General features: G+C 63.2%; 59 protein-coding genes (2 of these 59 running past the window's edge). 24 read left to right on the forward strand and 35 right to left on the reverse strand.

Going from position 1 to position 57,671, the window contains the following annotated elements:
* The 15 genes from lpqB to CPI83_RS18525 all read right to left on the reverse strand — a co-directional run.
* On the reverse strand, window positions 1-928 hold the 5' portion of the coding sequence (gene lpqB / locus CPI83_RS18455) for an MtrAB system accessory lipoprotein LpqB (RefSeq protein ID WP_019747782.1). It extends 851 nt beyond the left edge of the window; only the first 928 of its 1,779 coding nucleotides appear in the window; it begins with the start codon at window positions 926-928; its stop codon lies off the left edge, out of view.
* A complete protein-coding gene (gene mtrB / locus CPI83_RS18460; protein ID WP_019747781.1) occupies window positions 925-2,664 on the reverse strand; it encodes an MtrAB system histidine kinase MtrB in 1,740 nt (579 codons plus the stop codon). Before mtrB ends, lpqB begins: the two co-directional genes overlap by 4 nt.
* Complete coding sequence (gene mtrA / locus CPI83_RS18465; RefSeq protein WP_003941013.1) at window positions 2,661-3,338, reverse strand: MtrAB system response regulator MtrA; 678 nt, start codon at window positions 3,336-3,338, stop codon at window positions 2,661-2,663. The genes mtrB and mtrA overlap by 4 nt, the downstream gene beginning before the upstream one ends.
* A 116-nt stretch (window positions 3,339-3,454) precedes the next feature.
* Window positions 3,455-4,096, reverse strand: a complete 642-nt coding sequence (locus tag CPI83_RS18470) for a dTMP kinase (RefSeq protein ID WP_020907105.1) — start codon at window positions 4,094-4,096, stop codon at window positions 3,455-3,457.
* An 80-nt stretch (window positions 4,097-4,176) separates the two neighbouring features.
* Window positions 4,177-5,655, reverse strand: coding sequence for an adenosylhomocysteinase (ahcY, locus tag CPI83_RS18475; RefSeq protein ID WP_097387534.1), 1,479 nt, complete (start codon window positions 5,653-5,655; stop codon window positions 4,177-4,179).
* Between the two features lie 60 nt (window positions 5,656-5,715).
* Window positions 5,716-6,357, reverse strand: coding sequence for a TetR family transcriptional regulator (locus CPI83_RS18480; protein ID WP_097387535.1), 642 nt, complete (start codon window positions 6,355-6,357; stop codon window positions 5,716-5,718).
* A gap of 48 nt (window positions 6,358-6,405) precedes the next feature.
* On the reverse strand, window positions 6,406-6,588 hold the full coding sequence (locus CPI83_RS18485) for a rubredoxin (protein WP_003940894.1): 183 nt from the start codon (window positions 6,586-6,588) through the stop codon (window positions 6,406-6,408).
* Window positions 6,585-6,770 carry a rubredoxin gene (locus tag CPI83_RS18490; RefSeq protein WP_081098345.1) on the reverse strand — a complete coding sequence of 62 codons (186 nt, stop codon included), beginning with the start codon at window positions 6,768-6,770 and terminating at the stop codon, window positions 6,585-6,587. Before CPI83_RS18490 ends, CPI83_RS18485 begins: the two co-directional genes overlap by 4 nt.
* On the reverse strand, window positions 6,770-7,996 hold the full coding sequence (locus CPI83_RS18495; RefSeq protein ID WP_020907102.1) for an alkane 1-monooxygenase: 1,227 nt from the start codon (window positions 7,994-7,996) through the stop codon (window positions 6,770-6,772). The genes CPI83_RS18490 and CPI83_RS18495 overlap by 1 nt, the downstream gene beginning before the upstream one ends.
* A gap of 111 nt (window positions 7,997-8,107) precedes the next feature.
* Window positions 8,108-9,604 (reverse strand): amino acid permease, encoded by a 1,497-nt coding sequence (locus CPI83_RS18500; protein WP_019747776.1) that lies wholly within the window; start codon window positions 9,602-9,604, stop codon window positions 8,108-8,110.
* 86 nt (window positions 9,605-9,690) lie between these two features.
* Window positions 9,691-10,650, reverse strand: coding sequence for a cation diffusion facilitator family transporter (locus CPI83_RS18505; protein WP_097387536.1), 960 nt, complete (start codon window positions 10,648-10,650; stop codon window positions 9,691-9,693).
* Window positions 10,651-10,678: 28 nt separating this feature from the next.
* Window positions 10,679-11,926: a mannose-6-phosphate isomerase, class I gene (manA, locus tag CPI83_RS18510; RefSeq protein WP_097387537.1), complete on the reverse strand. Its 1,248-nt coding sequence runs from the start codon at window positions 11,924-11,926 to the stop codon at window positions 10,679-10,681.
* Window positions 11,927-13,021: a hypothetical protein gene (locus CPI83_RS18515; protein WP_021332559.1), complete on the reverse strand. Its 1,095-nt coding sequence runs from the start codon at window positions 13,019-13,021 to the stop codon at window positions 11,927-11,929.
* Window positions 13,022-13,184: 163 nt separating this feature from the next.
* On the reverse strand, window positions 13,185-14,558 hold the full coding sequence (locus tag CPI83_RS18520; RefSeq protein ID WP_019747772.1) for a phosphomannomutase/phosphoglucomutase: 1,374 nt from the start codon (window positions 14,556-14,558) through the stop codon (window positions 13,185-13,187).
* Window positions 14,559-14,685: 127 nt separating this feature from the next.
* On the reverse strand, window positions 14,686-15,072 hold the full coding sequence (locus CPI83_RS18525; RefSeq protein ID WP_020969213.1) for a DUF3499 domain-containing protein: 387 nt from the start codon (window positions 15,070-15,072) through the stop codon (window positions 14,686-14,688).
* A gap of 80 nt (window positions 15,073-15,152) precedes the next feature.
* On the opposite strand from CPI83_RS18525, the gene CPI83_RS18530 reads away from it, so the two are divergent.
* On the forward strand, window positions 15,153-15,641 hold the full coding sequence (locus tag CPI83_RS18530; RefSeq protein ID WP_003940797.1) for a metallopeptidase family protein: 489 nt from the start codon (window positions 15,153-15,155) through the stop codon (window positions 15,639-15,641).
* A gap of 175 nt (window positions 15,642-15,816) precedes the next feature.
* On the opposite strand, the gene CPI83_RS18535 is transcribed toward CPI83_RS18530, so the two are convergent.
* Window positions 15,817-16,095: a WhiB family transcriptional regulator gene (locus CPI83_RS18535; protein WP_020907098.1), complete on the reverse strand. Its 279-nt coding sequence runs from the start codon at window positions 16,093-16,095 to the stop codon at window positions 15,817-15,819.
* Between the two features lie 380 nt (window positions 16,096-16,475).
* Here CPI83_RS18535 and cofD point away from each other — a divergent pair, with 380 nt between their 5' ends.
* The 3 genes from cofD to CPI83_RS18550 are packed head-to-tail and all read left to right on the forward strand — an operon-like array spanning window position 16,476 to window position 19,414.
* Entirely contained in the window at window positions 16,476-17,468 is a 993-nt protein-coding gene (cofD, locus tag CPI83_RS18540; protein WP_020907097.1) for a 2-phospho-L-lactate transferase, read from the forward strand.
* Window positions 17,465-18,850, forward strand: a complete 1,386-nt coding sequence (locus tag CPI83_RS18545) for a coenzyme F420-0:L-glutamate ligase (protein ID WP_097387538.1) — start codon at window positions 17,465-17,467, stop codon at window positions 18,848-18,850. The genes cofD and CPI83_RS18545 overlap by 4 nt, the downstream gene beginning before the upstream one ends.
* Window positions 18,851-18,853: 3 nt before the next feature.
* The gene (locus tag CPI83_RS18550; protein ID WP_097387539.1) at window positions 18,854-19,414 is read left to right on the forward strand and encodes an NUDIX domain-containing protein; all 561 of its coding nucleotides are present in this window, start codon (window positions 18,854-18,856) and stop codon (window positions 19,412-19,414) included.
* Here the strand turns inward: CPI83_RS18550 and CPI83_RS18555 are convergent.
* From CPI83_RS18555 to rfbD, 4 genes are read right to left on the reverse strand one after another with little or no spacing between them, the layout of a single operon-like run.
* Window positions 19,405-20,175, reverse strand: coding sequence for an SGNH/GDSL hydrolase family protein (locus CPI83_RS18555; RefSeq protein WP_019747767.1), 771 nt, complete (start codon window positions 20,173-20,175; stop codon window positions 19,405-19,407). The genes CPI83_RS18550 and CPI83_RS18555 overlap by 10 nt on opposite strands.
* Window positions 20,176-20,207: 32 nt before the next feature.
* A complete protein-coding gene (locus CPI83_RS18560; protein ID WP_019747766.1) occupies window positions 20,208-21,290 on the reverse strand; it encodes an NDP-sugar synthase in 1,083 nt (360 codons plus the stop codon).
* Window positions 21,287-22,201: a glycosyltransferase family 2 protein gene (locus CPI83_RS18565; RefSeq protein WP_019747765.1), complete on the reverse strand. Its 915-nt coding sequence runs from the start codon at window positions 22,199-22,201 to the stop codon at window positions 21,287-21,289. Before CPI83_RS18565 ends, CPI83_RS18560 begins: the two co-directional genes overlap by 4 nt.
* Before the next feature lie 43 nt (window positions 22,202-22,244).
* On the reverse strand, window positions 22,245-23,084 hold the full coding sequence (gene rfbD / locus CPI83_RS18570) for a dTDP-4-dehydrorhamnose reductase (RefSeq protein WP_019747764.1): 840 nt from the start codon (window positions 23,082-23,084) through the stop codon (window positions 22,245-22,247).
* Window positions 23,085-23,198: 114 nt separating this feature from the next.
* On the opposite strand from rfbD, the gene CPI83_RS18575 reads away from it, so the two are divergent.
* Window positions 23,199-24,683 (forward strand): LCP family protein, encoded by a 1,485-nt coding sequence (locus CPI83_RS18575; RefSeq protein WP_097388210.1) that lies wholly within the window; start codon window positions 23,199-23,201, stop codon window positions 24,681-24,683.
* A gap of 21 nt (window positions 24,684-24,704) precedes the next feature.
* Window positions 24,705-25,418 carry a TIGR03089 family protein gene (locus CPI83_RS18580; protein ID WP_020969208.1) on the forward strand — a complete coding sequence of 238 codons (714 nt, stop codon included), beginning with the start codon at window positions 24,705-24,707 and terminating at the stop codon, window positions 25,416-25,418.
* Between the two features lie 3 nt (window positions 25,419-25,421).
* Here the strand turns inward: CPI83_RS18580 and CPI83_RS18585 are convergent, their stop codons facing one another.
* The 7 genes from CPI83_RS18585 to CPI83_RS18615 form a co-directional block, all read right to left on the reverse strand.
* Window positions 25,422-27,872: an ABC transporter permease gene (locus CPI83_RS18585; RefSeq protein WP_097387540.1), complete on the reverse strand. Its 2,451-nt coding sequence runs from the start codon at window positions 27,870-27,872 to the stop codon at window positions 25,422-25,424.
* Window positions 27,869-28,666, reverse strand: coding sequence for an ABC transporter ATP-binding protein (locus CPI83_RS18590; protein ID WP_070796168.1), 798 nt, complete (start codon window positions 28,664-28,666; stop codon window positions 27,869-27,871). Before CPI83_RS18590 ends, CPI83_RS18585 begins: the two co-directional genes overlap by 4 nt.
* Window positions 28,667-28,800: 134 nt before the next feature.
* Window positions 28,801-29,493 carry a response regulator transcription factor gene (locus tag CPI83_RS18595; protein WP_019747759.1) on the reverse strand — a complete coding sequence of 231 codons (693 nt, stop codon included), beginning with the start codon at window positions 29,491-29,493 and terminating at the stop codon, window positions 28,801-28,803.
* Between the two features lie 35 nt (window positions 29,494-29,528).
* Entirely contained in the window at window positions 29,529-30,716 is a 1,188-nt protein-coding gene (locus CPI83_RS18600; RefSeq protein ID WP_019747758.1) for a sensor histidine kinase, read from the reverse strand.
* Window positions 30,717-30,751: 35 nt separating this feature from the next.
* Complete coding sequence (locus CPI83_RS18605; RefSeq protein WP_019747757.1) at window positions 30,752-31,129, reverse strand: hypothetical protein; 378 nt, start codon at window positions 31,127-31,129, stop codon at window positions 30,752-30,754.
* A 7-nt stretch (window positions 31,130-31,136) separates the two neighbouring features.
* Window positions 31,137-31,649 (reverse strand): 5-(carboxyamino)imidazole ribonucleotide mutase, encoded by a 513-nt coding sequence (gene purE, locus CPI83_RS18610; protein ID WP_019747756.1) that lies wholly within the window; start codon window positions 31,647-31,649, stop codon window positions 31,137-31,139.
* Entirely contained in the window at window positions 31,633-32,901 is a 1,269-nt protein-coding gene (locus CPI83_RS18615) for a 5-(carboxyamino)imidazole ribonucleotide synthase (protein ID WP_019747755.1), read from the reverse strand. The genes purE and CPI83_RS18615 overlap by 17 nt, the downstream gene beginning before the upstream one ends.
* A gap of 122 nt (window positions 32,902-33,023) precedes the next feature.
* Here CPI83_RS18615 and CPI83_RS18620 point away from each other — a divergent pair, with 122 nt between their 5' ends.
* A complete protein-coding gene (locus CPI83_RS18620; RefSeq protein WP_021332550.1) occupies window positions 33,024-33,641 on the forward strand; it encodes a GtrA family protein in 618 nt (205 codons plus the stop codon).
* Window positions 33,642-33,667: 26 nt separating this feature from the next.
* Here the strand turns inward: CPI83_RS18620 and CPI83_RS18625 are convergent, their stop codons facing one another.
* The 5 genes from CPI83_RS18625 to CPI83_RS18645 all read right to left on the reverse strand — a co-directional run bounded on the left by CPI83_RS18625 (window position 33,668) and on the right by CPI83_RS18645 (window position 37,924).
* Entirely contained in the window at window positions 33,668-34,990 is a 1,323-nt protein-coding gene (locus tag CPI83_RS18625) for a HAMP domain-containing sensor histidine kinase (RefSeq protein WP_019747754.1), read from the reverse strand.
* A gap of 26 nt (window positions 34,991-35,016) precedes the next feature.
* Window positions 35,017-35,697 carry a response regulator transcription factor gene (locus CPI83_RS18630; protein WP_003940916.1) on the reverse strand — a complete coding sequence of 227 codons (681 nt, stop codon included), beginning with the start codon at window positions 35,695-35,697 and terminating at the stop codon, window positions 35,017-35,019.
* Between the two features lie 37 nt (window positions 35,698-35,734).
* Window positions 35,735-36,301 carry a PH domain-containing protein gene (locus tag CPI83_RS18635; protein ID WP_021343702.1) on the reverse strand — a complete coding sequence of 189 codons (567 nt, stop codon included), beginning with the start codon at window positions 36,299-36,301 and terminating at the stop codon, window positions 35,735-35,737.
* Between the two features lie 74 nt (window positions 36,302-36,375).
* Window positions 36,376-36,951: a DUF308 domain-containing protein gene (locus CPI83_RS18640; protein ID WP_003941007.1), complete on the reverse strand. Its 576-nt coding sequence runs from the start codon at window positions 36,949-36,951 to the stop codon at window positions 36,376-36,378.
* Window positions 36,952-37,069: 118 nt separating this feature from the next.
* Window positions 37,070-37,924 carry a biotin--[acetyl-CoA-carboxylase] ligase gene (locus CPI83_RS18645; RefSeq protein ID WP_020907080.1) on the reverse strand — a complete coding sequence of 285 codons (855 nt, stop codon included), beginning with the start codon at window positions 37,922-37,924 and terminating at the stop codon, window positions 37,070-37,072.
* Window positions 37,925-38,039: 115 nt separating this feature from the next.
* Here CPI83_RS18645 and CPI83_RS18650 point away from each other — a divergent pair, with 115 nt between their 5' ends.
* From CPI83_RS18650 to CPI83_RS18660, 3 genes are read left to right on the forward strand one after another with little or no spacing between them, the layout of a single operon-like run.
* Window positions 38,040-39,680 (forward strand): acyl-CoA carboxylase subunit beta, encoded by a 1,641-nt coding sequence (locus CPI83_RS18650; RefSeq protein WP_003940853.1) that lies wholly within the window; start codon window positions 38,040-38,042, stop codon window positions 39,678-39,680.
* Entirely contained in the window at window positions 39,677-40,018 is a 342-nt protein-coding gene (locus CPI83_RS18655; RefSeq protein ID WP_019747751.1) for an acyl-CoA carboxylase subunit epsilon, read from the forward strand. Before CPI83_RS18650 ends, CPI83_RS18655 begins: the two co-directional genes overlap by 4 nt.
* 15 nt (window positions 40,019-40,033) lie before the next feature.
* Complete coding sequence (locus CPI83_RS18660) at window positions 40,034-40,675, forward strand: nucleoside triphosphate pyrophosphatase (RefSeq protein WP_007731146.1); 642 nt, start codon at window positions 40,034-40,036, stop codon at window positions 40,673-40,675.
* Between the two features lie 123 nt (window positions 40,676-40,798).
* Here CPI83_RS18660 and CPI83_RS18665 read toward each other — a convergent pair whose 3' ends face one another.
* Window positions 40,799-42,103 carry an HNH endonuclease signature motif containing protein gene (locus CPI83_RS18665; RefSeq protein WP_097387248.1) on the reverse strand — a complete coding sequence of 435 codons (1,305 nt, stop codon included), beginning with the start codon at window positions 42,101-42,103 and terminating at the stop codon, window positions 40,799-40,801.
* A 64-nt stretch (window positions 42,104-42,167) separates the two neighbouring features.
* Complete coding sequence (locus CPI83_RS18670; RefSeq protein ID WP_019747749.1) at window positions 42,168-43,865, reverse strand: MFS transporter; 1,698 nt, start codon at window positions 43,863-43,865, stop codon at window positions 42,168-42,170.
* Between the two features lie 150 nt (window positions 43,866-44,015).
* Between CPI83_RS18670 and CPI83_RS18675 the strand changes: the two genes are divergently transcribed.
* The 9 genes from CPI83_RS18675 (at window position 44,016) to CPI83_RS18715 (ending at window position 52,960) form a co-directional block, all read left to right on the forward strand.
* On the forward strand, window positions 44,016-45,509 hold the full coding sequence (locus CPI83_RS18675; protein ID WP_020907077.1) for a condensation domain-containing protein: 1,494 nt from the start codon (window positions 44,016-44,018) through the stop codon (window positions 45,507-45,509).
* Window positions 45,509-46,972, forward strand: a complete 1,464-nt coding sequence (locus tag CPI83_RS18680) for a condensation domain-containing protein (protein WP_020969198.1) — start codon at window positions 45,509-45,511, stop codon at window positions 46,970-46,972. Before CPI83_RS18675 ends, CPI83_RS18680 begins: the two co-directional genes overlap by 1 nt.
* Before the next feature lie 118 nt (window positions 46,973-47,090).
* Window positions 47,091-47,996 (forward strand): sulfurtransferase, encoded by a 906-nt coding sequence (locus CPI83_RS18685; RefSeq protein ID WP_019747746.1) that lies wholly within the window; start codon window positions 47,091-47,093, stop codon window positions 47,994-47,996.
* The gene (locus tag CPI83_RS18690; RefSeq protein WP_019747745.1) at window positions 47,993-48,409 is read left to right on the forward strand and encodes a SufE family protein; all 417 of its coding nucleotides are present in this window, start codon (window positions 47,993-47,995) and stop codon (window positions 48,407-48,409) included. The genes CPI83_RS18685 and CPI83_RS18690 overlap by 4 nt, the downstream gene beginning before the upstream one ends.
* Before the next feature lie 4 nt (window positions 48,410-48,413).
* On the forward strand, window positions 48,414-49,814 hold the full coding sequence (locus CPI83_RS18695; protein ID WP_020969197.1) for a condensation domain-containing protein: 1,401 nt from the start codon (window positions 48,414-48,416) through the stop codon (window positions 49,812-49,814).
* A 138-nt stretch (window positions 49,815-49,952) separates the two neighbouring features.
* Window positions 49,953-51,749, forward strand: coding sequence for an acetyl/propionyl/methylcrotonyl-CoA carboxylase subunit alpha (locus CPI83_RS18700; RefSeq protein WP_019747743.1), 1,797 nt, complete (start codon window positions 49,953-49,955; stop codon window positions 51,747-51,749).
* Between the two features lie 76 nt (window positions 51,750-51,825).
* Entirely contained in the window at window positions 51,826-52,251 is a 426-nt protein-coding gene (locus CPI83_RS18705; RefSeq protein WP_029255031.1) for a DUF1707 domain-containing protein, read from the forward strand.
* Complete coding sequence (locus CPI83_RS18710; RefSeq protein WP_003940792.1) at window positions 52,251-52,601, forward strand: hypothetical protein; 351 nt, start codon at window positions 52,251-52,253, stop codon at window positions 52,599-52,601. Before CPI83_RS18705 ends, CPI83_RS18710 begins: the two co-directional genes overlap by 1 nt.
* The gene (locus tag CPI83_RS18715; RefSeq protein ID WP_097387541.1) at window positions 52,598-52,960 is read left to right on the forward strand and encodes a VanZ family protein; all 363 of its coding nucleotides are present in this window, start codon (window positions 52,598-52,600) and stop codon (window positions 52,958-52,960) included. The genes CPI83_RS18710 and CPI83_RS18715 overlap by 4 nt, the downstream gene beginning before the upstream one ends.
* On the opposite strand, the gene CPI83_RS18720 is transcribed toward CPI83_RS18715, so the two are convergent.
* Window positions 52,961-53,761 (reverse strand): tyrosine-protein phosphatase, encoded by an 801-nt coding sequence (locus CPI83_RS18720; RefSeq protein WP_041814841.1) that lies wholly within the window; start codon window positions 53,759-53,761, stop codon window positions 52,961-52,963. It abuts the gene before it with no gap.
* Between the two features lie 116 nt (window positions 53,762-53,877).
* Between CPI83_RS18720 and uraD the strand changes: the two genes are divergently transcribed.
* From uraD to CPI83_RS18745, 5 genes are all read left to right on the forward strand, one after another.
* The gene (gene uraD, locus CPI83_RS18725) at window positions 53,878-54,396 is read left to right on the forward strand and encodes a 2-oxo-4-hydroxy-4-carboxy-5-ureidoimidazoline decarboxylase (RefSeq protein WP_020969193.1); all 519 of its coding nucleotides are present in this window, start codon (window positions 53,878-53,880) and stop codon (window positions 54,394-54,396) included.
* The gene (uraH, locus tag CPI83_RS18730) at window positions 54,393-54,722 is read left to right on the forward strand and encodes a hydroxyisourate hydrolase (RefSeq protein WP_097387542.1); all 330 of its coding nucleotides are present in this window, start codon (window positions 54,393-54,395) and stop codon (window positions 54,720-54,722) included. The genes uraD and uraH overlap by 4 nt, the downstream gene beginning before the upstream one ends.
* Before the next feature lie 64 nt (window positions 54,723-54,786).
* Window positions 54,787-55,704, forward strand: a complete 918-nt coding sequence (pucL, locus tag CPI83_RS18735) for a factor-independent urate hydroxylase (protein ID WP_198586377.1) — start codon at window positions 54,787-54,789, stop codon at window positions 55,702-55,704.
* A 53-nt stretch (window positions 55,705-55,757) separates the two neighbouring features.
* Complete coding sequence (locus CPI83_RS18740) at window positions 55,758-57,071, forward strand: 8-oxoguanine deaminase (RefSeq protein WP_232816936.1); 1,314 nt, start codon at window positions 55,758-55,760, stop codon at window positions 57,069-57,071.
* A gap of 7 nt (window positions 57,072-57,078) precedes the next feature.
* On the forward strand, window positions 57,079-57,671 hold the 5' portion of the coding sequence (locus tag CPI83_RS18745; RefSeq protein ID WP_097388211.1) for an FAD binding domain-containing protein. It continues 217 nt past the right edge of the window; 593 of the gene's 810 nt are visible here — the first part of the coding sequence; its start codon is at window positions 57,079-57,081; its stop codon lies off the right edge, out of view.

The following is a 57,671-nucleotide window of genomic DNA, read 5'->3' on the forward strand; positions in this document are numbered from 1 at the left end:
CGACGTCGGCGGTGGTCCAGCCTTCCGCATGAGCAGCGTCCAGCGGTTCGCCGTCGATCTCCAGAACGTACGGCCCCGCGACATCGGCATTGGCGAGCGTCCAGATGACTTGCGCTGCAAACAAACCGCGCGTCGCAGCATCCATCGGGTTGTCCAGACGGAAGTTGATGCGCACACCGCCGAGACCGACTCCGACCTGTCCCGGCTTGCCGTCGGCCTTGGTGATCGGACCGATCACCGACACGCCATTGCCGAGTTCGTTTCGTACAGCCGGCGCCAGCGCTGCCTTCGGTCCGTCGATCATCAGGCCGATCAGCTGAGCTGCCACCTGGTCCTGTCCGCCGGAGATCCAGCGAAGATCGGGGACGACTGTCTGGCTCGTCGGGTCGAGGAAGAACAACGACTTCCGCTGATATGCGCCGAGGAACTGCGGGCGCTCCATGATCACACCGGGTGGCAGATCGCTGATACGCCATTCGCCATCGGTCAACGTCAGCGTCATCTTCGCTTCGAAGCTGCCCTCTTCGGGGACGTACAGCCCGCCGGGGTCGAGGCGACCGACCTTGTTCACACGAATCGTGTACACCGCTTCGGAACTGGTTCGCGACGCCGACAGGGTGTCGATCTTGTCGACGATGACGGCACTGGCCGCGTCGTCCCAGCGCGCCGACGCGTCTTTGGTGAGGTACTGACGGGCTGCGGCATGCCGGTTGGACGGATCGGTACTCGCCTTGACGAAGTCACGTACCAGCAAGTCCGGCTCTCGCCCCGATGCCGGTGATTCGACGGAGGTTCCGGGCACAGCTGTTGCCAGAGTTCCGATTGCCTGCGGCGAGGAGGATTCCGGCAAACTCGCGCACGCGCCGGTCAGCAACAGCACGCTGAGCGTTGTTGCGAGAAGTGCCAGACGGCGGCGGGTTTCGATCATGATCGATCCCCACCGTTGGACTCGTTCCGCGAGTCCGATTCGCGCGGAGTCGGCAGGGACGACGTGACCTCGCCGACGGTATCGGCGACGATGTCGGCTTCGCTCGGCGTGCGGACGAACTTTGTGGTCGTCGGCTTGAGAGGTAGTGGGCTCGACACGACTTTCTTGCCACGGGTGCGCGAGAGCGTCAGCCGGAAGCAGGCGCCGACTCCCGGTTCGCCCCAGGCCTCGAGCTTGCCGTCGTGCAGATTCGCGTCTTCGACGCTGATCGCGAGGCCGAGTCCGGTGCCGCCACTGCGGCGCACGCGGGACGGGTCCGATCGCCAGAACCGGTTGAAGACCAACTTCTCCTCGCCCGGACGCAACCCGACGCCACTGTCGCGGACGATGAAGGCGAGGGCATTGTCGTCGGCGCGAAGGCGAAGCAGAATCGGCTTCCCCTCACCGTGGTCGATGGCGTTGGCCAGGAGATTTCGCAGGATGCGTTCGACGCGGCGCGGATCGACATCCGCCATGACGGGCTCGTCCGGCATGTCCACGATCAGTTCGGTGCCGGATTCGCGGGCGAGATGGCGAACCGTGGAAACGGCCGCTCGCGCACACATACGCACGTCGAGTTGTTCGGATGCGAGTTCCGCGACACCGGCGTCGTGGCGGGAGATCTCGAGGAGGTCCGCCAGAAGCCCCTCGAACCTGTCCAGCTCGGCGACAAGCAGTTCCGACGACCGACGCAGCATCGGGTCGAGGTTCTCGCTGCCGTCGTAGATCAGGTCGGCTGCCATGCGGACCGTGGTCAGTGGTGTGCGGAGTTCATGGCTGACATCGGAGGTGAAGCGTTTCTGGAGACTGCCGAACTCCTCCAACTGGGTGATCTGTTTGGACAGACTCTCGGCCATCTCGTTGAAGGACATGGCCAAACGCGCCATGTCGTCCTCGCCGCGGACCGGCATTCGTTCCTTGAGTCGGCCGTCTGCGAAACGCACCGCGATTCGTGAGGCCGATCGGATGGGAAGCACGACCTGCCTGGCAACCAACAGCGAAATCGCAGCCAGGAGCACCAGCAACACGGCTCCACCGATCAGCAGGGTGCTTCGAACAAGCGACAGACTCCGGTCTTCGCTTGCGAGCGGGAAGATCAGGTACAGCTCGAGTCCCGATATCGACGACGCGGTGGGGCTACCGATGATCAGCGCGGGACCGGAGTAACCGTTCGGGTTGGACACCGTCGCGAATTGGTAGCTGATCTGGCCGCGTTTGACGAACTCGCGCAGGTTGTCGGGGATCTGATCGACCGGTCCCGAACTCGTCGGCTGGCGCGGCCCGTCCCCAGGCACGATGAGCACCGGGTCGAAGGTGCCGGCCGACCCGGAGGCCTGGCCCGAGGTCTGGTTGCGACGGCTTGTCAGTCCGGATGCAGCGCTTTCCAATTGAACGTTGAGCGCCGTCGAATCGTCGACGCCCGCGAGTTGGTCTTCGACGATGCCGCGGGCACGGTCCATTTCCTCGGTTGCCGCGGTGATCTTCGTTTCCAACAGTCGATCGGTGATCTGGCTGGTCAGCACGACACCGAGAATGACGATGACGATCAAGGACAACGTCAAAGTCGAGACGACCACTCGCAACTGGAGCGAGCGTCGCCACGTGTGCGCGAGGGTGTTGCTCATCGAGTGACACCACCGCAGAAATGGCGTCAGCCGTCGATTGAGACGACGACGCCACCTGGAAACTCCGCTCACGGCGGTCCGGCCTTGTAGCCGACCCCCCTGACCGTCAGAACCACTTCGGGATTCTCGGGATCAGTTTCGACCTTGGCGCGCAAACGCTGAACGTGCACGTTCACCAGACGGGTATCGGCGGCGTGGCGGTATCCCCACACCTGCTCGAGAAGGACTTCACGGGTGAACACCTGGCGCGGCTTGCGCGCCAATGCGACCAGCAGGTCGAATTCGAGTGGTGTGAGCGAGATCTGCTCGCTGCCGCGGCTGACCTTGTGCGCCGGAACGTCGATCACGATGTCGGCGATGCTCAGCAGCTCGGCCGGTTCCTCTTCGGTGCGGCGCAGGCGAGCGCGAACTCGCGCCACCAATTCCTTCGGCTTGAACGGCTTCATGATGTAGTCGTCCGCACCGGATTCGAGGCCGAGCACGACGTCGACGGTGTCGGTCTTGGCCGTCAACATCACGATGGGCACACCGGAATCCGCACGCAGAACCCGGCATACGTCGATCCCGTTCATTCCGGGAAGCATGAGATCGAGCAGGACGAGATCGGGGCGCGTCTCACGCACTGCCGCGAGCGCCAGGGTTCCGTCGCCTACCACGTAGGGATCAAAACCCTCACCACGCAGCACGATCGTGAGCATCTCGGCGAGTGCCGTGTCGTCGTCGACAACCAGAATCCTTGGTTTCATATCCCTATCGTTGCATCTCGGAGCGATGAATCAGACCGTTACGAGGCCGTGCGGCGTGCCGCGTCTTTCCCTCTACTGTGCCGGAAAGTTCGAATCCCGGCTGCCAGGGTGACCGATCACGCGAAATCCGCGAGCCTGCGTGCCAGATCTGCCGGGTCCGTCTCCGGCCCCACGATCCACCAGGGTGAGGCCCAGTTCGTCGCTGCCAACTGCTTGTAGAGCTCACCGGTTCTGGCCTGAAGACCGCCGTCGCGCTCGTAGGCGTCGAGCTGACGCGACGCGTCCTGGGCCTCACGGGAGCGGGCGCGCTGCTCGGCCAGGGCTACCGGCACGTCGAGGTACAGCTGCAGATCGGGAGCGGGGAGAGCGAGTCGACCCAACTCCAATTCACGGATCCAGGCGACCATCTCGCCGTCCACGCCCTGATGCACGCGCGCCGCGTTGTAGGCAGCGTTGGAGGCAACGTAGCGATCGAGGAGAACAATGTCGTTGGCGGACAACAGTTCCGAGATCCGATCCGCAGCACCGGCGCGGTCCAAGGCGAACAGGACTGCCATCGCGTTCACGGATTCAGCCAGGTCTCCGTGTGATCCTTTGAGCGCCTCGGCAGCAAGATCCGCGTGGATCGACTTTCCGTACCGCGGAAAATCCAGAGTCGCGATCGACGTGCCGCCGCGGCGGAGTTCGGTCTCCACTTTGCCGATCAACGTTCGCTTTCCAGCTCCGTCGAGGCCTTCCAATGCCACCAGTGTTCCCACGGCGGACAAGCCTATCCCCCGGCCTGCTTGCGCAGACCGGGGGACGGCGGGCACTACATTCTCAGCGACGAATCGCCGGGTCAGTAGCGGTAGTGCTCCGGCTTGTACGGGCCTTCGACGTCGACGCCGATGTACTCAGCCTGATCTTTCGTGAGCTTGGTCAGCGTGCCACCGAGTGCCTCGACGTGGATCTTGGCGACCTTCTCGTCGAGGTGCTTCGGGAGGCGGTAGACCTCGTTGTCGTACTCGTCCGGCTTCGTCCACAGTTCGATCTGTGCGATGACCTGGTTGGAGAAGCTGTTGCTCATCACGAACGACGGGTGGCCCGTCGCGTTGCCGAGGTTGAGCAGGCGGCCTTCGGACAGCACGATGATCGAGTGGCCGTCGGCGAAGGTGAACTCGTCGACCTGCGGCTTGATGTTGATCCGCGTGACGTCGCCGGACTTCTCGAGGCCTGCCATGTCGATCTCGTTGTCGAAGTGACCGATGTTGCCCAGGATGGCCTGGTGCTTCATGGCCTTCATGTGCTCGAACGTGATGATGTCCTTGTTACCGGTGGACGTGATCACGATGTCGGCCCAGCCGATGGCCTGCTCGACTGTCTTGACCTCGAAGCCGTCCATGAGCGCCTGAAGGGCGTTGATGGGGTCGACCTCGGTGACCGCGACGCGAGCGCCCTGGCCACGAAGTGCCTCGGCACAACCCTTGCCGACGTCTCCGTAACCACAGACCAGCGCAGCCTTGCCGCCGATCAGAACGTCGGTGCCGCGGTTGATGCCGTCGAGCAGCGAGTGGCGTGTGCCGTACTTGTTGTCGAACTTGCTCTTGGTGACCGAGTCGTTGACGTTGATCGCGGGGAACGTGAGTTCGCCGGCAGCGGCAACCTGGTACAGACGAAGAACGCCCGTGGTGGTCTCCTCGGTGACACCCTGGACGGACTCGGCGATCGCAGTCCACTTGCCCTTGTCAGCGGCGAGCGACTGACGCAGAAGCGCAAGGAAGACCTTGTACTCGTCGGAATCCTGGTCGTCGTCCGTCGGCGGCACGACGCCGGCCTTCTCGAACTGTGCGCCCTTGAGCACCAGCATGGTGGCGTCGCCGCCATCGTCGAGAATCATGTTGGCGGGCTCGCCCGGCCAGGTCAGCATCTGCTCGGCTGCCCACCAGTACTCTTCGAGGGTTTCACCCTTCCAGGCGAAAACCGGAACGCCCTTGGGCTCTTCCGGGGTGCCGTGCGGACCGACGACGATGGCGGCGGCAGCATGATCCTGCGTGGAGAAGATGTTGCACGAAGCCCAGCGGACCTCGGCGCCGAGCGCCGTCAGCGTCTCGATCAGAACCGCGGTCTGAATGGTCATGTGCAGCGAGCCGGAAACGCGAGCGCCCTTGAGCGGCAACACCTCTGCGTATTCGCGACGAAGCGCCATGAGGCCGGGCATCTCGTGCTCTGCCAGACGGATTTCCTTGCGACCGAACTCCGCGAGCGAAAGATCTGCAACTTTGAAGTCGATGCCGTTATGGCTCTCGGCCACGGGCGTTGTTGAAACTGAGGTCGTCATCTGCCTCTCCTGGTTGACGTGCAAACTATGCACAAGCCTATCGGTGTACCAGGCTATCGGTTAGACGCCCTCTCCCGCCCGCCCCTCTGCTGCCCGGCCCTCGCGCGCCACGTCGATGAAGGGCCCGAGCAATGTGCCCAGATCCTCCGCCACCGAAACCTCGGACTCCGGCGGCATCGAAATGTAGCTGAGTCCGAGACGCGCAATCGCCCTGGCCAGAATCCCGGCATCGGCGGGTGACGCCTGAATCCACCCTCGCTGGAAGCTCTCCGCAAGCCGCGACGACGCGCGTTCGATGATGACCGCGCTGTCAGTGGTGATCAGGCGAAGAAGGTCCGGCTTGGCCTCACCGGTGAGCAGAGAGATCACCAACGGGTCGGTTGCGCTGGAGGCGAAAAACGATCCGAAGCCCGCCGTCAGTGCCTCGACTGCACGTCCGTCGTTCGCCACCATGGCCTCGTCCACCGCATCGACGAATCCGTCGGCAAGGCGAAGCGCGTATGCCTCGGCAAGCCCTTGCCTCGAACCGAACTCGTTGTAGAGCGTCTGACGACTCACACCGGCATGCTTGGCCAGAACTGTCAGCGTCACCTCGGACCAGTCACGCTCGGTCAACAACTCACGCATCGAATCGAGCACCGACGTACGCAGCAGCAGGCGCGACGCTTCTTTCTGCGGCAGACGAGTTGGCGTCGAAGTCATGGTGACGACACTACCGCCGCGCTCAGGTCCGTTCGACGCCGACGCAACTCACCGCCGCTCGACCTCCACCATGAAGAAGTCGCTCTTCGCCGCGCCGCAGTCCGGGCAACTCCAGTCTTCGGGAATGTCGTCCCAGCGAGTTCCCGGTTCGATACCGTCCTCCGGCCAGCCGACTGCCTCGTCGTACTCGAATCCGCATTGCGCGCACTGATACAGCTTGTAGTCGTTCATGATTCATTCCCCGCCGTCGCCGGCATCGGTTCGAAGTCGAGCTTTTCCCGGACGCCGCAGTCCGGGCAGCACCAGTCGTCCGGCACGGCATCCCACGGCGTTCCTGCCGGAAACCCTTCTCGTGGTGCACCCTTCGACTCGTCGTAGACGTATTCACATACCGGGCATCGGTAGCTGCTCATCACGCTGCTCCGTACCGGGCGAGAATGCGATCACGCTTGGACGGCTGAACGTTGACTCGCGTGATGTCACCGCCGTAATGGGCAAGGACCTTGGGATCCATGACTTTTCGCCACAGCGGCGGAACGTAGGCGAGCATGATCATGCTCGCGTACCCACTGGGCAGGTTGGGTGCACCGTCCATGCTTCGAAGCGTCTGATAACGACGTGTCGGGTTCGCATGATGGTCACTGTGACGCTGGAGGTGATACAGGAAGATGTTGGTGCAGATGTGATCGCTGTTCCAACTGTGCTCCGGTGCGGCGCGCTCGTACCGCCCACTGTCCAGACGGCGACGCTTCAGTCCGTAATGTTCGAGGTAGTTGACGGTTTCGAGCAGGCAGAATCCGAAGACGGCCTGCAGCACCAGGAACGGCAGCACCGAGAGCCCGAAGACGGCGACGAGGACACCGAAGAGTACGACGGACATCAACCACGAATGCAGGACGTCGTTGCGAATTGTCCACGGCTTCTTACCCAGTCGATCGAGCCTGGCTTTCTCCAGGGACCACGACGAGCGCAGAGATCCCCACACACTGCGCGGCAGGAAGGTCCAGAAGCTCTCGCCGAAGCGAGACGACGCCGGGTCCTCGGGCGTGGCGACCCGCACGTGGTGTCCACGATTGTGCTCGATGTAGAAGTGGCCGTAAAACGACTGCGCCAGAGTGATCTTCGACAACCAGCGCTCGAGATCATCCTTCTTGTGACCTAGTTCGTGTGCGGTGTTGATCCCGATTCCTGCGACGCAACCGATACTGATCGCCAGACCGATCTTGGAGATCAGCCCCAGTCCCCCGTCGATTCCGAGCCAGGACAGGTCGGTCGCCGACCAGAGATAGCAGGCCAGGACCAGGCTGGCCAACTGGAACGGTATGTAGATGTAGGTGCAGTACCGGTAGTACTTGTCGTTCTCGAGGCGCTCCATCACCTCGTCCGGCGGATTCTCGCCGTCCGGACCGAAGAAGATGTCGAGGATCGGGAGCAGGATGTAGACGAGCAACGGCCCGATCCACCACCACACCGGCGAGACCGCGTTCCACCCGAGACTGTTGAACAACGCGACCAATCCGACGGCAATGAAGACCGCCGTCGGCGGCACCAGGCCGAGCAGCCAAAGATATCTCTTCTTGTCACGCCACTGCTCGGGCGGGAGTGTCTGCCCGGACTGCGAGTTCACGTGCGTCGACACGGTCTACCTCCTCGATTCGGACCGACTCGACAACTGTGAGTCAGTTCACCCTGAGATAGACAGTACTACGCTATTTGTACAAGTGATAGACAAATCATAATCTTTGTACATTTACTCGATTTCGCCGCGTTCACGCTTCCCGATCAACGAATGCTGCCTGCTGTAGGCGAAGTAGATGACAACACCGAGGGCCATCCAGACCACGAACCTCATCCAGGTCTCCACCGACAGGTTGAACATCAACCAGAGACACGCGAGGACAGCCAGGATCGGGATCAGCGGGACCAGCGGCACCCTGAACCCGCGGGGTAGGTCCGGCCGCGTCCGACGAAGCACGAGAACCCCCAACGACACGAGAACAAACGCGAACAACGTGCCGATATTGACCATTTCCTCGAGGGTGCCGATCGGGAACACTCCGGCGAGCACCGCGACCACAACGCCGACCAAGATCGTGATCCGCACGGGAGTTCCGTGCTTGCCGGTCGGCGCCAGGCGTCGCGGCATCAGACCGTCGCGTGCCATCGCGAAGAGCACCCTGGTCTGCCCGAGCATCAGCACCATCACCACGGTCGTGAGACCGGCCAACGCGCCGAACGAGATGACGTTTTTCGCCCACGTGATGTCGTGGAAGGCGAATGCCGTTGCCAGGTTGGAAGTATCGCCCTCGAGTTCGGTGTACTTCACCATCCCGGTCAACACGAGTGTCACTGCCACGTACAGAACCGTGACGATCAAGAGCGAGCCCAGGATGCCGCGTGGCAACGCCTTCTGCGGCTCCTTCGCCTCCTCCGCAGTCGTGGCGACGACGTCGAAGCCGATGAACGCGAAGAACACCAGACTGGCTGCCGCGAGCAATCCGTACCACCCGAATGTGCTGCCACCGGCCCCGGTCACGTACGAGAACAACGACTGGTGGATGCCCTCTCCCGTCGAGCCCGGCTCCGACGGCGGAATGTACGGCGAGTAGTTGTCGGTGTCGATGTAGAACAGACCGACGATGATCACCAGCAACACCACCGCGACCTTGATCGCCGTGATCACCAGTGACACCCTCGAAGAGAGTTTTGTGCCGGTCGCGAGCAGGATCGTGATGACGGCGATCACCAGCACCGCACCCCAGTCGAACGAGATCGGCCCCAACTCGACGATCGGGCTGCGTGAACCCATCACTTCGCCGAGGTACAGCGACCAGCCTTTTGCCACCACCGAAGACGCCAAGGCGAATTCGAGGATGAGATCCCAGCCGATGATCCAGGCGACGAATTCGCCGAATGTCGCGTACGAGAACGTGTACGCGCTACCGGCAACCGGGACCGTCGACGCGAACTCGGCGTAACACAGCGCTGCCAGTCCGCAGGCGATTGCCGCGATGACAAAAGCCAGGGAAACCGACGGCCCGGCGACGTTTCCCGCCGTCCGAGCCGTGAGTGTGAAGATGCCCGCACCGATGACCACTGCGACACCGAACACCGTGAGATCCCACGAGTTCAGCTCTTTCCGGAGTTTGGTTTCCGGCTCGTCGGTGTCCTTGATGGACTGCTCGATCGATTTGGTTCGAAACAGCTTCGACCGTCCAGATCCGGCCTGCTCGTCCTTGACAGCCATTGCCGCCTCCTTGCTGGGGACCAGCAGGTCCCACCATGGGCAAGTAGAGAGATGGCATCAGCCTAAGCCCGCAGGCGCGGCTTTGTTCAGGGTTTGTCGGGAGCCTGCAGATCTGTTTCAGAGCGATCTCCTGCGCTGAGACGATCCAGGTCCGGCTCGAGGTAGATCACCCGCGCCGCAGGCACTGCAGCGCGCACGCGAGACTCGGCCTCGTCGATCGCCGTCGCCACATCCGAGATCGTCGATCCGACCGGCACCGCAACCTTGGCAGCAACAAGGATCTCCTCGGGACCGAGGTACTGCGTCTTGCAATGAATGACGCGTTCGATACGAGTTCCGTCGACCAGTGCGTTGAGGATCAGTTCGGTCTCCACCGCCGTTGCGCCCTCACCGATCAGCAGCGACTGCATTTCGATGATCAGAATGACCGCGATGATGCCGAGCAGGACACCGATGCACAGAGTTCCGATGCCGTCGAAGACCGGATTTCCGGTCACCATCGTGAGACCGACGCCGCCGAGTGCAAGGACGAGACCGATCAATGCGCCGGTGTCCTCGAGCAGCACAACCGGGAGTTCCGGGCTACGAGAGGTTCGGATGAAGTTCCACCACGACGCATTTCCCTTGAGCGGTCGTGATTCCTTCGCTGCGGTCCGGAAGCTGTAGCCCTCCAGGCAGATCGCGATGAACAGGATCGCGATTGCCACGAAAGCCGAATTGAGTTCTTCCGGATGCTGAATCTTGTGAATACCTTCGTAGATCGCGAACAGCGAACCGAGGGTGAAGAGCACCAGTGCAACGACGAACGAATAGAAGTACCGGTTGCGCCCGTAACCGAACGGGTGCAGTTGATCTGCCTCACGTTCTGCCTTCTTCTGCCCCAAGAGCAGCAAACCCTGATTGGACGTGTCGGCCACCGAGTGCACCGATTCGGCGAGCATCGACGACGATCCGGTGATCAAGAATCCGGCGAACTTGGCTACGGCAATTCCGGCATTGGCTCCGAGGGCCGCCAGAATTGCCTTCTTGCCACCATGAGCCGACACAATGTCTCCTCGCTATCGACCGAGATTCCTATCGACCGACCACTGCACTGAAAACCTGCGCAGTCGGGGTTCGTGTGGTCAGGTGTACTACGGGCTCGTCGGCAGCAATCCACGCGGCTCGGCCCCGATCGAGGTCGAGAGTGTCGGCACCGCACGTCGCAGTGACCGCGCCGTCGGTGCAGATCAGAATCCGCGGGCCGCCGGCTTCGGCAACGAGGTCGGTGGCATTCGAGTCGAACTCCAGACGCGTCAAACGAAATTCAGGTGCGGGCGTGACGTACTCGTATCTACCTGCCCCTGACTGACCTGATCCTGACTGACCTGATCCTGGCGAAGGGGCCGGATCGAGCACTTCGATATCGGCCCCGACGAAGTCCAGAACCCTCAACAGTTCGGGCACGTCGACGTGTTTGGGCGTCAGCCCGCCGCGCAGCACGTTGTCGGAGTTGGCCATGATCTCCACCGCGAGTCCATGGAGATACGCGTGGAGATTTCCCGCAGCGAGAAACAGTCCTTGGCCGGGCTCGAGTGTGACGCGGTTGAGCAGTAGTGCCGCCAGAACGCCGGCGTCGCCGGGGTACGCCTCGCTCAATTCCAGCGCGGTGCGGATCTCGGTCACGAATTCGGCGTCGTGGTGCGCGACGTAGGTGATGCACCCCGCAAGCACGGCAGGGAGCAACGTCCCGAGCACCGTGGACGGCAGCGTGATCCATGTCGTGAACAACGCCCGGAGTCCGTCGGAATCGGGTTGGCCTTCGAGCAGACCGATGTACGGCTCCAACTCGTCGACGGCCAGAGCGCGCAGCAGTTTGACAGTCCGCGTCGGCTCGCGGAATCCGGCAAGCGCTTCAAATCTGCTCAGCGCGACAACGAGTTCGGGCTTGTGGCTGCCGTCCTTGTAGTTGCGAATCGGCGATTCCATGGGAACGCCGAGTGCGTTCTCACGACGAAAACCCTCGTCGGCTTGAACGGCGCTGGGATGCGCCTGAAGCGACAGCGGTTCTTCCGCCGCAAGCAACTTGAGCAGGAATGGGAGTCGCTCACCGAATGCCTCGAGGTTCTCACGGCCGAGTTCACGCTCGGGTTCGCGGTGCAGGACCTCGAGCAACGACTCGCTTCCGGATTCGGTGATCACGCGCGCCGGGTCACCCGGGTGCGCGCCCAACCACAACTCCGCTTCGGGATGATTCGACGGGGTCGCAAGACCGCGTAGTTCGGCAATTGCCGTTCGCGAGCCCCACGCGTAAGAACGAAGTGCACCTTCGAGTTCACGCACTTACTTCGCACCGCCCGTCAACTGCACGTACGCCGCGGCCATGTCTACTCGAGACGCCAACACGAATACCTGCTCCATCTCCGATATCACCACGTTGGTCTGGTCTTCGTCTGCCGCCACCACCAGATCGGCGTCGGCCAGTGCGTCCATCCGGCGTCTCGCCTCCCCGCGCGTGGATTCCGTCGCGAAGACGAACGCCCGCGCCGGTGGGGTCGGCAATGCGCCGTCCAGTTGCGGATCGTGAAAGAACGGGTCGTGGAACACCGAATCACGCGAAGCTGCGTCCGGCGCGAACAGAGCTCGTGCCGAACGAATCACCTCCGACATCTCGGCGGCAGCGGCATTCAGGCCAGAACTCATCAGCGAAACGCTCGAGAACTCTGCGAGTGCTGTTGTCACGGAACCACTCCCACACAGAACGACTCGCCGGCCGCTCATTCTGGTGGCCAACGACTTGGCCGGGTTGTGGAATACCTCGTTGGCCGGCCCGTCCCGCAGCGCCTCCGCATCAACGGCGTCGGCGATCCGACCGAGCACCGCCGAACGGTCCTCGATCGATCCCTTGCCCTCGATTTCGGCGGCAACGGCGAGGAAGACGGCGAGGAACCGCGTCATCGTGTGCCTCGGCGAGGCGTAGAGCCGCGGCGGCAACGACATGGTGCGCCCGGCCGCCACAGCCCGCATGGGCCCCTCGTCCGGAACGGCGACAACAACTTCGGCGCCACGGCGAACTGCACTGTCGACGGATTCGACCAGGCGCGGATCACCGGCATCGTCACCGGCAACGACGATCACGTCCAACGGTCCGGCCCACGACGGCGTCCGGTCGAGTACGAGGAGCGGACAACCGACCGAATCTCCGACGAGAGCAAGCGCGATCCTGGCTCCGTGCCGAGCGCCACCGGCACCGGCAATCAGCACGACGCTGCGCGGGCGCAGGCCGGCCAGCCGAGAGATCACACCCTCGCCGACGGCCGATGCGGTGGCCCGAATCTGTGCGCCCCCCATGGCCACAGACCGCAGTAGCCCTTCCGAATCGGCAGCCGACAAACCCTCGCTGTCGTCGAGGTCGAGAAGCGGCATCGGCGCTGTCATCTCACCGCACCCCCTTCTCCGTTAGCAGTTCCCGCACCATCCAGCATTCCAGCTCTACGCGGTCCGTGGTGGCAAAGCCCTCGTTCCCGAGGCAGTCGTTCCCGAGATAGTCCCCCAACTATCCCAGGGCTTCGGCTCACCGACAAACCGATCAGACTCGGATTCAAGCCCGGACGATCGCCAGAATTTCGTTCACCAATGCGTCGACATCGGCGGACGTGGGTGCTTCGACGTTGAGTCGCAGCAAAGGCTCGGTATTGGACGCGCGCAAGTTGAACCAGGCATTTCCCTCGAGACTGACCGTGACACCATCGAGGCGATCAACCGACTCGGTGCGGTCCGCGAATGCTGCCAGCACAGCGGCAGTGCGATCGGCCGCGTCAGCCACCGTGGAGTTGATCTCACCCGAGGCCGCGTAGCGGGTGTACTCCGCCATCAACTCGGAGAGCGGACGGTCCTGCTCGCCCAGTGCGGCGAGTACGTGCAACGCCGCGAGCATGCCGGAGTCGGCGCCCCAGAAATCGCGGAAGTAGTAGTGAGCTGAGTGCTCGCCGCCGAAGACGGCACCGGTCTCGGCCATCTCCTGCTTGATGAACGAGTGGCCGACTCGTGTGCGGATCGCGACGCCGCCGAGTTCTTCGACCAGTTCGGGCACTGCCCGCGACGTGATCAGATTGTGGATGATCGACGCGCCCGGTTCCTTCGCGAGTTCGCGCTTGGCGACAAGTGCCGTCACCGCGGACGGAGAGACGGGGTCGCCCTTCTCGTCGACGACGAAGCAACGGTCTGCGTCACCGTCGAAAGCCAGGCCGATGTCTGCTCCGGTCTCACGCACGTAGGCCTGCAGGTCGACGAGGTTGGCCGGATCGAGCGGATTGGCTTCGTGGTTGGGGAACGTGCCGTCGAGCTCGAAGTAGAGCGGGAGGACTTCGAGAGGCATCGGCCCGAATACGGCCGGCGCGGTATGGCCGCCCATGCCGTTGCCTGCATCGACTGCGACCTTCATCGGGCGCAACGCAGCCAGGTCGACCAATCCGCGGAGGTAGCTCGCGTATTCCTCGAGGACGTCCTTGGTGCTGGCGGTACCTGCCGGTCCGTCGTACGCGGGAACACCCGAGACGACCTCGGCGGAGATGACTGCCAGGCCGGTGTCCTGACCGACGGGCTTGGCGCCGGCCCGGCACATCTTGATGCCGTTGTACTTGGCCGGATTGTGGCTCGCCGTGAACATCGCGCCCGGGCAGTTCAGCAAACCGGATGCAAAGTAGAGCTCGTCGGTCGACGCCAATCCGATGTAGACGACGTCGAGTCCTTGAGCGAGCACGCCGTCACCGAAAGCAGAAGACAGTGTGGGCGACGATGCACGCATGTCGTAGCCGATCACAACCGTCGTGGCTGCGCCGGCCTCGTCACGGACCAGACGGGCGAACGACGCTCCCACGTCGCGGACAAAATCTTCGTCGATCTGCTCACCGACCACGCCGCGCACGTCGTACGCCTTGATGATTGCAGCAACCGACTCGGCTGTTCGCCCCACTGAAAACTCTCCTTGTGCATGCACCCTCACAGACGGGAACGTCCGGGCGCATGGCGTCCGGAGATTCGCAGTACTCGGGTGTGGAAGTACTCGGTCGAGCCTAGCGTCTGCGGCGACGAATCTCGCGTCAGTTGGATGGGTCGGGCAGTACGCGGAGGTGTCCACGACGCCCTGTACGGGCAGTACTCGGAGCCGCGGGACGTATGTCCTCATCTGCGTCGACGTTGGACTTGTTGCGATCTCCGAGACCGGCTTCACGTACAGCTTCGGCCAAAGCGGTCAGATCGTCTTCGTCGGGAGTGCTCGACGCGAATCCGCCTTCGTGGCGGACGAGTTCCCAGCCCTTGGGGGCGGTGATTCGAGAGCCGTGAGTGTCACACAAATCCCATGAATGGGGCTCGGCGACGGTTGCCAGCGGCCCGACAACCGCAGTGGAGTCCGAGTAGACATACGTAAGCGTCGCGACGGCGGGGTTCTTGCACCCGGGGCGGCAGCAGCGACGCAGAGATCTCACAGGTACGGAGCCTAGCCCTCCCCACGTCCGGAACCTACTCGGACACACCGAGCAGTTTCTTCTGTCGTAATCTGGGCGCCATGCCACAAGCCCGCCGCCGACGCTCGGTCACCACTCGTTCCATCGAGCGACACGGCCGTGGCCTGCGCGGACCACTCCTTCCCCCGGAGGTGCCCGCCAGGCGTACCCGGGCCGAGAAGTTCGATCTCCTGGTGCTCGACGCCTTTTCGCCCGTCGACCTCGCGTGGCACGACCGGTTGACGAAACTCGACATCGCGGTGGACGAAGTTCCGAAGATTCACGCGCACGATCCGGAGTCCGTCACATGGCCGCCGGAGGTCATCGCAGACGGCCCGGTTCCACTGTCACGACTGATACCCGCCGGAATCGACCGTCACGGAAATACGACTCGCGCAAGAATTGTGCTGTTTCGCCGCCCATTGGAGCAGCGCGCGAAGGATCCGGAAGAACTCACGGATCTGGTGCACGACGTGTTGGTCCATCAAGTCGGCACGTATCTGGGCGTCGACCCACAGGTCATCGACCCCACACTGCCCGACGAGGACTGATACTGCCCGACGAGGACTGACGCACCGTCAGACGAAAAAACTGATGTCACACGAAGAAGTAAATCCACACGAAGAACAAAACAGTCGTTGCTTGACCTGCAATTCCCCGTTGCAGGTCAGACTTTCGAAGACCGCCCGTCAGCCCCGACGCTGACAGAACCGATTCAGCAGCAGATCAGATGATCCCCCGCTTGAGTCGCCGACGCTCGCGCTCGGACAACCCTCCCCAGATTCCGAACCGTTCGTCGTTCGCGAGCGCGTACTCGAGGCACTCGTCACGAACTTCACAACCGAGGCAGATCCGCTTTGCTTCCCTCGTCGATCCACCCTTTTCAGGGAAGAACGCTTCGGGATCGGTCTGCGCGCAGAGAGCACGCTCCTGCCACTGATCCTCGATGGTGTCGAACAATTCTTCGAAGCCGGTGACGAGACTCAGCACTGGCCGAGTACTCATACCGTCGAACTCACTGCTGCAGGCACCTTCTGCTGCGCCTGCTCGGGAATCGGTCTGCGGTTCGTCGCTTACTGTCATTGCGAGAGAACTGATCTCGACATTTTCATTGGGCATCGTTCCGCCTCCTCACCTGTAATAGCGCAGAATTTTCACTCCATCTTCAACCCCACCCCGTCGACCGTTCGAAACTGTGTTCGAAACCGGCCCCGCTGCAAGTGAACTCACAAGTAGCGGTTGGAATGACACATTTGAGATTACACACGTCCAGCGTGTCGCGGTCAAGCTAAACGAGATGAATCCATTAGTATTCCGGCCCCCAATTGACGGGACCTTCTGCCCGCCAGACACGACGACGCGCCGACCGCCTAGGCTCTGTTGTCGTGAACGTGACTGTATTGGTTGGCGGCGTCGGCGGGGCCCGTTTCCTTCAAGGTGTGCAAAATGCGCTCGGAATCGCCGGTGGTGAATCCCTCGAGAAATACGAAGGCCCACATCGCATCACGGCCGTCGTCAACGTCGGAGACGACGTCTGGATGCACGGTCTGCGCATCTGCCCCGATCTGGACACTTGTATGTACACACTCGGCGGCGGTATCGACACCGAACGCGGGTGGGGGCACGCCGGCGAAACCTGGAATGCGAAAGAAGAACTCGCGGCATACGGAGCGAAGCCGGACTGGTTCGGCCTCGGAGATCGCGATATCGCAACGCATTTGATTCGCAGCCAGATGCTCCGCACGGGATATCCGTTGTCCGCGATCACCGAAGCGTTGTCCAATCGCTGGAATCCGGGTGTCGCACTGCTTCCCGTGAGCGACGATCGCAGCGAAACACACGTCGTGATCACCGATCCGGAAGACGGTGAGCAGAAGGCGATTCATTTCCAGGAGTGGTGGGTACGCCATCGAGCACAGGTGGAAACTCACAGCTTCGCTCACGTCGGCGCCGAGCAGGCCAAGCCCGCGCCGGGGGTGGTCGAGGCGATCGACGGTGCCGACATCGTGCTGATCGCACCGTCCAATCCCGTCGTGAGCGTCGGCGCGATCCTCGCGGTGCCCGGCATTCGCGGAGCCCTGCGGACCACCGCGGCCAAGGTTGTCGGCCTCTCCCCCGTCATCGGTGGAAAACCGTTGCGCGGCATGGCTGACGAGTGCCTCGAAGTGATCGGGGTCGAGACGACTTCCGAGGCGATCGGTCGCCACTACGGAGCTCGCTCGATCAACGGCATTCTCGACGGCTGGCTCGTCGACGAAGGTGACACGGCCGACATCGACGGGGTGGACGTGCGAAGCATCCCACTTTTGATGACGTCCCCCGAAGAGACCGCAAAAATGGTTCGAACGGCTTTCGAGATCGCCGGAGTCGAACTGTGACCGAGCCCGGAACCGAAGCAAGCCGCGACAGAAATCACTCTCCCGGCGATCACTCCCCCGGCGCCGCAATCGAAGTCATTCCCGTGCTCGGCCTTCCCGAGTTCCGGCCCGGAGACGACTTGGCCGCCGCTGTCGTCGACGCGACACCGTGGCTCGAGAACGGCGACGTCGTTGTCGTCACGAGCAAGGTGTTCTCAAAAGTCGAGGGTCGCATCGTTTCCTCGCCGACCGATCCGGAAGAGCGCGACGCAGCACGACGCCTCCTGGTGGATCAGGAAGCCGTCCGCGTCGTGGCCCGCAAGGGCCGCACTCTGATCACCGAGAACAAACTCGGCATCGTGCAGGCCGCATCGGGCATCGACGGCTCCAACGTCGACGGTGCCGAACTGGCCCTGCTCCCCGTGGATCCCGATGCGAGCGCAGCGGGGCTGCGTGCCCGAATTCTCGAGTGCACGGGCAAGTCCGTCGCCGTCGTCGTGACCGACACGATGGGTCGCGCGTGGCGCAACGGGCAGACCGATGCCGCGATCGGTTCCTCCGGCATTCCGGTCCTGCACGGCTACCTCGGGGCACAGGACAGCCAGGGCAACGATCTGATCGTCACCGAGATCGCGATCGCGGACGAGATCGCCGCTGCGGGCGATCTGGTCAAGGGCAAGCTCGGCGGCGTTCCCGTCGCCGTCGTGCGAGGACTCCGATTCGAGGACGACGGTTCGAGTGGCCAGGATCTGATCCGTCGCGGCCCGGACGATCTGTTCTGGCTGGGAACCGAGGAGGCTACGGCGATGGGCCGCGGCCAGGCGCTGCTGTTGCGTCGGTCGGTTCGGCAGTTCGCAGGTGATCCCGTCGACGCGGAGATCATTCGCAGCTCGATCGCCGAGGCACTCACCGCTCCAGCACCCCACCACACGAGGCCTGTTCGATTCGTGTGGCTGCGGACCGAGTCGGTCCGCACGTCGCTCCTCGAGCAGATGCGTGAGAAGTGGGCCGCCGATCTGCGTGCGGACGGTCGTAGCGACGAATCCGTCGACGCGCGGGTTGCCCGCGGAAACATCCTGTTCGACGCCCCCGAGGTCGTCATTCCCTTCTGCGTGCCCGACGGCGCACACAGTTATCCGGATGCCCGACGTACTGCGGCGGAGTCCACGATGTTCACCGTCGCTGCCGGCGCGGCAGTGCAGGGACTGCTGGTCTCGCTGGCCACACGCGGCGTGGGAAGCTGCTGGATCGGATCGACGATCTTCGCCGCCGACCTCGTTCGCGAACAACTCGATCTCCCGGCCGATTGGCAACCACTCGGCGCGGTCGCAATCGGGCACCCCCTCGAACCGCTGACTCCGCGCACGGTCTCCGCCCCCGGGGACGCGTTGGTGGAGCTGTAGGTCATGTCAGCCGAATCGCTGCACGCCTCCGCCAAGGGCGTCCTGGAGGGCTGGTCGACGTCTTCCGAAGCGGACGAGTCACTGCGGCACACGATGCTCGCGTTCCTCGATTCGGCTCCGGACGGCTGCCTTCGTCGCCATGCCCCGGGACACATCACCGCGTCGTCTCTGGTTCTCGACGAGAGTGGCTGCCACGTCTTACTGACCCTGCATCCCAAGGTGGGCAGGTGGATTCAGCTCGGAGGTCACTGCGAGCCCAACGACGAGACGGTAGTCGATGCGGCATTGCGGGAGGCTCGTGAGGAGTCCGGAATTCACGACGTTCGGATAGACGCGGACCTACTCTCCGCCCACACACATCCGATCACGTGCTCACTCGGGGTCCCGACCAGACATCTCGATCTACGGTTTCTTGTTGTGGCGCCGGACAATTCACATATCGTCCGCAGCGCGGAGTCCACCGACCTCCGGTGGTGGCCGGTGGACGCGCTACCGCCGACTGCCGAACGCGAGACCATCGACCACCTGGTAGCGCTCGCCCGTCAGCGCAAGAATCAGGACTGAATCGGAGACAGCTCGGGTTGCTTGGCGCTCACGCCGTCGCCCGAAGATGTTCCCTTCACGCGCCGAGCTACCCACGGCACCAAGAACTCTCGCGCCCATTGACGATCCTCGCGACGAGTTTCCGCTTTCGTGAGAACCGGCGCAGGCCCGAGGTCGGGCGCGATCAATCCGTGTTCGACGCCCAGTACGTCGAGCACCCGCGTCGCCATGTTCTCGTGCCCGGCGGGCGACATGTGGAGGCGATCCCAGTCCCACATCCGTAGGTCCTGATATTCGGAGAATCGCCAGAAGTCGACGAGGGTCGCGCCGTGGCGGTCCGCTACCTCGCGAACAAGCTCGTTGTAAATCGCCAGGCGTCCGCGGAGCTTGCCGAAGAAGGCGGACCATCCGGTGTCGTATGCGGTGAACATGAGAACCTGCGCACCGGAAGCAGTGAGCTGGCCGATTGCCGAATCGTAGCGGGCGACCATCGCGTCGATGTCGAGCTTCGGACGCATCATGTCGTTTCCGCCGGCGTAGATGGTCACCAGATCGGGCTTCAACGCCAGAGCGGGTTCCAACTGCTCGTCGATGATCGGTCCGAGTAGGCGACCACGAATCGCCAGGTTGGCGTAGCGGAACTCGGGGTTGTTCACCGCCAGCTGCTCGGCCACTCGGTCTGCCCACCCGCGCAGACCGTTGGGGAATCGTTCGTCGGCGTCGCCGACGCCCTCGGTGAACGAGTCACCGAGGGCAACGTAACGGCTCGGAAGAGAAGTCATACCCGCCAGTATTCCAGTAGGTCAGCTAACGATCACACATCTGTGCTGAAGCGCACGCCACCGTCCGGCAGCGTCACCCCCGGCCACACACGTGCGCCGCGCAACAATTCGCACCGCGCACCGATGTCCGCGCCGTCTCCGATGACGGCGTCGCGGACCAGTGCTCGTGGTCCGATACGGACGCCGAATCCGAGGATCGATCGTTCGACTACCGCACCGGCTTCCACAACGGCGCCGTCGAAGAGAATCGCACCGTCGAGGCGCGCGCCTGCGCCGACTTCTGCGCCACGGCCGACAACCGTGCCGCCGATCAGGACGGCGCCAGGCGCAATTCCCGCCCCGGGGTGAACGAGCGACTCGCCGCGCGGACCTTCGAGAGCCGGCGAAGGCGCGATGCCTCGCACCAGGTCGGCGGAACCGCGAACGAAGTCCTCGGGGGTTCCCATGTCACGCCAGTACGACGAGTCGACGTGGCCGAACACCCGCTTGCCCTCGGCCAGGAGATTCGGGAACACCTCGCGCTCGACCGATACCGGTCGTCCCTCCGGGATCTGCTCGATGATCTCGCGCTTGAAGACGTAGCAGCCGGCGTTGATCTGATCCGTCGGCGGATCCTGGGTCTTCTCCAGGAATGCCGAGACTCGTCCGTCCTCGTCGGTCGGAACACAACCGAATGCACGCGGGTCTCCCACACGAACCAGGTGAAGGGTCACGTCGGCGTCCGTCTTCTCGTGGGTCTCGAGAATGGCGTTCAGGTCGGTGCCACCGAGCACGTCACCGTTGAACACCATGACGTTGTCGCCGCGCAACTTCGGGAGTACGTTGCGGATTCCGCCACCGGTGCCCAGCGGCTCGGTCTCGAAGACGTAGTCGATCTCGAGCCCCATCTTGGAGCCGTCGCCGAAGTAGTCCTCGAATACCTCTGCCTTGAAAGATGTTCCGAGCACCACGTGCTTGATACCGGCAGCCTCGATCCTGGCAAGTAGATGCGTCAGGAACGGAAGGCCGGCGGTCGGAAGCATCGGCTTGGGCGCCGACAGCGTCAACGGACGCAGCCGAGTGCCCTTGCCGCCTACCAGGATTACGGCGTCGGTCGGATTCGGATCGGACATCATTTTCCCCCGTGGTTCGAAACTGATGGGTTGTCGGTCGAGTCGTCGGTGCGAGCGCGCTCGCGAACAGCAGAAGCTACGGCGATCTTGGACCGCACGGCGAGGCCACCGCGCAAGGCAAGTCGCAGCGGAGCCTGCCACCAGTGCGGATGACGATCAGCCTGGAACTGGTATGCGCTGCGATGATGAGCGGGCAGCATCAGTTCCGGATGCCGGCCTGCCGCATGGCCTTTGGCATGGGTCACGACAGCGGAGGGAACAAAGACATTGAGCCACCCGGCTTTTCCGAGGCGATCACCGAAATCGACGTCCTCCATGTACATGAAGTATCGCGAGTCGAACCCGGAGATGGCGTCGAAGGCATCACGTCGGACCAACAGGCACGACCCGGAAAGCCAACCGACGGAGCGCTCGGTGACGGCCTCGTTCTCCTGACGGTAACGGGCAGTCCACGGGTTCTTCGGCCACACGGTGCCGAGCAATGCGTGCCCGACGCCCGAGGTGATGTCGGGCACCGTTCGTGCCGACGGATAGACGCTGCCGTCCGGTTCGAGGACCTTCGGCCCCAGTGCACCGGCCCTTGGCCACCGATTTGCCGCAGCGACCAATTCGTCGAGTGAACCGGGTGCCCATTGGACGTCAGGATTGGAAATCACGACAAATTCGATCGACGAATCGATCTCCGCCACAGCCCGATTTATCGCTCCGCCGTAGCCGATGTTTCCCCCTGTACGAAGCAGACGAACATGCTCGTACTTGGCATCCGCCGCCTCCGGCGCACCATCGGTCGACCCGTTGTCGGCCATGATGACCTGGGGTTTTTCTGTCGTCGCCGCGGCGAGCGTGCTCAAGAAATTCTCGAGATGCTCGCCTGGGGAGTACGTCACCGTTACCACGGCCAGCTTGGGACTCACGCCGGTCAGCCTAGCCGCCCACGGGCACTGCCCCGAACAATGCTCACGCCAGAGCGGCGTGCAGAGCCTCTCGCCACGGACGCAGCGGCGTCATTCCCGCGGTAACCCACGCGCGCTCGGACAAAACCGAATATGCCGGGCGGGGCGCAGGGCGCACGAAGTCCGCGCTGCTGCACGGGCGCACCCGCGCCGGGTCTGCTCCGATCTCCTCGAACACCGCTCGCGCCAACTCGTACCAACTGGCTTGCCCGCCGTTGGTCAGGTGGAACGTCGACGCACCCGTGAAGTCCCGCAGCGCGAGTTCGACGATGCCGCCGGCCAGATCGACGCTGTACGTGGGTGACCCGATCTGGTCGTCCACGACGTTCACGAATTCTCGTTCGGCTTCGAGCCTGCGCATCGTGGCGACAAAATCCGTACCGCCACCCGAATACACCCACGCGGTACGGACAACGGCCACGTCGGCGCCCGACTCTCGTACTGCGATCTCGCCGTCCAGCTTGGTTCGGCCGTAGACCGTCGCGGGACCGGTCGGTGCATCGACGTCGTATGGAGTGCTCGCGTCACCCGGAAAGACGTAGTCCGTCGAAACGTGGATCAACCGCGAACCGGCCCGCGCACACGCTCGCGCGAGATTCAGCGGTCCGATCTCGTTGACCGCCCTCGCTGCCTCCTGGTCGGTCTCGGCGGCGTCGACCGCCGTGTACGCAGCGCAGTTGATCAGCACCGAATCGGGCGAGACGAAGTCGTCGACCGCACGGCTGTCTGTGATGTCGAGCTCGCGGGAACCGACGGCCGTCACAGTGTGACCCGCCGACGTTGCGAGAGCATCGATACGTGTTCCGAGCTGCCCTCGGGCGCCGGTGAGCAGGATATTCGTCACATGGTTGAGTCTGGCACGCCGCGTCGAGGTACCCGCGGCCGAGCATCGGACCAGTAACCTGAAGGGGTGTCCCACCAGCAACCGCAGCGCCGCGCGCGTCCACGACCTGCGCCGATTCGGACCAAGACGAGCCCGGCTCGCATAGCGGTCGCGGTGCTCTCCGTGCTCGTACTGCTGGTCACCGGGTTCGCATGGCGAGGTGTGGACTCGTTGAGAAACAGCCTTGCCACTGCAAGCGGACTCGGCCTCGGTGGGGGCAAGGACGGAGCCATCGACATTCTGATGGTGGGAACCGACAGTCGCACCGACGCACACGGCAACCCGCTCTCACAAAGCGAGCTCGACTCGTTGCGCGCTGGTGAGGAAGTTGCGTCCAACACCGACACCATCATCTTGATCCGCGTCCCCAACGACGGAAGTTCGGCAACCGCGATCTCGATTCCCCGAGACGCGTACGTCAACGTCCCCGGTATCGGTATGTCGAAGATCAACGCCGCGTTCGGTGCCACCAAGGAAACCGAGCGACTGAAGTTGGTCAACAACGGGTCGTCCGACAGCGACGCAGACAAGAAGTCGACGGAAGCCGGCCGGACCGCGCTCATCGGAGCGGTAGGAAATCTGACCGGCATCACCGTCGATCACTACGCCGAAGTCGGTCTACTCGGATTCGTCCTGCTGACCAACGCAGTGGGCGGAGTCGACGTCTGCCTCAACGCGCCAGTCGACGAACCGATGTCCGGAGCCAACTTCGCAGCCGGGAAACAGACACTCGACGGCGCCGACGCGCTGAGCTTCGTGCGACAACGACACGACCTTCCTCGCGGCGACCTGGACCGGATCGTGCGCCAGCAGGTGTTCATGGCGTCCCTCGTCAGTAAGGTACTCAGCGCAAAAACCCTCAGTGACCCGGGCAAGCTCAGTCAATTGACCTCGGCCGTTCAGCGTTCCGTCGTCATCGACGACGACTGGGACATCATCGAATTCGCCAAGCAGTTGCAGAATCTGGCCGGCGGAAAGGTGCAATTCGAGACCATTCCCGTTCTCGACATCAACGGCATGACCGATTACGGCGAGTCCATCGTCAAGGTCGATCCCAAGGCCGTCAAGAAGTACATCGCCGGATTGGTCGGCGCCGACAGCGAGGACTCGGAAGAGACCTCCGAGGCACCGACCACCGTGAATGCATCCTCGATCACGGTCGACGTCGCTAATGCCAGTGACGTCGCGGGGTTGGCCAGCGGGGTTTCCGAGGCATTGAGTGTCCTCGGGTACAAGCAGGGACAGGTCGGCAACAACACCGGCTCCGACGTCTCCGAATCGACGGTGTTCGCAAAGTCCGCGGACGACGACGCTGCACTCGCGGTGGCCGAGGCACTCGGCGGTCTGACGGTCAAGGCGGATTCGTCATTGTCCTCGGGCAAGGTTCGGGTTGTCATTGCCGAGGACTACAGCGGACCGCAATCCGCGGACGCGGTATCCCCGTCCGAAGGCGCGACAAGCACGACTGAATCGGCGAGCACCACCGAGACCAGTCCCACCCCTGCCCCTCCCGGTCCGCCGATCGACGCAGCCTCCAACGGCCCGCGCTGTGTCAACTGAACGGCTGCGTAAGCTGATTACGTGCCTTCGCCTGTAGACAACCTGACCGACGCCCTCCTCGGACCGATCCTGGCTGCCGACCCGGCCGGCCCTCGCGTGACCTACTACGACGACGCCACCGGCGAGCGCATCGAATTGTCTGCGAGCACTCTGGCCAACTGGGCGGCAAAGACAGCGAACATGGTTCGGGACGAGTTCGCTCTCGAGCCCGGCGGCAAAGTTGCCGTGCTGCTTCCCGCGCACTGGCAGAGCGTCGCCGTCTTGCTGGGTGTGTGGTGGGCAGGCGGTGAGGTCGTCCTCTCCCCCGACGCCGACGCCGAACTGGCTTTTGTCACTGCCGACCGCCTGGACGATGTTGCGGACGTACCGGAAGTAGCCGCACTCTCACTCGACGCGTTCGGCAAAGGTTTGAGCGATCTTCCGCTCGGCGTCGCCGACTACGCAACCTCCATTCGTGTTCACGGCGACCAGTTCCGTAGCGCCGGAGCCGGTTCGGCGCTGGAAGGCCGGTCCGTAGCGGACACGATCGACGCCGCACGGGCATCGGCGAAGAACGTCGAATTGGCGTCGACGGATCGTGTCCTCTCCAGCCGCACGTGGGACACGGCAGACGAATTGATCGACGGGCTTCTGGCCGTTCTCGCCGCGGGCGCCTCACTCGTGCAGGTAGCCCACCCGGACGCGGAAGCTACCGCGCGCCGAGTGGGCACCGAGAAGGTCACGAAGCAGTTCTGAACGCTAGCTCGCGAGAGCTGTCACCGGTGACACCAGCCCCGCCCGCCTAGCGGGGAGCAGTGACGCGATCACACCGCAGATTCCGCCGATCAACACGATGGCTACCAATTGCGCCCACGGCACTGCGCTGAGGGCGACGTCCTCGATCCCGAACACCGAGGCGGTACCGGCTACACCGAACACCATCCCGAACAGCACTCCGATCACCGATGCGACTCCTGCCACCAGCAGTGCTTCCCAGATCAACATGGCTCGAATTCCCTTCTTGGTCAGTCCGAGTGCGCGAAGCAGTCCGGATTCGCGGCGCCGTTCGAGAACGGACAGTGCCATGGTGTTTCCGACGCCGATCAGAGCGATCAACACCGCTACCGACAGCAACCCGGCAACCACCATGAGCATGGTGTCGAGGATCGAATCGAGCGCCGAGCGCATTTCGGTCATTCCTTGAACATCGCTGCCCGGAGCTTCCTGGCGTGCCAGTTCGGTGATGCGGTCGGTGGCAGCGAGCGCCTCTTCGTCGGTGTCCGTCCCCAACCTGACCCAGTAGGAATCGGTGGTCGACGTGGTGGCGGCTGCACCCAGATCGCCTCGATCCAACAGCGCTGGTTGACCTTTCACACCTTCGATCACGCTGACGTTCACGGCACCGCGATCCCCACGCACCGTCGCCGTCTCACCCGCCGAGAGTTTGTATTCGGTCAGGTCAGCGGGCGAGAGCACCAACTGACCGGCCGCGGGTACCGAGATCTCGGTACGCAGAACATCTTTCACCCGAGCAGCGTCGACACCGAACCCGGCCAACGAACCGCGCCCGTCGATCGTCAGTTCGGCCTTGTCCAGACCGCTCACCGCGCCGACGCCGTTGACCGCGGCGATGTCTGTGCCCAACCCTGCGGGAAGCGGTGCCGAACCGGAACTGCTCACCATGACGTCGACGGGGAATTGACTGTCCATCGCCGCGGGTGCGGCTTCCTTGACCGTCGCGATTCCCACGACGAGCGTGCTCGTCAAGGCCACACCGATCAACAGGGCCGTGGCTGTCGCCGAGGTCCGGCGTGGGTTCCGACCGGCGTTGCCTGCTGCCAGGCTTCCCACCGGACCGATCAGTCTCGCCAGCACTCCGCCGGCGGCATTGATCAGCGCGGGCACGATTCGCCCGGACAGTGCTGCGATCCCCAGGAACGAAAAGAGTCCACCGGCAGTCGCCGCCGGCACCTGCTGATTCGTCACTCCCAGGACGGTCATCGCGATGCCCGCGAGCAGTATCACGACGCCCAGAACCCGGCGCACGACCGACACCTGAACGCTCTCGGGCTTGGACTCCATCGGCTGCAGTGCCGCCAGCGGGGAGAGCCTCGTTGCCGCCCGCCCGGGCGCAGATGCAGCGAGCATCGTCATCACGATGCCGACGGCAAGACCGACCAGCACGGTCACCGGGGTGACGCTCAGTGACGAAAGAGGCACCGGCACATCTGCGGCCGTTGCTACGCGACCGATCGCCCAGGCAAGTCCGACACCGAGTCCGACGCCGATCACCGAGGCGATCACGCCGACCGCAGCGGCTTCGCTGCGAATGCTCCGGCGAACCTGTTTGGCTGTGGCGCCGACGCATCGCAGCAACGCGAGTTCCTGAGTGCGCGCGGCGAGCAGAACGGCAAACGTATTGGCGATCACCAGCGCGGCAACAACAACGGCAATGGCACCGAAGGCGAGCAACACCGTGCTGAGGATCTTGGTGCCACCCATGTATTCCGCTGCCGCGTTGTCGGTGGCTTCTTCTCCTGTCAACACGGTGGAGTCCGCGGGCAACGCGCTCGCGATCGAATCCACGAGTTGTTGCTGAGAGCGCGAACCGTCACCGGCGACACGGAACTCACGTTTGGCGCTGTCCCCGGCCCACGCGCTCACCTGCTCGGCGGTGGTGAATATCTTGATCCCGCCCAGTCGTTGCGCCGAACCGGAGAGATCGACCAGTCCGACCACCTGCGCGGTGGGCGCAGCGGCACCGACCGTCGAATCCCTTGCCGTGACAGCGATTCGGGCACCCGTCGGTATCCCGGAGTCCGCGCTCACCAACACCTGCCCCAGACCGGCCGGAAGCGAACCCTCCGACAAGTTCTCCCAACGCAATTCGGGATTGTCGGCGATCGAGAGAGCATCCCCGTAGGACGCGCCCTTTGCCTCGGAGTCGACGCGAACATACGTCGACACGTCGTCGGCGACTGCCGAGACGCCCGGCACCGCACTCAGCAGTGCTTCCGTCACGCCTGGACCGGAGGCGACGACATCCGTGGTTTCGTATTGCGTCGCAAGTGATTTACTCACACTCGCATCGACCGTCGAGCTCAATGTCAAAGTCGCGACGATGTATCCGACTGCGATCACCACGGCGAGTATCGAAGCCACATAGCGCCCGGCATGTGCCCGCGCCTGGGCAAAAGCCAGACCCCTCATCGCAGTGCACCCGAAACTGCAGGAACATCAGCCAGGTCGTCGGCACCGAGTGCTCGCATGGCACCGATCACCGAGTCGACGCTGGGATGGTCGATCTCTCCGGCAATACACCCGTCCGCGATCAACACGACTCGGTCCGCATACGACGCCGCCACCGGATCGTGTGTCACCATGACAACCGTCTGACCGGTCTCCCGAACACTGGTGCGCAAAAGTCCCAAAACCTCGGTCCCGGAACGGGAATCCAAATTTCCGGTGGGTTCGTCGGCAAAGATCACGTCGGGCTGCGGCAGTAGTGCGCGGGCGACAGCTACACGCTGCTGCTGACCACCGGACAACTCGTGCGGCAGGTGGTCGAGGCGCTTCGACAGGCCCAGTTTCCCGATCACCTCGTCCATCCACTCGGGCGAGGGTTCACTACCCGCCAGCTTCATCGGCAGCAGCATGTTCTCCCGAGCAGTGAGCACCGGCAGCAGGTTGAACGCTTGGAAGACGAATCCGATTCGCTCGCGTCGAAGTTCGGTGAGTTCCGTGTCGCCGAGTTTCGTGACTTCGGTGTCGCCCAGGAAAACCTGTCCGCCCGAAACCGTGTCGAGCCCGGCCAGACAGTGCATGAGCGTCGACTTTCCGGAGCCGGACGGGCCCATGATCGCGGTGAACCGCTCACGACCGAAGTCCACGTCGACCCCGCCGAGCGCATGAACCGTGGTCTCACCCGTGCCGTACACCTTGGTGACACCGCGGGCAGTGATCGCCGGCACTGCGGCTGGTTCCGTCGTGGTGTGCGCATGCATTTTTTGCCCTCCGTAAAGCTTCTCGCTATGACGGAATCGACGTTATTGCAGCGCAAGTGGTCTCCGCGTCGGAGCGCGGGGCGATCTTGGAGAGCCCGGTGTCATCCCGGGGTAGGACTGAACAGGGCTGCGCGTCAGCCCTCGGTGCCGAGGAGATCTGCGCGCCGGACAAGTCCGATCTGGAAGGCAAAGACGACGGCCTGCACACGATCACGTGAATGGGTCTTCGAAAGAACCCGTCCGACATGGGTTTTCACTGTCGTTTCGGAGACGTGGAATTTTGCGGCGATCTCCGAATTCGACAGCCCGTACGCCATGGCCTCGAGCACCTCGACCTCGCGCGGTGTCAGCTCTTCGGGCAACTGCGATTCGGGCGCCGAACCTTCCAGGAGAGGTCCGACGTGCTGAAGCAGTCGCCGAGTGGCCCGAGCTTCGATCACCGCGTCCCCGCGATGCACGGTGCGGATGGCGTCGAGCAACTGTTCCGGTGGCACGTCCTTGAGCAGGAAGCCGCTGGCGCCCGCCCTGATTGCCGACATCACGTACTCGTCGTTGTCGAAGGTGGTGAGCACCACGACCTTCGGCGCATCGGGGTCGGCCAGGAGCCGACGGGTCGCCTCGATGCCGTCCATCTTCGGCATCTGGACATCCATCAGGACGACGTCGACATGACGGGCCGCCAACTCGGTCAATGCCTGCTGACCGTCCGAAGCCTCGACCACCACGGACAAATCCGGCTGCGAGTCGATGACCATTCGAAAACCTGCGCGGACCAGCTGCTGATCGTCGATCAGTGCCACTGCGATCGGAGCCACGTGTTCGTCCATGCCACTCACCTTAAGACCTTCAGACGTTTCAAGACCTACCCAGACGTTCGTTCATACGGCAGGACGGCCCGGACACTGTATCCGCCGCCTGATTTCGGCCCGGCGGTTACTTTGCCTCCGTGCAGTTTGGCGCGCTCGGCCATTCCGATCAGTCCCTGTCCGCCTGGTGACGATTCGACCAGCGCGGCGCTGCCGCCTCGTCCGTCGTCGGTGATGCCGAGAACGAGTTCGGTTTCAGCCCACGTCATCTCGACGCTCGCCTGCGCTCCTGGCCCCGCATGTTTGAGAACGTTCGTCAGCGATTCCTGGACGATGCGATAGGCCGTCAACCCCGCACCCGCAGAGAGTTCGCGTGGTTCACCGGTCACACTGACGGCGATGTCGAGTCCGCTGCTGCGTAACTCGTGGAAGAGACTGTCGATATCACCGGCGCCCGGGATCACCGAGAAATCCCGGGGCGTGTCCTCACGCAGGACGGACAGAAGCGATCGCATGTCGGTCAACGCTTGGCGACCGGTGGAGGCAATGGTTTCGAGCGCCTGGATTGCAGCCTGAGGATCCTTGGCCGCGCTGTAGCGTCCGCCGTCAGCCTGAGCGATGACAACGGTCAACGAATGCGCGACGATGTCGTGCATCTCGCGCGCAATCCTCGAGCGTTCGCTGATCGTCGCGATTTCCGCTTCCTGCGCACGCTCGAGTTCGAGCAACCGTGCGCGCTCGGTCAGACCTTCCAATTGTTTGGTGCGAACTCGACGCAAATCACCGAACGCCCAGACCGCGAGCATGAAGATCATGACGGCCACGGACTGCATGACCTGCGAAGACACCGGGATTCCGTCGTAGCCGAAGTATCGAACAGTTCCGGCAATCGAGCCGAGCAACGCGAGCACCAGGCCGGTGAGCGAACTCCACCGAGCGCCATAGGCGGCCAGCGCGTACAGGGAGATGGGCACGACAACGGCCGATGCGAGCAGTGTGTTGCCGATGAAGATCACGTGTAGAACTGCGAACCCTGCGATCACCATGCCGGAGAGTTCGGGGCGTGAGCGTCGCCATGCCAACGGAACGGTCATACCCAGCGAGACGAACACCGCCAGCGGACTCGCCTCGACCGCAACGACAACGCTGAACAGTGCGGCAACCGTCGCAATGCAGATGTCCACACCGCGAGCATGTTCCGCGCTCCAGCGGACGAAGCGTTCACTAGTCGGAAAACGAGCCATGCCGCCAAGAGTAGCTTTTACTCACGAGCTTTCACTCAGGTGCGGTAACCGCCGTCTTCGAGACCGGCCTCGATTTCGAATCGGTTCCGCGGACCGCGATGACGCAACTCCTCACGCAGGTACAGCAGCCCGAATACGATTCCGTACCTGGCCCATTGGTCCGCGTGAACTGCCTCGTGGCGAAGGACGGATCGAGTCGTGTTTCGCCGGGTGAGGTACACACCACCGAGAGTTGTTCCGCCTCTGGCGAACCCGCCGCGCAGCCCGGAAGCGACAAAGATCCCGGACTCGTTGTCGAAGCGGATGTCCGCGCCGAGAATCCCGGCGTAGAACAGCGCGACGCGAGTGACGAATGCGGACTGCGCGCTGCCCCGACTCGCTCGGATCAGCGGCAGCCCACGCCGTGCACACACGAGAAGATCAGCCCAGCAGTTTCTCGCGAAGCGCCTTGTCCTTGTCGAGCACCATCGCCTCGAGGCTCTCCTGGAAAGCCACCATCCGCTGCTGCAGTGCGGGATCCGAAGCGCCGAGGATCCGAGCAGCCAACAGACCGGCGTTGCGAGCGCCGCCGATCGAGACCGTCGCCACCGGGACGCCGGCCGGCATCTGCACGATCGAGAGGAGTGAATCCATACCGTCGAGGTACTTGAGCGGCACCGGAACACCGATGACCGGCAACGGTGTAGCCGAGGCAACCATGCCCGGAAGATGCGCGGCGCCACCGGCACCGGCGATGATGACCTTGATTCCGCGGCCCGCGGCTTCCTTGGCGTAGTCGAGCATCCGCTGAGGCGTGCGATGCGCCGAGACGACACCGACCTCGAAGCGGATACCGAACTCGGCCAGAGCTTCGGCTGCAGCTTCCATGGTCGGCCAATCCGAATCGCTGCCCATGATCAGGCCGACCTGCGCGCTCTCACTCACCGTGTACATCCCATCCGTCGGTCCAAACTGCATACGAAAGCCAATGTGCTGCGCGCTCGGCGCGTTCCCGAACTGCGGCAACGTAATTCGGATCGTCGATGGATCCGGCGCCGCCGACGATGTTGACATGGCCGATCTTGCGATCCTTGCGCTCACCCTTGCCGTACAGGTGGATCTTCGCATCGGGCATCCGCGCGAAGAGGTGATGGACACGCTCGTCCATCGTCATCTCGGGCGCTTCCGGCGCACCCAGAACGTTTGCCATCACCGTGACCGGCGCGATCGGCGAGGTGTCGCCGAGCGGGTAGTCGAGAACGGCACGCAGATGCTGTTCGAACTGAGAGGTGCGTGCGCCGTCCATCGTCCAGTGACCGGAGTTGTGCGGGCGCATTGCCAGCTCGTTGACCACGAGAGTGCCGTCAGTCGTCTCGAAGAGTTCGACGGCCATCGAGCCGACGACACCCAACTCGGAAGCGATGCGTAGCGCCAATTGTTCGGCTTCCTCGGCAACGGCACTCGAAAGGGCGGGGGCAGGTGCGATCACGACGGCGCACTGGCCGTTGCGCTGAACGGTCTCTACGACCGGCCACGTAGCGCCCTGTCCGAACGGCGACCGCGCAACCATGGCAGACAGTTCCCGACGCATCGAGACCATTTCCTCGACGATCAGCGGAACACCCTTGTCCAACTGCTCGGTGACAATGGCTTCTGCTTCGTCCTGATCATCGGTGATCCAGACGCCCCGGCCGTCGTAGCCTCCGCGGGTTGCCTTGATGACAAGCGGCCAACCGTGTTCGGCACCGAAACGCACGACGTCTTCCGCCCACGTCACTTCGGCGTACGCGGGTACAGGTGCGCCCAGTTCGGCAAGTTTGCGACGCATCAGCAATTTGTCCTGAGCGAAGATCAGAGCCTGCGGCGGAGGCTGAACGTTCACGCCTTCGGCAACAAGAACCTCGAGATGTTCGGTCGGCACGTGCTCGTGGTCGAAAGTCAACGCGTTGGAACCGACCGCTGCGCGGCGAAGAGCGTCGAGGTCGGTGTGGCTACCGAGCACGACATCGGGGCTGACCTGAGCTGCCGGCTCGTCCGCAGTCCCGGAGAGCACTCGGAGCGTCTGGCCCAGGGCCACCGCCGCCTGGTGAGTCATCCTGGCCAACTGTCCGCCACCGATCATGGTGACGACGGGCATGGATGCTTTTGCCGGTCGAGGGGTGGTCGGGCGGGCGGGGATCTGCGCGGGATCGTTGTTGCCGGTCACGGCTCTCTATGTTGTCATGTGCCGCGTTCGCCCGTTCATTCAGCGTTCCCAATCTGTGATTCTGCTGATGAATCCGCGGCAAATTGGTGGTAACGCGGTTTCGTTTCGTAAACTCATCTGTTGTGCCATTTGTCGACGGGGTCATTGCCCGCATACCCCAACCGTTTCGTGACATCGCTCTGCGTCACAGCGAGCTGATCAAATTCGCGATCGTCGGCGGAACGACCTTCCTGATCGACTCGGGCATCTTCTACACACTCAAGCTGTCGATCCTCGAATCCAAGCCGATCACGGCCAAGATCATCGCCGGCGTCGTCGCGGTGATCGCGTCGTACATTCTCAACCGCGAGTGGTCGTTCAAGAACCGTGGTGGCCGTGAGCCAGCGCACGAAGCTGCGCTGTTCTTCATCATCAGCGCCATCGGCGTCGTCATCAGCTTCATCCCGCTCTACATCTCCAGTTACGTCTTCAACCTGCGTGTACCCGAAGTCAGCTTGGCGACGGAGAACATCGCCGACTTCATCAGTGCATATGTCATCGGCAACCTGCTGCAGATGGCGTTCCGATTCTGGGCCTTCCGCAAGTTCGTGTTTCCCGACGAGAATCCGGAACCGCTCGAACTGTCCGACACCACAGGATTGTCCGAAACCACAGCGTTATCCGAAACCACAGCGTTATCCGAAACCACGGCGCCTGACCCGGTCATTCCTGATGCCGAAGAGGAGCTCGGGCACTCCTGAGTTTTCCGTCTGCGCGAGCCTTTCGGTCAGCGCGGTTCGCGGTGCGGAACGACGTCCGCGGTCGGCGCAGTGTTGGCCACCGGCAGGAAGACCGCGAACAAGGCAGGCTTACGCCTCTGCAGTTCCAGTCGGCCCCCGTCGGCTTCGATCAGTGCACGTGCGAGCGCCAATCCGACGCCGGTGGACCCGGCCCCCGAAAATCCTCTGTCGAAGATGTGCGGTGCAAGATCGTTCTCCACGCCGGAGCCTTCGTCGGTGACCTCGACGCACACCATCGAGTCACGACGAGACGAACTGCGACCGGTACCGTCGATCAATCGGACAGACACCGTGCACGTACCTTCACCGTGTTCGAACGAATTGTCGACCAGAACGGAAACAGCTTCACGCAGACGCGAACCTGTGGTCGCGGCCATCACCGCGCGATCGCCGCGTAGGCGGAGCCTGCGTCCCTCTCCGTCGAACTGAGCCTGCCAGTCGCGGGTCACCTGTTCCAGCTCGCCGACTACCGACACCAGACTCGCCGATGACCCACTGGTGCGCGACGAGCGAATCAGGTCGTCGATTCCGTCGGTGAGCCTGTCCACTTGCGCCATGGCTTCCTCGGCCTCGTTCACGACGTCAGGATCTTCGTGAACGGACAACTCGTCCAGGCGCAGCCGCACTGCAGTCAGTCGACTGCGCAGTTGATGCGAGACATCCGCGACCAGCGCGCGTTCTCGTTGCAGCCGCACCGAAATCTCCACAGTTGCCGCGTCGAGGACGTCGGACACGCGGTCGAGTTCGGGGATGTCGTGCCGACGAGGATCCGGCCGGAAGTCACCTTCGGCGAGGCGCGCCGCCCGGTCGGCCACATCCTGCAGCGGATCGGCAAGCCGACGTGCAGTGACCACAGCGACCACGGTGCCTGCCGTGATGGACAGAAGCACGAGCACACCGACGGCCATCACCGCTTGCTTCTGCTGGGTGCGCAAGTTCTCCGACGGCACCTCGAGACGCAACGAGCCGGACGTTCCCATCGCGAGCGATTCGACGAGTGCGTTCTTGACCGTCGCCTCACCGACGTCGACGCGTGCAGCGCCGTCGACGACGGTCGGATACACGACGACGAGGCGCCCGTCGTTCGGGGTGAGAACCTTGAGCGAATCGGTGTTCAACGCACCTTCGACGAGCCCGTTCGTCCCCTCTTGCGCGATGACCTCAGCGGCCATCCGGTCGAGTCGCACCCGGAGATCACTTCGCGTCACGTCCTCCACCCAGAGCCACGCCGTGTAGATCAGCGGAACCCCCAGCAGCAACGCCGTCATGATCACGACAGCGAGAATCGACTGCAATATGCGACGCCGCATGCCGGCAGTTCCTGATTCTCGAGAAGTTAGTCGGTGTTGATTCGGAAACCGACACCGCGGACGGTGGCAATTCTGCGTTCCACGGCAGGGCCCTCGTCACCGATCTTGCGGCGCAGCCACGACATGTGCATGTCGAGCGTCTTCGATCCACGAAGCTCGACGTCGCCCCACACCTCACGAAGGATCGTATCGCGCGATACTACTTCCCCGGCATGCTCGAGGAGGACCCGCAGAAGTTCGTATTCCTTGTTGGCCAAGGCGATTTCGGAGCCGTTGACGAGTACGCGTCGTGCCGCGGGCTCGAGCCTGATGCCACCGACCTCGACGATCGTGTCCTCGCGGCCACCGTGGCGACGCAGGAGTGCCCGCACACGTGCCATCAACTCGGCGAGACGAAACGGCTTGCTGACGTAGTCGTCGGCGCCGGCGTCCAACCCGACCACGAAGTCGACTTCGTCGGTCCTGGCGGTCAACATCAGCACGGCGAGCGAGGTGCGATGCGCACGAATCTGTCGACAGACCTCGAGGCCGTCCATGCCCGGAAGGCCGAGATCGAGAATCAACAGATCGAAATCACCTTCGAGCGCCTGCTGCAACGCAGCGGGTCCGGTCGGTTCGACCGTCACCGAATACCCTTCACGCCCCAGTGCGCGGGAGAGGGGTGCAGCAATGGCCTCGTCGTCTTCGGCTAGCAATACGGCAGTCACACGAACAGACTACGGACAACACGCCTTTGCACGTTGATTACCAGCCATTTCGATCGTTCGGGTCGTCGTTTTCACCCGCCGGCCGTTGCGGTGGCTGCGATGGTGGCTGCTGCATGGAATCGAAAACCTGGTGATACAGCAGGGCGTGAACGTGCTCGACGTCAGGAATGTCGTCGAACTCGAGCGGATCGTCACTGGCAGAGGCGATGACCAGAGTTCCGGTCTTGAGCATTCGATCGATCAAGCCGTGGCGGAACTGAACATTGCTGATCCGCCCCATGGGGATGTCGATACCGGTATGCGTGAGCACTCCGTGGCGGATGAGCACTCGCCGATCGGTGACGATGAAGTGCGTGAACTTCCAGACCGTGAACGGTGCAACCGATCGCCAGGCCACGACACCGAGCCAGATGATTCCGATGGCAATGGACGACACGGTGCGAGCCGTGCCGTCCAATCTCGTCTGTGCGAGGCCCAACAAGAACCCGGCGACGGCCGTCGCAAGCACGAACGTCAGCGCCGGAAGCACCAACATCTTCCAATGAGGATGGCGATGCAGTATCAGTTCCTCGTCCTGAGCGAGGGCGTCTTCGGGATATCCCATGACGGGAAGTCTGCCATCCCGCACCGACTTTCAGGCACACCGACTTTCAGGCACACCCACGTTCAGGGCAACGCTCAGGGCTGCGCGATCTTTCGCAGCACCAACGGGGTCACGACGATGATGATGCCGTACAGCACCATCCACACGCCGACCACGATGCGGAAGACGTCGAGCGAGAGTTCGGGCTGCAGAAGGACGATTGCACCCGCGACGATGCTGATGACTCCGAGCACGATCGACAGACCGCGATCGACGGTGTGCCCGGACGCCGCGTCGACCAGATCGAGAACGCCACGGAATACCCACCAGGCACCGATCACCAATGCGATCAGAACCACCGTCTGCAAAGGGCTACGGAGAACAAGGAATCCGAGGAGCACTGCCAACGCGCCGGAGATCGCGACAAGCGTCCGAGTTCCACCCGAAGCCGTCACGTCCGCGAACGAACGGATGATCTGGACGATTCCGAATCCGAACAACTGAATCGCAATTACCACCGCGACCACGAAAAGGGTGGCATCCGGCCATGCGAGTACGGCGATACCCAGGCCCAATGTGAGGACACCGAGCAGCACCGTCACACCGGTGAGTACGCGGCGAGCGCTCTCGGCCGTCTCGGCTTCGGTCGGAACAACGATCGGTGTGGTCATGACGCCCCTAGGCAGCTCAGTAAATCCCGCAGTTAAATGAAATGAAGGACGGACGGTTGGTTCGAAAACCGGCCAGGGCCAAAAATTAGCACTTTGGTGCCAGAAAATCCGGCAAGGCTCACGATTCGGCTACCGGGGCGGCCCGAAGGTGCGTGATATCACCCGCAGCGACCGCAAAGGTCTCCCCATCTGTTCCCTCGATTTCGATGACAACGCGGCCGGAAGTGTCGATGTCGGTCGCGATACCGAACACCTCCTTGTCGCCCGGCAAGACCGCGCGGACTCGTTTGCCCAGCGTCCCGCAACGCTGCCGGTATTCGGCAGCCAACACAGATGTATCCCATTTCGATGATTCCCAAGCACGGAATTGCGTCGCCAACTCACGGGCAATTGCTCGAACGAGGGTGTCGCGGTCGACAGTCGATGCTTCTTCGATGAGGAGTGATGTAGCGGTCGGGACGGGCAGCTCCTCGACACCCAGGCTCACGTTCAACCCGATGCCCACCACCACCGCGGGATCGGGCGCTGTCCTTGCCACCTCGGCCAGAATTCCGGCGACCTTCTTGTCACCGATGAGAACGTCGTTCGGCCACTTGAGTTCTGCGGGCACTTCGGCCACGTTCCGCAGCGCGTCGACGACCGCGATTCCCGACAGTAGCGGGAGCCAACCCATGTCCGTGAGATTCATTCCGGGCATCGACAGCAGAACCGACATCGAGATCTGCGCTTGCGGCGGACTCACCCAAGTGCGCGAATGACGGCCGCGGGCACTCGCCTGATACTCGGCGATCAGAACGTGACGGTCGGCATCCGGATCTGCCGCTCGCGCAAGGAGATCCGCGTTCGTCGAACCGGTCTCCTCGACAACGTCGAGGCGGTTCCAGAAAACGCGCGCGTCGTCGTTGTCACTGCGCACGAGTGCGCGTCGTAGGGCATTGCCGTCGAGGGGCGGGCGGTTCAAGTCGGTCCACATAGCCCCAGCCTATGACGACAGCGAGAATGTACTGGTCAGTAGCTTGAGCCTGCAAGACAGCGACAATCGGACCTGCCTTCGAAGCCCCCCACGCACTCTCGTTAAGCTCACGTCCATGACCACTGTCCAAGAGCCGAACGCGCCGGAGGCGGCGGCCGCACCCGATATCCACACGACCGCGGGAAAGCTCGCGGACCTGCGGAATCGCCAAGCCCAGGCGCAGGCACCGAGCGGCGAAGCCGCCATCGACAAGGTGCACGCCAAAGGCAAGCTGACCGCCCGCGAGCGCATCACCGCCCTCCTCGACGAGGGCTCCTTCGTCGAACTCGACGCACTGGCACGGCACCGAAGTGTGAACTTCGGTCTCGCTGACAACCGCCCGGTCGGCGACGGCGTCGTCACCGGTTACGGCACCATCGACGGCCGCGACGTCTGTGTCTTCTCACAGGACGCCACCGTTTTCGGCGGATCGCTCGGCGAAATCTACGGTGAGAAGATCGTCAAGGTCATGGACCTCGCGATCCGCACCGGTCGCCCCCTCGTCGGCATCAACGAAGGTGCAGGCGCGCGCATTCAGGAAGGCGTCGTCTCGCTCGGCCTTTACGGCGAGATCTTCCACCGCAACGTCCAGGCCTCGGGTGTCATCCCCCAGATCTCACTGATCATGGGACCCGCCGCCGGCGGCCACGTCTACTCCCCCGCACTGACCGACTTCGTCGTGATGGTCGACGAGACTTCCCAGATGTTCGTCACCGGCCCCGACGTCATCAAGACAGTCACCGGCGAAGACGTCACGATGGAAGACCTCGGTGGTGCTCGCACCCACATGGTCAAGTCCGGAGTCGCCCACTACGTCGCTTCCGGCGAGCAGGATGCCCTCGACTACGTCAAGGACCTGCTCAGCTACCTGCCGTCCAACAACCAGGCAGCAGCTCCCCGCGGCGAGATCACCGACCCGATCGTCGGTTCGATCGAAGACAGCCTGACCGCTGAGGACATCGAACTCGACACCCTCATCCCGGATTCGGCCAACCAGCCGTACGACATGCACGAGGTCATCCGTCGCATCCTCGACGACGACGAGTTCCTCGAGGTCCAGGCCGAGCGCGCGATGAACATCATCGTCGGTTTCGGTCGCGTCGACGGCCGCTCGGTCGGCATCGTCGCCAACCAGCCCACCCAGTTCGCGGGCTGCCTCGACATCGACGCCTCGGAGAAGGCCGCACGCTTCGTGCGTACCTGCGACGCGTTCAACGTCCCGATCATCACCCTCGTCGACGTTCCCGGTTTCCTCCCCGGAACCGAGCAGGAATACAACGGCATCATCCGTCGCGGCGCGAAGCTCCTCTACGCGTACGGCGAAGCAACGGTCGGCAAGATCACGGTCATCACCCGCAAGGCTTACGGCGGAGCGTACGACGTCATGGGCTCCAAGCACATGGGCGCCGACGTGAACCTGGCATGGCCGACCGCTCAGATCGCCGTCATGGGTGCATCCGGAGCTGTCGGATTCGTCTACCGCAAGCAGCTTCTCGAAGCCGCGAAGAACGGCGAAGACGTCGATGCATTGCGCCTCAAGCTGCAGAACGAGTACGAGGACACCCTCGTCAACCCGTACGTCGCCGCTGAGCGCGGATACGTCGACGCTGTCATTCCTCCGTCGCACACCCGCGGACAAATCGTTTCCGCGTTGCGACTGCTCGAGCGCAAGGCCGTTTCCCTTCCGCCCAAGAAGCATGGGAACATTCCCCTATGACCGCAACCACCGAGGACATTCTCAGCGAAGATGTCGCACTGGCGGAGACTGCACCGACCAACGGTGCGGTCGTCGAGGGAAGCGCGACGGACGCTTCGCTCACGGAGCTGACCGAGACGTCGACCTCCGACGCGTCGGTCATCAAGATCGTCAAGGGTTCGCCCACCGACGTCGAGATCGCGGCACTGGTAAGCGTGCTTGCCGCGGCTGCCGGCAGCGGTCAGGCTCCCGAGTCGAATGTTCCCGCGGAGACCTGGGGCGATCCGACTCAGTTCCACCGCACGCGTGCGCCGTTCTCGCCGTACGCGTACCTGAACCCCGCGATCCGTCGCAGCTGACGATCACTTGCTGACGTGACTCAACTGGTTCTAGCTTCAGCGTCCCCGGCTCGCCTCGCAGTTCTGCGGGCGGCCGGGGTTTCGCCGCTTGTGCGTGTCTCCGGCGTCGACGAGGACAAGATTGCCGACAACCTCGGCCCCGACGCCGCTCCCGAAAAAGTCGTGACGGTGCTGGCGGAAGCCAAGGCCGCCGAGATCGTTCCCGGCCTCGCCGCCGACAATCTCACCGACGTAGTCGTTGTCGGGTGCGATTCGATGCTCCTGATCGACGGGCAACTTCAAGGCAAGCCGGGCAGCGTAGACATCGCCCGAAAGCGATGGGCCGCAATGGCCGGACGCAGCGCCACTCTCTTGACCGGGCACTGTGTCCTGCGCGTCGCCGACGGCCGCATCGTTCGCATGGCCTCGGATCACAGCGCAACAGTGGTTCATTTCGCGCAACCGTCCACCGAAGATCTCGAGGCATACCTGGCAACGGGCGAACCGCTCCAAGTCGCCGGAGCATTCACGCTCGACAGTCTCGGCGGCTGGTTCGTGGAGAGGATCGAGGGTGATCCCTCGAGTGTCATCGGTATCGGATTACCTTTGGTACGAACACTTCTCGAGCGTGTCGGGGTTTCCGTCTCGGATCTCTGGCGCACGCAGAGCATCTTCTGACACGATTTCTCCAAGCACGTTTTCTCCACGCACGTTTTCTCCAAGCACCACTGACCAGCCTCGCATCGGGTTAATGCCGGTGCGAAGCTGGTCGTTTTGTTGTCGCCGAAGAGGTTTGCCCCCTCAGGTTTTGAATGTGGTGTTCGCCGGCCGCGGGTGCTGGCCGGGGTCGATCGAGGGCGGTGGGATGAACCAGGGTTTGTTGTCGACCCCGATGCGGATCACCCATTTCCCGACGAACCCGGACTTGCGGTGCATCAATCGATGATGCGAACGGCACAGCAGGACAAGGTTGCTCATCACCGTCGGCCCGCCGTTCGCCCAGTGCCGGATATGGTGCGCATCCGTCCACGCGGGCACGCACGCGCAGCCCGGGAACGCGCACCCCTTGTCCCGGGCGATCAACGCCACGCGCTGCTCCGCAGAGACCAACCGTTTCCCGGGTTTCGCATCGAGTGGCGCCCCGTGGTCGTCGAGCAGCACGGTCGAGAGGAAGCAGTCGCAGCCGAGGAGTCTGGTCTGCGATACAGACAGTGGCCCCAGCCAGGGCATGTGCCCGACATCGAGATCCGACACAGCCACTCCACCACCATCGGGCGAGGGTGCGGCGGCGCAGTCCCGGTGCTCCGCAAGATCACGGGCGTTGATGTGCACGTTCACGTGCGGACGCTGCCCACCATCGAAACCGGTCTTCGCGCAGTCCAGATAGCGGCGGATCAGTTCCGTGAACCCGTCCGCCGTCCGTTTCGCCGCAGACCGAGCATCGGGGGTTCCATCGGGTGCCGGGGTGGGCATCGTCAGGTTCGACAACGCCGACAACAACATTTCCCCGGTGAGGGCATCGAAATCTCCGCGCACCACCACCCGACCGTTCAACGTCGACGCGATCCGGAGCTCGTTCCGATCGGTATCTTCGGCGGGCGGAATCTCATCGGATTCGAACACTCGCTCCAAGGTCGCGATCACGTTCCGTACCTTCGTGGTCGTGGCCTCCACACCGGATGCCGCAGCCAACAACAAATCGATACAGCGAGGGAGCGCCTCCTCCGGCATGCCCTTCGGTGGTGACTCGCAGAACGCCACGATCAACACGGCATGATCGAAGGAGCAGTCCCCGACATCGAACCGGGCAGCCACCGCCGGAAACAGCCGCAGCGCCGCACCCAACGCGGCGATCTTCTTCCCGTCCCGAACCTGCAGCATCGTGTTCGCCGCCAACCAGCAACCCACCCCGCGGCTGGCGATCACCTGATCATCCGGCCGCAACGACAACTCGTCCACCACCGCCACCCGCACAGCCTCGAGACGAAGAATCTCCACACTCGCCGACACCGCAGCAGCACGCAACTCAGAAGCCGTCAACCGCCACAGTCGTCCGCGCAACCCCACTGCAGAACCGGACACCACATCCGACAACAGCACGCTCATTGAATCCCCCGATCCCCTACTCAGGAGAATACTCGAACACCCGTTCGAGTCAAGGGTATTTTTTTCAGACTGGGGAATTGACCCGCGGCAGGGCAGTCGAGGCCAATCCGATGCCGAGCGCAATTGCTGCGATGATCGCGAGCACGCGGCGTTGGGCTTCGAGAAACGCTTCGCCAGCCGCCGCGCGAGTAGATGCGTACGCGGCATCAACTGCCACTTGAACGGATTGGCCCCCGGCGCCGGCAGTTCCTTCGCGGCGACATTCCGGCGCCACCTCCATCGGTGTTCCGGATGCCAATTGACTTGTCGCGCAATCGACAAATGCCTTTTCGGCGATGTCGACCAGGCCGGGATTCACGCCGGCAGCTTCAAGATTCGCAACGTACTCGGGCCGCTCCCCCTGCACTGCTTGCGGAGCTTGCCCCGCGACGAGCGAGAAGAACACCACTCCGATCAAGGCCAGTCCGATCGAGCTGCCAACCTGCTGAACGGTCGGTAGCAGCCCCGACACCGAACCCGCGTGCGCGGGTTCGACCGTCGCGAGGATCGCGGTCTGCAGTGGCGCCACGAACAGTCCGAGCCCTGCGCCCCCGAGGAGGAGAGGACCGGCGAGCGCGAGCCAGCGTGGATCAGTTCCTTCGTGTTCGAGGATGACCGACAACGCGATCAGCGAGCCGGCAAAGACGACCATCCCCAAGATCAGAACGCGGTTTCCAAGCATCCGGTACACCGCGGATGAGAGAACCGCAGCCACGCCCATGCCGACGGCCCACGGGAGCGTCATCACGCCCGCTCGCAATGCGGAGAACCCGAACCCGAACTGAAGCGTGAGACTGATGGTGAAGATCAACGAAGTCAGGGTTCCGAAGAATACGAACGCAAGAACCGCGCCGATCGCGAAGGCTCGGTCGCGGAAAAGCTCCAGACGAAGGACCGGATCGCCGCCTCGTTTCGCCAGACGCGATTCGTAGAGCACAAACGCCAATGCCACCGGCACCGACATCGCGAGCATGACAACAAGACCTGTGGGCCATCCACGCGCCCTTCCCTCGGCCAGGGGAAGGATCAGCAGGAACAGCGCCAGCGATGACAGTGCGGCGCCGATGAGGTCCAGTGAGCGCACATGCTCAGCGCGAGCATCGACGAGATGGAAATACCCGAGAATCAAGGCGGCGATGCCGATCGGAATGTTGACGAAGAAGATCAGGCGCCAGCCCCAGTCGAAGAGATTCCACTCGATCAGCAGCCCGCCGATCAGAGGCCCACTGACCGTTGCGAGCCCGATGGTCGCACCGTAGATCCCGAACACTCGCGGATGCCTGGCCTTCGGAAACAGACCCGAGATGATGGCAAACGTCTGGGCGGACATCGAACCGGCCGCCAACCCTTGCAAACCCCGGAAGACGATCAACATCGTCGCGCTCTGAGCGAGCCCGCACAGCAACGAGGCCGCGACGAATACGAACAGGGCGGTCAGAAAAACAACCCTACGACCGAACAGGTCCCCCAACCTGGCCGCGGTGATCAACGAACACGCAAAAGCCAGGATGTACACGCTGACCATGAGCAACTGCGCCGATACGCCTGCTTGAAGATCGACGGCGATGCTCGGAAGCGCGACGTTGACGATCGTCGCGTCGAGCAACTGCATGAACGCCGCCGCCAGACTCGTCGCCAACCCGAGCCAGGGCGTCAGAGAACCAGCTCGCCGTCCGCCCTTGTGGTCGGCGCCGACAGCGTCACCTAAAGGGTCCGGAAGCACCGAATGATCCTAATCGAACACGACGCTTCTAGAACCTGTTCTTGTTTAGATTGTAGTATTTCGGACAATTCAGTCCCCCAGATGGGATAGTTCGTCGTCTGCCCATTTTCAGAGCAGGCTTCTCGACGACACACGCAGGAGTTCTACTCGATGGATCTGAACTTGATCACCCATTGGCACCCGCTTCCTGGACGGGTAATCGAATGGGGCGTCACGCATGCTTCCGCTCAACGAGCCGCCGAAGCCGAGATCGACCGAGAACTACCCCCGACCACGATGCAGGATCGCCACCTGCGACGCGCCCGCGTCACCGCAGAGAAGGGCGATCCGCAGTCTCCGTGGATCGGTATCGCCTTCGATTTCGCAGGAACACTCGACCGCGACGCCATGACGCGAGCCCTGCAGCGCTACGTCCGTCGCCACGACACGCTCCACAGTTGGTTCTCCTTCGACGAAGCAACCACCGACGCTGCGGACACCGCGTTCGAGGTCCGTCGACACGTGGTGCCGGTCGAGAGCATCGAACTCGAGTACCGCGTCGGCGACGACGTCTCCGAATCCGAGGCGATCCGCGCACTCGTCGCAACCAAGTTCGCAACGGAAACCAGTGCCCTTCAGTGGCCGGCCTTCGTGTTCGGCGCCGTCGAGCACCACCATGCCGACCTCGAAGCCGATCCGAGCTTCACCCTGTTCCACGCAGTCGACCACGCCCATTCGGACATGAACTCGATGGTGCTGATGTACGCGGAATTGCGTCAGCTCTACGCCGCGGAAACGACCGGGTCACATCCCGAACTAGGCCCCGCGGGAAGTTACGCACAGTTCGGTCGCGTCGAACGCGAGCGAACAACCGAACTGACGATGCAGTCCCCCGAAGTGCACCAGTGGCTCGGTTACCTCATGCGCAGCGGCGGCTCGTTCCCCGGATTTCCGCTCCCGCTCGGGGCGGAAGACGCGCCCAAACCGGCTATCGGTTCACGCTTCGACCTGGCCGACGACAATGAGTGCGAAAGGTTCGGTGCGGTCTGTAAAGCCAACGGCGCCAACTTCATCGGTGGAATATTCACCGCCCTCGCGATTGCGGAATTCGAACTGGCCGGACGCGACAAGTACATCGCCCTCTCGCCGGTCAGCACACGAACCGAGGCCGACTCGTTTGCACAGGGCTGGTACATCAACCTGATCCCGGTCGGCATCGACGTCGACGACAAGCGACGCTTCACCGAGTTGGCAAAGCTCGGGCAGCAGGGGTACCACGACGGCAAGGCACTCCTCGATGTCTCTGTGCAGCAAGTCATCGATCTGGTTCTGTCGAGCTTGGCCGAGTCGGATTCCGCACCCGGCGGATTGTCGAAGACGCTCACCCCGCCGCCGATCGTCTCGTACATCGACGGCCGCCGCATGCCGGATCCATACAGTTACGCCGAGACGAAGGCAACGGGAATCGTCGGCGGCAAAGAGACGCAGATCGCGTCGATGTGGATCAACCGGATGCACACCGGCACCTGGATCGCCGTGTCCCACCCTGACACCCCCATTGCCCACGAATCGGCCACCCGCTTCGCCGAGCACGTCTCCAAGATCATCAAAACTGTTGCAGCTCAGGGCGACTACTCGTTCTCGGCACCAGAGGGAGCGTCCTGATGCACGTCACCTCGATCGATCGATACGGACTCGAGCCCGGAATCGTCACCGAATGGTCGCTCCAGCCCGCGGACGGCGCCGTCACCGAGTCGGAAGTACCACCGTCGTACAACCAACATTTCCATCTCGAGACTGCGCGAACACACGGCATGGGCCGGAGTGTGTGGATGGCAGCCGCATTCGACCTTCCCGGAGAACTGAATCGGCCCGCACTCGATCTCGCGCTGCGCCTGTTCATCAGTCGCCATGACACTCTGCACACAGGATTCGAGGTGGGCGAGTTCACCACCACCCGAATGGGACTCGATCCCGACGGCACACACATCGAGACTTCGGAACCTGTGAAGTTCGATTCGACCGAAGACCTCCGAGCGCACCTCAAGAAGCGATTCACGACGGTATGCGATCCACTGACCTTCCCCGCCTACACGTTTGCCACGGTCGAACGCGAAGAGCACTACACGGTCCTGAGCGCCTTCGATCACACCCTCGTCGACGGCTACTCGTTGGTCATCGCTCTCGGGGAACTGCGACAGATCTACGAGGGACTGATCGCCATACCCGAACTGACCGACCACGAGGCCGTCGACGCAGTGATGAGCCGACTGGGTGACCCGGGAAGTTTCGTGCGGTACTGCGAACTGGAGGCCGACGCTCTGCTTCCCGTCGACAACGACCCTCGAATCCGAGAGTGGGCAAGGTTCTACGAGATTTGTGGTGGCACATCGCCGAGTTTCCCCTTGGATCTCGGCGTCGAGGCAGGAAAGCCCGCGCCTCAGGGCGCCGATGTGCGCGTGCTGCTCGACGAGGAACTGACCGCGAAGTTCGACGAGATCTGCCTATCCGCCGGCGGTAGCGTGTTCACCGGAATCCTCACTGCGATGGGACTTTCCGTCCACTCGTTCACCGGACAGGCGACGCTTCCACTGCAATTCCCGCTGCACATCCGCAAAGATCCACGCTGGGCCGACGCCATCGGCTGGCTCACCACGAGCGCGCCGATCACGGTCCAGATCACTCCCGATGCGGATTTCGGTGCATCCCTTGCACATACGCACGCGTCGTTCCGAGTTGCGTTGACGCTCGAGGGCGTCACCATGGCCCAGGTTCGAGATGCTTTGGGCGACAAGATTCGACGCACGCGCACCGACGTCTTCATGGTGTCGTACATCGATTACCGCAAACTACCCGGCACCGACGATCATGATCTCCTCAACGCTCATCACATCAGCAATGTGACGGTCGCCGACGATGCCCAGTTCTGGATTTCGCGAACGAACCGTGGTCTCTCGCTGCGTTCGCGCTTCCCGGACACCGACACGGCAAACGAAACCATGGTGAATTTCCTCACCGATCTCGACCGGATTCTGAGGGAAGTCTGCGCCCGGGGCGTGACGCCGATCGGAAGTGTCACCGAACAATTGAGAGATTCGAGCGTCGGGGCAGGAACACCGAGGATTTAGGGTCGGCAACGGGTACGAGCAGGCAGAACCTGCTTCCGGGCGTCTCCCCTTGCGCGCAGCGCATAGAATCGATCAAGTCCGTGTTCGAACCGAACGATTCGTCTTCAGGAGTACGCCCGTGCCCGTTGCCCCCGATCCCTCAACCGCGTTTGCCGAGTTCGCGCATCCCGACCGGTTGGTCTCGACGGAATGGCTCTCGGCGAATCTCGGTACGCCGGGCCTCAAGGTCGTCGAATCCGATGAAGACGTGTTGTTGTACGACGTCGGCCACATTCCCGGCGCAGTGAAGATCGACTGGCATCTCGACCTCAACGATCCGGTCACCCGCGATTACATCGACGGTGCGAAGTTCGCAGAGTTGATGAACCGCAAGGGCATCAGCCGCGACGACACCGTCGTCATCTACGGCGACAAGAGCAACTGGTGGGCCGCCTACGCACTGTGGGTCTTCACTCTGTTCGGCCACGAGGACGTCCGTCTTCTCGACGGTGGCCGCGATGCGTGGATCGCCGAGAACCGTGACACCGCATTCGACGTTCCCGACATCACGTCAACGGATTACCCGGTCGTCAAGCGCAACGACGCTCCCATCCGCGCATTCAAGGACGACGTACTTGCACACTTGGGCGACGGGCCGCTCATCGACGTGCGATCTCCGCAGGAGTACACCGGCGAGCGCACCCACATGCCCGACTACCCCGAAGAGGGTGCGTTGCGCGGTGGACACATTCCCAGCGCTCTCAGCATCCCGTGGGCGAAGGCGGCGGCACCGGACAGCCGCTTCCGCACCCGCACCGAACTCGGCGAGATCTACGGCGGTCTGTCGGCCGACGACAACATCGTCGCGTACTGCCGCATCGGTGAGCGTTCCAGCCACACCTGGTTCGTGTTGACCCATCTTCTCGGCTACCCGAACGTTCGTAACTACGACGGTTCCTGGACAGAGTGGGGCAATGCAGTGCGCGTCCCGATCGTCCAGGGCGAAGAGCCCGGCGCAGTTCCTTCCTCCGTATCGGCGTCATGAGCACTCTTCCTTCGGCTCTGGCCGAGATCGTCGACGACTTCGCAGCCGTCGGCGCCTCGGACAAGCTCACCCTTCTTCTCGAGTTCAGCCGAGAGCTACCGCCGTTGCCGGCGGAGCTCGAGCAGAGCGCGATGGAGCCGGTCCCCGAATGTCAGTCGCCGCTGTTCCTCTCGGTCGACGATTCGGATCGCGACAACGTCCGTCTGTACTTCAGCGCGCCCCCCGAGGCTCCCACGACGCGTGGTTTCGCATCGATCCTCGCGCAGGGGCTCGACGGTCACAGCGCGGACGAGATCCTCGGTGTACCCGACGACTTCTATTCGGCGCTCGGTCTCGCAGAAGCTGTGAGCCCGCTCCGTCTGCGCGGAATGTCGGCCATGCTCGCGCGCATCAAGCGGCACTTGCGGGGCTGAAAACATGGAGTTCACCGAACTGGCCGACTATGCGATTCCGGCCGGCGCACTCGTCGAATGGTTGCCGTGCGCAACCGGGCCTTGGGTTCCGGATCCGCGGCCCGTCTCCTACATTCACGAGGCACATCTCAACCGTTCCGCTGCAGGCGCGGGCGACAAGTCTTGGCTGGGAACAGCTTTCGAGATTTCCGGCCCGCTCGATGTCGATGCGTTCCGAGTCGCCCTCGGCCGCTGGATCGACCGTCATGAAGTTCTGCGCTCGCATACCGTCCTCGAGCCCTCGAGTGGCGAGATCACCCGGCACACCGTCCCGATCGGCGGAATCGACATCGGGGTCGTCAGCCACGGCTACGACGCGTCCAGCCAGGACAACTTCGACCACCTTCACCGCCTGTTCGACGATTACGCGTCCCCGCACAGTTGGCCGTCGTACGTCTTCGCGACGTTGACGCCCCGCGGTGGCGACGGTCCGTTCACCGTGTTCTTCGCGGCGGACCACTCGATCATCGACGGTTTCTCGATCGTGCTGGTCGCTCACGAGATTGCAGCGCTGTACCGCGAGGCCTCGACCGGCAGCGCTGCAAATCTGTTCCCGGTGGGCAGCTACGTCGATTTCGGTGCCGTCGAACGCGAGCAGATGGCCGACATGGAAGCCGAGAAGGCTGCGGTGGAGATCTGGCGTAAGGCTCTCGGAACGGACGGGTTACCCCAGTTCCCGCTACCGATCGGTGAACGCGGAACCGATTCTCAGAACGGCCTGTCGACCTGGCTACTCGACGCCGAGCAGTCCAAGGCCTTCAGTTCGACGTGTGCAGCCGCCGGCGTGGGTTATTTCGCCGGACTACTCGGCGGACTTGCGGCCGTAGGTCGCGAAGTCGCGGGGTCCGATCAATTCGAGGTCGTGACGCCGGTTCACACCCGCAGCGCTCAGGAGTGGGCGGGTGCGCTCGGCTGGTTCGTCGGACTGTGCCCGGTCGAGTTCGCCGTTGGATCGGACTGTTCGTTCGGCGACCTCGCAACACGCGCCGCCGAATCGATCGCTTCGGTCAAGCCTGCCGCCGCGGTCCCGTTCGATCGGATCGGTGAGCACCTCGAAACCCCGATTCGACCGCGATTCGTGGTGTCCTACATGGACGTTCGCTTTGTACCCGAGGCCGCACAGTGGCCCGAATGGAACGCCAGAGCACTTCGAAGCAAGGCATACACGCACGACGTATACATCTGGATCAACCGCACACCCCAAGGCCTCAATCTCGCAGTCAGGTATCCAGGCAACGAGACGGCGAACGCCGCGGTTCACGCCTACGTGGCCGCACTGCGCCGGACCGTCGAAGAAATCGTCGCCGAACCGGACACCGGCACCTCCGGCAGCTACTCATCGGTAGTTTTCGAAACCGTTTCCTAAGCCGGAGTGGGCTTTAGCGATCCGGTTACAGCCAGCGCCGAAGCGATGCATACACTCCGAAGTGATGCCAATCCCCCGATGGTGAAATCCCAGAGGAATACACCGCGGAGACAGACTATGCGAACCACAGGAGGCTCAGTGCCCAGTCATGCCAGCGCGCACATTACGAAGGTGCTTGTCGCGAACCGCGGTGAAATCGCGGTACGGGTCATCCGGGCGGCCAAGGATGCCGGCTACGGCAGCGTTGCCGTTTACGCCGAGCCCGACGCAGAAGCGCAGTTCGTGAAGCTCGCAGACGAGGCATTTGCCCTCGGCGGACAGACGTCCGCCGAGTCCTACCTCGTGTTCGACAAGATCCTCGATGCCGCCAAGAAGTCCGGCGCCGACGCCATCCACCCCGGCTACGGCTTCCTCTCCGAGAACGCCGACTTCGCCCAGGCCGTCATCGACGCGAACCTCATCTGGATCGGTCCGTCACCGCAGTCCATCCGCGACCTCGGCGACAAGGTCACCGCTCGCCACATCGCAGAACGCGCGAAGGCTCCGATGGCTGCCGGCACCAAGGACCCCGTCAAGGGCGCAGACGAGGTCGTCGCATTCGCCAAGGAATACGGCGTACCGGTTGCGATCAAGGCTGCCTTCGGCGGCGGTGGACGCGGCATGAAGGTCGCCCAGACCATCGAGGAAATCCCCGAGCTGTTCGAGTCGGCCACCCGTGAGGCCATCGCAGCCTTCGGTCGCGGCGAGTGCTTCGTCGAGCAGTACCTGGACAAGGCCCGCCACGTCGAGGCTCAGGTCATCGCCGACCAGCACGGCAACGTCGTCGTCGCCGGTACCCGCGACTGCTCACTGCAGCGTCGCTTCCAGAAGCTCGTCGAAGAGGCTCCGGCTCCGTTCCTGACGGACGACCAGCGCGCACGCATCCACGCGTCCGCCAAGGCCATCTGCAAGGAAGCCGGCTACTACGGCGCCGGAACGGTCGAGTACCTGGTTCAGGGCGACACCATCTCCTTCCTCGAGGTCAACACCCGCCTGCAGGTCGAGCACCCCGTCACGGAAGAGACCGCGGGCATCGACCTGGTGCGTCAGCAGTTCCTCATCGCCAACGGCGAAGAACTCTCCATCAAGGAAGATCCCACCCCGCGTGGACACTCCTTCGAGTTCCGCATCAACGGTGAAGACGCCGGCCGCGGCTTCATGCCCGCCCCCGGCCCGGTCTCCGTCTACCGTGAGCCCACGGGCCCCGGCGTCCGCGTCGATTCCGGTGTTGTTGCCGGCGACGTCATCGGCGGACAGTTCGACTCCATGCTCGCCAAGCTCATCGTCACCGGCGCCACCCGCGAAGAAGCCCTCCAGCGGGCATCGCGCGCTCTGGCCGAGTTCGAGATCGACGGCCTCGCGACCGTCCTCCCGTTCCACCGCCACATCGTCGAGAACCCGGCATTCGTCGGTGACGGCGAGAAGTTCGACATCTACACCAAGTGGATCGAAACCGACTGGGAAAACACCATCGAGCCGTACGCCGGTTCCGGTGCACCGGTCGACGACGAGGACGAGGCTCTGCCGCGTCAGAACGTCGTCGTCGAGGTCGGTGGACGTCGCGTCGAGGTTTCCCTCCCGGGCCAGTTCTCGCTCGGCAACGGCGGCGGCGCAGCATCCGGTGCCATCCGCAAGAAGCCGAAGGCACGCAAGCGCGGCGGCGCCGGCGGCGGCGCAGCATCCGGTGACGCCGTCACCGCTCCGATGCAGGGCACCGTCGTCAAGGTCGCAGTGACCGAAGGCCAGGAAGTCGCAGAAGGCGACCTGATCGCGGTTCTCGAAGCCATGAAGATGGAAAACCCCGTCAACGCGCACAAGGCCGGTGTCGTCACCGGACTGTCCGTCGAGCCGGGTGCAGCAATCACGCAGGGAACGGTTCTCGCAGAACTGAAGTAAGGCCTCCGGCCCCGTGCGCCTTTCCGGTAGTCCCCACTACCGGAAAGGCGCACAGTCGTTTGAGTAGGCTGTAACGATGGCTGACGTCCCCGACATTCGCATCGGCACTGCAGAACGCGAGCAGGCACTCGATCTCCTGAGCGAGCACTTCGCCGCAGGCCGCCTCACCGTCACGGAGTTCGACGAGAGAAGCGGAATCGTCAGTGCCGCAACAACTCGCAGTGAACTCGTTCCGGTGTTCGCCGATCTACCGGGCAACTATCAAGCTCCAGGCACCGCTCCCCTGTCGATGGTGACACCTCCCGCCGCACCGGCGGAGCGACGATTCAACCCCGACTGGTCCGGACGCGTCATGGCCGTCATCCCGATTCTCGCGGTGATCCTGTTCTTCGTCACCGGCACCTGGTTGTGGTTCCTCGCGATTCCCCTCGCCGGTGCACTGCTGTTCGGGACCGACAGGGAACGCAAAGCCAAGCGTCGCCGCGAGCGGGGCTCCGACTGATGGAGCCGATCGAGATCAACGCAGGCGGATGGTATCTGCGAGCACTGCGCGCAGACGAGCGTGTGGACGACCGCCCTGCCCTTGCCGACGGCGGTATCACCGACCCCGATTACGTGAGTCAGCGGAGCGCTCAGTGGCACGAAAACAGCGTCTACTCCTGGGCCGTGTGCCAGCCCAACACCGGTGAGCTTCTCGCCGAGGTCGTTCTGACGCCTCTCGACTCCACCGCCCTGCTGACCGGCTGGGCCCGCGACGGGCACACCGAGGCGCTCACGACAGCCGCCGACGCCGTCACCAGATTCGCCGAAGGTGCACTCGGACTCGTCGTCGTCGAGGGGCAGACGAATTGAAGAACAACCGATACTGGCCGCTGGCGATCGCCGTGGTCATTGCCCTGATCATGCTCTTCTCCCCGGGCTCCACCGTCCCGTCGAGCCCGGAGAACACCGACAAGATCACTCACACGTTGATGTTCGCGGTGCTGGCGATCACCTCGTTGCACGCCCGGATCCCGGCGTGGCTCACCGCGGTGTGGCTCGTGATTTTTGCTGCGATGTCCGAGGTTCTTCAAGCAGCGCTGCCCATTTCGCGTTCCGGTTCGATCTGGGACGGCACCGCCGACCTGCTCGGCATCGCCATCGGGATCGGTATCGTCAGCCTCGTGATGCGGCGTCGAAGGGCCCGCGACGACGAGCCGAGCAGGTCCTGATCAGCTGAGCAGGTTGCTCCGCAATTGTTCCTGGGTCGACGCGTCGATCTTCAGGCCGTCGGTGAAGTAGGCCTCGATCGATCCGTGGACCTGCGCAAGCTCTGCCATCGACGCCTCCAGGTACTCGCGCCTGACACCGAGGACACCTTCGAGCAGGGTCGGATCGATACCCTTGGCCTCGAATCGCTCGAGGAGCGGCGCGAACATCGGCAACAGAACCTTGTTGGTTTCGAGGTAGTCCGCGAAGACCGCGTCCTCGGAGGCACCCAGGAACAGCAGTAGCGCGGCTGCGGCCCAGCCCGTGCGGTCCTTGCCCGTGGTGCAGTGAATGAGTGCCGGCGAGCTGGGCGGCTGCGCCAAGTCGACGAACAGTTGCCGGTACGACGCGACCGCACTCGGCAAGGTCACGAAATCGCGGTAACTTCCCTGAAAGTACTCGAGCGCCTGGCCGCTACCCAACGCTTCGGCAGCAAACGCCGGGTCGGCGATCATCTGCTGCATCTGAGCCGGAATGGCGCGATACTGCTTGTCCGCCAATACGTCCAGGCCGAGTTCTCGGATTCCGTCCGGCGTCAGATCCGGCGCCGTCTCGCGTTCGGACTCGGTGCGCAGATCGTAGATCGTGACGATGCCCAGATCGGCGAGGGTCTGTGCGCCCTCCGCACTGAGCGATGCCAGATCGGTGGAACGAAACACACTCCCGGTGCGGACGGTGCCACCGAAGCTCGATTCGGGGCCACCGATGTCTCGGAGGTTCGCCAGGGACGGTACGACGGAAGACAGCTTCGGAGTATCGGTCATACCTAAGAATGTATCTGTCACCGGAATAGGGCGGCCGGAGAAATAAGATCGAGACACATCATCTCCCGTAATTGCTGCGCTACAGATCCGTAACATGCTCAAGTAATCCTGTGGACATGCCTACAACGAATTCCAGTGGTCTCGGAGCCTTCGATGCGCTCGGTGACCACCAGGCAGTCGCGGCGCTGCTCGAGTGTTGCCATTCCGCCGTGTGGGCACAGGAAATCGCCTCGTCTCGCCCGTTCACCGATCTGGAAGCTCTCTTCGACAAAGCAGATGCCGTGCTGGCCGAGCTTCCCGAGTCCGAAATCGACGACGCTCTGTCCGGCCACCCACGAATCGGTGAGCGAAGCGAAAGCGCGGCCTCGACCCGTGAACAGTCGGAAGTCTCGTCCGCGACAGAAGACGTCCTCGCGGAACTTCGACAGAAGAACGCCGAGTACGAAGAGACATTCGGCCATGTTTACCTGGTCTGCGCGTCGGGGAAATCTGGAACGGAGCTCCTCGACATCCTTCGAGGCCGTCTCCGAAACGACCCGGCGACCGAGCGTTCCGTGCTTCGAACCGAATTGGCCGCCATCAATCGAATCAGGCTTGCCCGTCTGATCGATTCACTCGCCGGAGGCGCAGCATGAGCAAGACCCTGAGCACGCACGTTCTCGACGCGACGACGGGCATTCCCGCTGCGGGGATTCGCGTCGAACTTCGTGATCGAGACGGCGTCACGATCACCAGTGCCGAGACCGACTCCGACGGCCGCATCCCCGAACTTGCTCCCGGTGGTCTGGCCACCGGTCACTACACCCTGACTTTCGACACGGGAACGTATTTCGAGACCAACGGACAAGAGAACTTCTACCCGGAAGTGACAGTGACCTTCCGGCTGGACGACGCGGCGCGGGGCTATCACGTCCCACTGTTGCTGTCGCCCTTTGCTTATTCCACCTATCGCGGGAGCTGAAAACGTGACTACCGAAAACATCACGACCGGCAACATCACGACCGGTGTTACAAGCACCGACCGGTTGAGCGGATCCATCGAACTTACCGGTCACCAGTACGGCAAAGCTGAGAACAGGGTAGTCCGAATCTACCGCGACACTCCTCGTCACGAGATCCACGACATCAACGTCTCCACCTGCCTGCGTGGAGATTTCGCCGACGCGTACCTAACCGGCGATCAGTCGAAGGTTCTGCCGACCGACACGCAGAAACAAACGGCCTATTCCTACGCCAAGGAAAAGGGTCTGATCTCGATCGAGACGTACGGACTCGAACTCGCCCGTCATTTCGTCGACGACATCGAACCGGTCAGTGGCGCGCGGATCGAGATCGAGGAATACGCTTGGGAGCGTGCGATTGTCGACGGCAGCGAGCACGACTACACCTGGATTCGGAAGGGTCAGGAGGTTCGGACGGCGTCGATCACAATCTCCGATACTGGGACAGTCGATGCCGGGACGTGGGTGATCGGCGGTTTGAAGGACCTGGTGATCCTCAAATCGACCGGTAGTGAGTTCTCGGGTTTCCTCGAAGATCCGTACACGATCCTCGAGCCGACAGACGACCGCGTCATGGCGACGACCTTGGTCGCCCAGTGGCGATTCGTCACCACCGACGTCGACTGGGAATCGGTCTACGTGGGTATCAAGGCACAAATCGTCAAACAGTTCGCGCAGGTGCATTCACTTGCCTTGCAGCAGACGCTCTTCCACATCGGCAAAGCAATTCTCGAAGAGTTTCCGATCATTGCCGAGGTTCGACTGTCGGCACCCAACAAGCATCATTTCGAATATGCACTCGGCCGCTTCGGAGTCGAGAACGACAACGAGGTGTTCCACGCCGCCGATCGTCCGTACGGGCTGATCCAAGCTGCGGTCAGCCGATCCGACGCACCAGACGCGGGGCCGTCGTGGACACCCTATTCAGGCTGGTTGTCGTGACCGACCCGGCCCTCGGGACCACTCTCGTCGTCGCCAATGCCCATGTGGTCACGATGGACAGCGAGCGTTCCGAGCACCCCGACGGCTACGTCGTGATCTCGGGCAACAAGATTGTCGACGTGGGGGCCGGAAAGGCTCCCGTGTACCCCAATGCGCACGTGATCGACGGCAACGGTTGCCTGATCACGCCCGGTCTGGTGAACACACATCATCATCTCTACCAATGGATCACCCGTGGCCTGGCAGCAGACTCGACGCTCTTCGAGTGGCTGACCACGCTGTACCCCGTCTGGGCGGGTATCGACGCCGACGCCGTCCACGTGGCGGCCACCGGCGGACTCACCTGGTTGGCAAAAACCGGATGTACGACCACCACCGACCACCACTACGTCGTTCCCCGTGACGCCGGCGACGTTTTCGAAGCCGAGATCACCGCCGCTGCGCAGGTTGGCCTTCGATTCCACCCGTGTCGTGGGTCGATGGACCTCGGTCAGAGTTCCGGCGGCCTGCCACCGGATCACGTCGTGGAAAAACTCGACGACATCCTGACCGGCACGCAGTCGGTGATCGACCGCTGGCACGATCCGAATGCGGGGTCGATGCTGCAGATCGCGGTAGCTCCCTGCTCACCCTTCTCGGTGACGGAGTCACTGCTCCGAGAGTCCGCGACGCTGGCCCGCGAAAACGGCGTGCGAATGCACACGCATCTCGCCGAGACCCTGGACGAGGAAAGCTTCTGCCGAGAGCTTTTCGGTTGCACGCCGGTCGAATACATGGAACGCGTCGGTTGGGTGGGCCCGGACGTCTGGTACGCACACGCAGTCCATCTCGACGACGCCGGTATCGAGACGATGGCGCGAACCGGAACTGCCGCGGCACACTGTCCGACCTCCAATGCGCGACTGGGGGCCGGTATCGCCCGTGCCGCCGATCTGGTGAAGGGCGGGGTCACCGTGGGGCTCGGTGTGGACGGCGCGGCGAGCAACGAAGCATGCAGTCTGATCGAGGAGTCTCGTCATGCGCTTCTGTTTGCTCGCGCCAAGGGCGGACCGCAGACGATGACGGTGCGAAAAGCCTTGGAATTGGGAACGATCGGCGGCGCACGAGTTCTGGGCCGCGAGGGCGAAATCGGATCGATCGAGGTCGGAAAACTTGCCGACCTGGCGGTGTGGAAACTCGACACCGTCGCGCATGCCGGCATCACCGATCCGGTGGCGGCGCTCGTACTCGGCTCGACGCCCCCGCTGAAGTTACTACTCGTCAACGGGCGAATCGTAGTTGCCGACGGACGAGTCACCACCGTCGACGAGGACGTCGTGGCCTCGGATGTCGCACGCGCACACCGCGACCTACTCGGAAAGGCTTGAGGCAGCGATGGATCTGCACAGCGTCGACGAAGTTCTGGTGCCGCGGACCCGCGCCGAGCTCCCCTGCGCATCACCCGGTATCGGGTTCATCGGCGGCGGCACCTGGCTGTACTCGGAACCGCAGCCGCACCTGACCACTCTTGTCGATCTTGCGGGCTTCGACTGGAAAGCTGTCGTGGTCGGCGATCTCGGTCTCGAAATCGCGGCCACCTGCACCATCGAGGAACTGTGCCGCGCCGGTCTTCCCACCTCATGGTCCGCCGCAGCGCTGTTCCAACACTGCGCTGACGCACTGCTCGCATCGTGGAAGGTGTTGCGATACGCGACCGTCGGCGGCAACATCGCGCTCTCCTTCCCGGCCGGAGCGATGACGACTCTGTGCACCGCTCTCGATGCCGAACTGACGATCTGGCGTCCGGACGGTACCGAATACTCAGTCCCCGTAGTCGATTTCGTCATCGACGATTCTCGCAACGTGCTCGGCCCCGGCGAGATCATCCGCAGTATCCGGATTCCCGTGCATGCACTGACCGCACGTACCGCGATGCGAAAGCTGGCACAGACGTCACTCGGGCGATCGGCCGTAGCCGTTGCCGGACG

The sequence above is a fragment of the Rhodococcus sp. H-CA8f genome, assembly GCF_002501585.1.
GTDB classification, from domain to species: Bacteria; Actinomycetota; Actinomycetes; order Mycobacteriales; family Mycobacteriaceae; genus Rhodococcus_F; species Rhodococcus_F erythropolis.

Excerpts from the sequence above, each read along its gene's own strand:
- mtrA (WP_003941013.1), bottom strand. The coding sequence starts at position 3,338 with ATGAAACCAAGGATTCTGGTTGTCGACGACGACACGGCACTCGCCGAG.
- ahcY (WP_097387534.1), bottom strand. The coding sequence starts at position 5,655 with ATGACGACCTCAGTTTCAACAACGCCCGTGGCCGAGAGCCATAACGGC.
- CPI83_RS18480 (WP_097387535.1), bottom strand. The coding sequence starts at position 6,357 with ATGACTTCGACGCCAACTCGTCTGCCGCAGAAAGAAGCGTCGCGCCTG.
- CPI83_RS18485 (WP_003940894.1), bottom strand. The coding sequence starts at position 6,588 with ATGAACGACTACAAGCTGTATCAGTGCGCGCAATGCGGATTCGAGTAC.
- CPI83_RS18490 (WP_081098345.1), bottom strand. The coding sequence starts at position 6,770 with ATGAGCAGCTACCGATGCCCGGTATGTGAATACGTCTACGACGAGTCG.
- CPI83_RS18500 (WP_019747776.1), bottom strand. The coding sequence starts at position 9,604 with ATGGCTGTCAAGGACGAGCAGGCCGGATCTGGACGGTCGAAGCTGTTT.
- CPI83_RS18515 (WP_021332559.1), bottom strand. The coding sequence starts at position 13,021 with ATGACAGCGCCGATGCCGCTTCTCGACCTCGACGACAGCGAGGGTTTG.
- CPI83_RS18530 (WP_003940797.1), top strand. The coding sequence starts at position 15,153 with ATGCCACAAGCCCGCCGCCGACGCTCGGTCACCACTCGTTCCATCGAG.
- CPI83_RS18535 (WP_020907098.1), bottom strand. The coding sequence starts at position 16,095 with ATGAGTACTCGGCCAGTGCTGAGTCTCGTCACCGGCTTCGAAGAATTG.
- CPI83_RS18550 (WP_097387539.1), top strand. The coding sequence starts at position 18,854 with ATGTCAGCCGAATCGCTGCACGCCTCCGCCAAGGGCGTCCTGGAGGGC.
- CPI83_RS18555 (WP_019747767.1), bottom strand. The coding sequence starts at position 20,175 with ATGACTTCTCTTCCGAGCCGTTACGTTGCCCTCGGTGACTCGTTCACC.
- CPI83_RS18560 (WP_019747766.1), bottom strand. The coding sequence starts at position 21,290 with ATGATGTCCGATCCGAATCCGACCGACGCCGTAATCCTGGTAGGCGGC.
- CPI83_RS18585 (WP_097387540.1), bottom strand. The coding sequence starts at position 27,872 with ATGAGGGGTCTGGCTTTTGCCCAGGCGCGGGCACATGCCGGGCGCTAT.
- CPI83_RS18590 (WP_070796168.1), bottom strand. The coding sequence starts at position 28,666 with ATGCATGCGCACACCACGACGGAACCAGCCGCAGTGCCGGCGATCACT.
- CPI83_RS18595 (WP_019747759.1), bottom strand. The coding sequence starts at position 29,493 with ATGGACGAACACGTGGCTCCGATCGCAGTGGCACTGATCGACGATCAG.
- CPI83_RS18600 (WP_019747758.1), bottom strand. The coding sequence starts at position 30,716 with ATGGCTCGTTTTCCGACTAGTGAACGCTTCGTCCGCTGGAGCGCGGAA.
- purE (WP_019747756.1), bottom strand. The coding sequence starts at position 31,649 with ATGTACACGGTGAGTGAGAGCGCGCAGGTCGGCCTGATCATGGGCAGC.
- CPI83_RS18625 (WP_019747754.1), bottom strand. The coding sequence starts at position 34,990 with ATGCGGCGTCGCATATTGCAGTCGATTCTCGCTGTCGTGATCATGACG.
- CPI83_RS18635 (WP_021343702.1), bottom strand. The coding sequence starts at position 36,301 with ATGGGATATCCCGAAGACGCCCTCGCTCAGGACGAGGAACTGATACTG.
- CPI83_RS18640 (WP_003941007.1), bottom strand. The coding sequence starts at position 36,951 with ATGACCACACCGATCGTTGTTCCGACCGAAGCCGAGACGGCCGAGAGC.
- CPI83_RS18645 (WP_020907080.1), bottom strand. The coding sequence starts at position 37,924 with ATGTGGACCGACTTGAACCGCCCGCCCCTCGACGGCAATGCCCTACGA.
- CPI83_RS18650 (WP_003940853.1), top strand. The coding sequence starts at position 38,040 with ATGACCACTGTCCAAGAGCCGAACGCGCCGGAGGCGGCGGCCGCACCC.
- CPI83_RS18655 (WP_019747751.1), top strand. The coding sequence starts at position 39,677 with ATGACCGCAACCACCGAGGACATTCTCAGCGAAGATGTCGCACTGGCG.
- CPI83_RS18665 (WP_097387248.1), bottom strand. The coding sequence starts at position 42,103 with ATGAGCGTGCTGTTGTCGGATGTGGTGTCCGGTTCTGCAGTGGGGTTG.
- CPI83_RS18675 (WP_020907077.1), top strand. The coding sequence starts at position 44,016 with ATGGATCTGAACTTGATCACCCATTGGCACCCGCTTCCTGGACGGGTA.
- CPI83_RS18680 (WP_020969198.1), top strand. The coding sequence starts at position 45,509 with ATGCACGTCACCTCGATCGATCGATACGGACTCGAGCCCGGAATCGTC.
- CPI83_RS18690 (WP_019747745.1), top strand. The coding sequence starts at position 47,993 with ATGAGCACTCTTCCTTCGGCTCTGGCCGAGATCGTCGACGACTTCGCA.
- CPI83_RS18695 (WP_020969197.1), top strand. The coding sequence starts at position 48,414 with ATGGAGTTCACCGAACTGGCCGACTATGCGATTCCGGCCGGCGCACTC.
- CPI83_RS18705 (WP_029255031.1), top strand. The coding sequence starts at position 51,826 with ATGGCTGACGTCCCCGACATTCGCATCGGCACTGCAGAACGCGAGCAG.
- CPI83_RS18710 (WP_003940792.1), top strand. The coding sequence starts at position 52,251 with ATGGAGCCGATCGAGATCAACGCAGGCGGATGGTATCTGCGAGCACTG.
- CPI83_RS18720 (WP_041814841.1), bottom strand. The coding sequence starts at position 53,761 with ATGACCGATACTCCGAAGCTGTCTTCCGTCGTACCGTCCCTGGCGAAC.
- uraD (WP_020969193.1), top strand. The coding sequence starts at position 53,878 with ATGCCTACAACGAATTCCAGTGGTCTCGGAGCCTTCGATGCGCTCGGT.
- uraH (WP_097387542.1), top strand. The coding sequence starts at position 54,393 with ATGAGCAAGACCCTGAGCACGCACGTTCTCGACGCGACGACGGGCATT.
- CPI83_RS18740 (WP_232816936.1), top strand. The coding sequence starts at position 55,758 with ATGGACAGCGAGCGTTCCGAGCACCCCGACGGCTACGTCGTGATCTCG.